This is a genomic window from Rhodococcus sp. DMU2021 (genome assembly GCF_019641445.1).
GTDB lineage: Bacteria > Actinomycetota > Actinomycetes > Mycobacteriales > Mycobacteriaceae > Rhodococcus > Rhodococcus pyridinivorans.
Genome location: NZ_JAIFKB010000017.1, coordinates 57,672 through 114,510, shown reverse-complemented (window position 1 = coordinate 114,510; position 56,839 = coordinate 57,672). Strand labels below are relative to the sequence as shown.

The 56,839-nt window shown below is 68.6% G+C and carries 50 protein-coding genes, 1 tRNA gene, 1 other RNA gene and 2 pseudogenes (2 of these 54 only partly in view); 25 read left to right on the top strand and 29 right to left on the bottom strand.

The annotated features are described in order from the left end of the window. On the bottom strand, positions 1–811 hold the 5' portion of the coding sequence (locus tag K3M35_RS20765; RefSeq protein ID WP_220666937.1) for a cation diffusion facilitator family transporter. Its footprint begins 56 nt before the window's first position; only the first 811 of its 867 coding nucleotides appear in the window; its start codon is at positions 809–811; its stop codon lies off the left edge, out of view. A 36-nt stretch (positions 812–847) separates the two neighbouring features. Further along, the gene (locus K3M35_RS20760; protein ID WP_006552520.1) at positions 848–1,267 is read right to left on the bottom strand and encodes a pyridoxamine 5'-phosphate oxidase family protein; all 420 of its coding nucleotides are present in this window, start codon (positions 1,265–1,267) and stop codon (positions 848–850) included. A gap of 148 nt (positions 1,268–1,415) precedes the next feature. Between K3M35_RS20760 and K3M35_RS20755 the strand changes: the two genes are divergently transcribed. From K3M35_RS20755 to tgt, 3 genes are all read left to right on the top strand, one after another. Beyond that, positions 1,416–4,157 (top strand): calcium-translocating P-type ATPase, PMCA-type, encoded by a 2,742-nt coding sequence (locus tag K3M35_RS20755; RefSeq protein WP_064061111.1) that lies wholly within the window; start codon positions 1,416–1,418, stop codon positions 4,155–4,157. Between the two features lie 162 nt (positions 4,158–4,319). Further along, on the top strand, positions 4,320–5,558 hold the full coding sequence (locus tag K3M35_RS20750) for an MFS transporter (protein ID WP_019290300.1): 1,239 nt from the start codon (positions 4,320–4,322) through the stop codon (positions 5,556–5,558). Then, a complete protein-coding gene (gene tgt / locus K3M35_RS20745; protein ID WP_220666927.1) occupies positions 5,555–6,814 on the top strand; it encodes a tRNA guanosine(34) transglycosylase Tgt in 1,260 nt (419 codons plus the stop codon). Before K3M35_RS20750 ends, tgt begins: the two co-directional genes overlap by 4 nt. A gap of 19 nt (positions 6,815–6,833) precedes the next feature. Here the strand turns inward: tgt and K3M35_RS20740 are convergent, their stop codons facing one another. From K3M35_RS20740 to K3M35_RS20720, 5 genes are all read right to left on the bottom strand, one after another. Further along, the gene (locus K3M35_RS20740) at positions 6,834–7,565 is read right to left on the bottom strand and encodes a queuosine precursor transporter (RefSeq protein ID WP_064061104.1); all 732 of its coding nucleotides are present in this window, start codon (positions 7,563–7,565) and stop codon (positions 6,834–6,836) included. A gap of 125 nt (positions 7,566–7,690) precedes the next feature. Beyond that, a complete protein-coding gene (locus tag K3M35_RS26730) occupies positions 7,691–8,458 on the bottom strand; it encodes an RDD family protein (protein ID WP_220666926.1) in 768 nt (255 codons plus the stop codon). A 110-nt stretch (positions 8,459–8,568) separates the two neighbouring features. Next, positions 8,569–9,477 (bottom strand): hypothetical protein, encoded by a 909-nt coding sequence (locus K3M35_RS20730; protein ID WP_220666925.1) that lies wholly within the window; start codon positions 9,475–9,477, stop codon positions 8,569–8,571. Between the two features lie 86 nt (positions 9,478–9,563). Further along, positions 9,564–10,496 (bottom strand): tRNA glutamyl-Q(34) synthetase GluQRS, encoded by a 933-nt coding sequence (gluQRS, locus tag K3M35_RS20725; protein ID WP_217579253.1) that lies wholly within the window; start codon positions 10,494–10,496, stop codon positions 9,564–9,566. Between the two features lie 9 nt (positions 10,497–10,505). Next, on the bottom strand, positions 10,506–11,405 hold the full coding sequence (locus K3M35_RS20720) for a LysR family transcriptional regulator (protein WP_006552513.1): 900 nt from the start codon (positions 11,403–11,405) through the stop codon (positions 10,506–10,508). A 123-nt stretch (positions 11,406–11,528) separates the two neighbouring features. Between K3M35_RS20720 and K3M35_RS20715 the strand changes: the two genes are divergently transcribed. Both K3M35_RS20715 and K3M35_RS20710 read left to right on the top strand, forming a co-directional pair. Next, entirely contained in the window at positions 11,529–12,917 is a 1,389-nt protein-coding gene (locus K3M35_RS20715) for an MFS transporter (RefSeq protein WP_220666924.1), read from the top strand. Then, positions 12,914–13,651 (top strand): 3-hydroxybutyrate dehydrogenase, encoded by a 738-nt coding sequence (locus K3M35_RS20710; protein ID WP_217579251.1) that lies wholly within the window; start codon positions 12,914–12,916, stop codon positions 13,649–13,651. Before K3M35_RS20715 ends, K3M35_RS20710 begins: the two co-directional genes overlap by 4 nt. A gap of 53 nt (positions 13,652–13,704) precedes the next feature. Here K3M35_RS20710 and K3M35_RS20705 read toward each other — a convergent pair whose 3' ends face one another. Together K3M35_RS20705 and K3M35_RS20700 are read right to left on the bottom strand one after the other, a co-directional pair. Beyond that, positions 13,705–14,289 carry a TetR/AcrR family transcriptional regulator gene (locus K3M35_RS20705; protein WP_016691005.1) on the bottom strand — a complete coding sequence of 195 codons (585 nt, stop codon included), beginning with the start codon at positions 14,287–14,289 and terminating at the stop codon, positions 13,705–13,707. A 53-nt stretch (positions 14,290–14,342) separates the two neighbouring features. After that, on the bottom strand, positions 14,343–15,008 hold the full coding sequence (locus K3M35_RS20700; protein WP_064061177.1) for a YoaK family protein: 666 nt from the start codon (positions 15,006–15,008) through the stop codon (positions 14,343–14,345). A gap of 138 nt (positions 15,009–15,146) precedes the next feature. Here K3M35_RS20700 and K3M35_RS20695 point away from each other — a divergent pair, with 138 nt between their 5' ends. Next, positions 15,147–16,196, top strand: a complete 1,050-nt coding sequence (locus tag K3M35_RS20695) for a DUF1524 domain-containing protein (protein ID WP_041803950.1) — start codon at positions 15,147–15,149, stop codon at positions 16,194–16,196. Positions 16,197–16,219: 23 nt separating this feature from the next. Here the strand turns inward: K3M35_RS20695 and K3M35_RS20690 are convergent, their stop codons facing one another. Further along, positions 16,220–16,483 carry a hypothetical protein gene (locus K3M35_RS20690; protein ID WP_006552507.1) on the bottom strand — a complete coding sequence of 88 codons (264 nt, stop codon included), beginning with the start codon at positions 16,481–16,483 and terminating at the stop codon, positions 16,220–16,222. Between the two features lie 85 nt (positions 16,484–16,568). Beyond that, positions 16,569–16,656, bottom strand: a tRNA-Ser gene (locus K3M35_RS20685). A 117-nt stretch (positions 16,657–16,773) separates the two neighbouring features. On the opposite strand from K3M35_RS20685, the gene ffs reads away from it, so the two are divergent. From ffs to K3M35_RS20660, 5 genes are all read left to right on the top strand, one after another. Beyond that, positions 16,774–16,868, top strand: an RNA gene (gene ffs / locus K3M35_RS20680) — signal recognition particle sRNA small type. Positions 16,869–16,915: 47 nt separating this feature from the next. Then, positions 16,916–18,208 (top strand): aminotransferase class I/II-fold pyridoxal phosphate-dependent enzyme, encoded by a 1,293-nt coding sequence (locus K3M35_RS20675; RefSeq protein WP_220666923.1) that lies wholly within the window; start codon positions 16,916–16,918, stop codon positions 18,206–18,208. Between the two features lie 309 nt (positions 18,209–18,517). After that, positions 18,518–19,948: a hypothetical protein gene (locus tag K3M35_RS20670; RefSeq protein WP_064061173.1), complete on the top strand. Its 1,431-nt coding sequence runs from the start codon at positions 18,518–18,520 to the stop codon at positions 19,946–19,948. Positions 19,949–19,970: 22 nt separating this feature from the next. Then, entirely contained in the window at positions 19,971–20,543 is a 573-nt protein-coding gene (locus K3M35_RS20665; protein WP_006552504.1) for an HhH-GPD-type base excision DNA repair protein, read from the top strand. Further along, a complete protein-coding gene (locus tag K3M35_RS20660) occupies positions 20,540–21,316 on the top strand; it encodes a trypsin-like peptidase domain-containing protein (protein ID WP_006552503.1) in 777 nt (258 codons plus the stop codon). Before K3M35_RS20665 ends, K3M35_RS20660 begins: the two co-directional genes overlap by 4 nt. Positions 21,317–21,337: 21 nt before the next feature. Here K3M35_RS20660 and K3M35_RS20655 read toward each other — a convergent pair whose 3' ends face one another. The 3 genes from K3M35_RS20655 to K3M35_RS20645 are packed head-to-tail and all read right to left on the bottom strand — an operon-like array spanning position 21,338 to position 24,245. Continuing rightward, complete coding sequence (locus K3M35_RS20655; protein ID WP_217579249.1) at positions 21,338–22,444, bottom strand: LLM class flavin-dependent oxidoreductase; 1,107 nt, start codon at positions 22,442–22,444, stop codon at positions 21,338–21,340. Next, positions 22,444–23,289, bottom strand: coding sequence for a hydroxyethylthiazole kinase (gene thiM / locus K3M35_RS20650; RefSeq protein WP_006552501.1), 846 nt, complete (start codon positions 23,287–23,289; stop codon positions 22,444–22,446). Before thiM ends, K3M35_RS20655 begins: the two co-directional genes overlap by 1 nt. A 59-nt stretch (positions 23,290–23,348) precedes the next feature. Beyond that, positions 23,349–24,245: a sulfurtransferase gene (locus tag K3M35_RS20645; protein ID WP_033097937.1), complete on the bottom strand. Its 897-nt coding sequence runs from the start codon at positions 24,243–24,245 to the stop codon at positions 23,349–23,351. A 124-nt stretch (positions 24,246–24,369) separates the two neighbouring features. Here K3M35_RS20645 and K3M35_RS20640 point away from each other — a divergent pair, with 124 nt between their 5' ends. Next, complete coding sequence (locus K3M35_RS20640; protein ID WP_094979564.1) at positions 24,370–25,059, top strand: GntR family transcriptional regulator; 690 nt, start codon at positions 24,370–24,372, stop codon at positions 25,057–25,059. Positions 25,060–25,063: 4 nt separating this feature from the next. Here K3M35_RS20640 and K3M35_RS20635 read toward each other — a convergent pair whose 3' ends face one another. Beyond that, entirely contained in the window at positions 25,064–25,708 is a 645-nt protein-coding gene (locus K3M35_RS20635) for a PadR family transcriptional regulator (protein WP_006552498.1), read from the bottom strand. A 131-nt stretch (positions 25,709–25,839) separates the two neighbouring features. On the opposite strand from K3M35_RS20635, the gene K3M35_RS20630 reads away from it, so the two are divergent. Beyond that, the gene (locus tag K3M35_RS20630; RefSeq protein ID WP_094980944.1) at positions 25,840–28,098 is read left to right on the top strand and encodes a DNA polymerase III subunit gamma and tau; all 2,259 of its coding nucleotides are present in this window, start codon (positions 25,840–25,842) and stop codon (positions 28,096–28,098) included. Between the two features lie 33 nt (positions 28,099–28,131). Here the strand turns inward: K3M35_RS20630 and K3M35_RS26950 are convergent. Then, positions 28,132–28,839 (bottom strand): annotated as a pseudogene (locus K3M35_RS26950) (PDDEXK nuclease domain-containing protein). 108 nt (positions 28,840–28,947) lie between these two features. Between K3M35_RS26950 and K3M35_RS20620 the strand changes: the two are divergent. Continuing rightward, positions 28,948–29,526, top strand: coding sequence for a DUF2231 domain-containing protein (locus K3M35_RS20620; protein WP_033097936.1), 579 nt, complete (start codon positions 28,948–28,950; stop codon positions 29,524–29,526). A 79-nt stretch (positions 29,527–29,605) separates the two neighbouring features. On the opposite strand, the gene K3M35_RS20615 is transcribed toward K3M35_RS20620, so the two are convergent. From K3M35_RS20615 to K3M35_RS20580, 8 genes are all read right to left on the bottom strand, one after another. Continuing rightward, entirely contained in the window at positions 29,606–30,025 is a 420-nt protein-coding gene (locus K3M35_RS20615; RefSeq protein ID WP_094979563.1) for a RidA family protein, read from the bottom strand. Positions 30,026–30,053: 28 nt separating this feature from the next. Then, entirely contained in the window at positions 30,054–31,652 is a 1,599-nt protein-coding gene (locus K3M35_RS20610; protein ID WP_094979562.1) for a gamma-glutamyltransferase family protein, read from the bottom strand. Then, positions 31,649–32,005, bottom strand: coding sequence for a non-heme iron oxygenase ferredoxin subunit (locus K3M35_RS20605; protein ID WP_006552493.1), 357 nt, complete (start codon positions 32,003–32,005; stop codon positions 31,649–31,651). Before K3M35_RS20605 ends, K3M35_RS20610 begins: the two co-directional genes overlap by 4 nt. A 39-nt stretch (positions 32,006–32,044) precedes the next feature. Continuing rightward, positions 32,045–33,499, bottom strand: coding sequence for an aldehyde dehydrogenase family protein (locus tag K3M35_RS20600; protein WP_094979561.1), 1,455 nt, complete (start codon positions 33,497–33,499; stop codon positions 32,045–32,047). Further along, positions 33,496–34,719: an NAD(P)/FAD-dependent oxidoreductase gene (locus tag K3M35_RS20595; RefSeq protein WP_217579247.1), complete on the bottom strand. Its 1,224-nt coding sequence runs from the start codon at positions 34,717–34,719 to the stop codon at positions 33,496–33,498. Before K3M35_RS20595 ends, K3M35_RS20600 begins: the two co-directional genes overlap by 4 nt. Beyond that, positions 34,716–35,117: a Rieske 2Fe-2S domain-containing protein gene (locus K3M35_RS20590; protein WP_024102767.1), complete on the bottom strand. Its 402-nt coding sequence runs from the start codon at positions 35,115–35,117 to the stop codon at positions 34,716–34,718. Before K3M35_RS20590 ends, K3M35_RS20595 begins: the two co-directional genes overlap by 4 nt. Positions 35,118–35,186: 69 nt before the next feature. Then, entirely contained in the window at positions 35,187–35,906 is a 720-nt protein-coding gene (locus tag K3M35_RS20585; RefSeq protein ID WP_006552489.1) for a TenA family transcriptional regulator, read from the bottom strand. Positions 35,907–35,946: 40 nt separating this feature from the next. Beyond that, positions 35,947–36,396 (bottom strand): heme-binding protein, encoded by a 450-nt coding sequence (locus K3M35_RS20580; RefSeq protein WP_006552488.1) that lies wholly within the window; start codon positions 36,394–36,396, stop codon positions 35,947–35,949. Positions 36,397–36,724: 328 nt separating this feature from the next. Between K3M35_RS20580 and K3M35_RS20575 the strand changes: the two genes are divergently transcribed. Next, positions 36,725–38,377, top strand: a complete 1,653-nt coding sequence (locus tag K3M35_RS20575) for a CdaR family transcriptional regulator (RefSeq protein ID WP_064061168.1) — start codon at positions 36,725–36,727, stop codon at positions 38,375–38,377. On the opposite strand, the gene K3M35_RS20570 is transcribed toward K3M35_RS20575, so the two are convergent. Then, positions 38,364–39,836, bottom strand: coding sequence for an MFS transporter (locus K3M35_RS20570; protein WP_220666922.1), 1,473 nt, complete (start codon positions 39,834–39,836; stop codon positions 38,364–38,366). The genes K3M35_RS20575 and K3M35_RS20570 overlap by 14 nt on opposite strands. Positions 39,837–40,162: 326 nt before the next feature. Between K3M35_RS20570 and K3M35_RS20565 the strand changes: the two genes are divergently transcribed. After that, positions 40,163–41,809, top strand: a complete 1,647-nt coding sequence (locus tag K3M35_RS20565) for a hypothetical protein (RefSeq protein ID WP_033097931.1) — start codon at positions 40,163–40,165, stop codon at positions 41,807–41,809. Between the two features lie 40 nt (positions 41,810–41,849). Here K3M35_RS20565 and K3M35_RS20560 read toward each other — a convergent pair whose 3' ends face one another. Next, positions 41,850–43,448, bottom strand: a complete 1,599-nt coding sequence (locus K3M35_RS20560; RefSeq protein ID WP_094979560.1) for an FUSC family protein — start codon at positions 43,446–43,448, stop codon at positions 41,850–41,852. Positions 43,449–44,071: 623 nt separating this feature from the next. On the opposite strand from K3M35_RS20560, the gene K3M35_RS20555 reads away from it, so the two are divergent. The 3 genes from K3M35_RS20555 (at position 44,072) to K3M35_RS20545 (ending at position 47,416) form a co-directional block, all read left to right on the top strand. Continuing rightward, complete coding sequence (locus tag K3M35_RS20555; protein WP_019290270.1) at positions 44,072–44,767, top strand: hypothetical protein; 696 nt, start codon at positions 44,072–44,074, stop codon at positions 44,765–44,767. A 70-nt stretch (positions 44,768–44,837) separates the two neighbouring features. Then, positions 44,838–46,769, top strand: coding sequence for a histidine kinase (locus K3M35_RS20550; RefSeq protein WP_094979559.1), 1,932 nt, complete (start codon positions 44,838–44,840; stop codon positions 46,767–46,769). Then, positions 46,766–47,416: a response regulator transcription factor gene (locus K3M35_RS20545; protein ID WP_033097928.1), complete on the top strand. Its 651-nt coding sequence runs from the start codon at positions 46,766–46,768 to the stop codon at positions 47,414–47,416. Before K3M35_RS20550 ends, K3M35_RS20545 begins: the two co-directional genes overlap by 4 nt. Positions 47,417–47,424: 8 nt before the next feature. Here K3M35_RS20545 and K3M35_RS20540 read toward each other — a convergent pair whose 3' ends face one another. After that, entirely contained in the window at positions 47,425–48,141 is a 717-nt protein-coding gene (locus tag K3M35_RS20540; RefSeq protein WP_006552480.1) for a GntR family transcriptional regulator, read from the bottom strand. 16 nt (positions 48,142–48,157) lie between these two features. Here K3M35_RS20540 and K3M35_RS20535 point away from each other — a divergent pair. The 4 genes and pseudogenes from K3M35_RS20535 to K3M35_RS20520 form a co-directional block, all read left to right on the top strand. Continuing rightward, positions 48,158–49,153: pseudogene (locus tag K3M35_RS20535) on the top strand (FAD-dependent oxidoreductase); the annotation flags it as partial. Next, positions 49,069–49,857, top strand: a complete 789-nt coding sequence (locus K3M35_RS26725; protein ID WP_121208781.1) for a hypothetical protein — start codon at positions 49,069–49,071, stop codon at positions 49,855–49,857. The pseudogene K3M35_RS20535 and the gene K3M35_RS26725, both read left to right, overlap by 85 nt. Next, positions 49,832–51,046, top strand: a complete 1,215-nt coding sequence (locus K3M35_RS20525; protein ID WP_006552477.1) for an acetyl-CoA C-acetyltransferase — start codon at positions 49,832–49,834, stop codon at positions 51,044–51,046. The genes K3M35_RS26725 and K3M35_RS20525 overlap by 26 nt, the downstream gene beginning before the upstream one ends. Positions 51,047–51,081: 35 nt before the next feature. Continuing rightward, on the top strand, positions 51,082–53,217 hold the full coding sequence (locus K3M35_RS20520; RefSeq protein WP_037217286.1) for a 3-hydroxyacyl-CoA dehydrogenase NAD-binding domain-containing protein: 2,136 nt from the start codon (positions 51,082–51,084) through the stop codon (positions 53,215–53,217). 93 nt (positions 53,218–53,310) lie between these two features. On the opposite strand, the gene K3M35_RS20515 is transcribed toward K3M35_RS20520, so the two are convergent. Then, entirely contained in the window at positions 53,311–54,618 is a 1,308-nt protein-coding gene (locus K3M35_RS20515; RefSeq protein ID WP_019290265.1) for a class I SAM-dependent methyltransferase, read from the bottom strand. Then, positions 54,615–56,075: an FAD-binding oxidoreductase gene (locus K3M35_RS20510; protein ID WP_033097925.1), complete on the bottom strand. Its 1,461-nt coding sequence runs from the start codon at positions 56,073–56,075 to the stop codon at positions 54,615–54,617. The genes K3M35_RS20515 and K3M35_RS20510 overlap by 4 nt, the downstream gene beginning before the upstream one ends. A 148-nt stretch (positions 56,076–56,223) precedes the next feature. On the opposite strand from K3M35_RS20510, the gene K3M35_RS20505 reads away from it, so the two are divergent. Both K3M35_RS20505 and K3M35_RS20500 read left to right on the top strand, forming a co-directional pair. Further along, entirely contained in the window at positions 56,224–56,658 is a 435-nt protein-coding gene (locus tag K3M35_RS20505) for an SRPBCC family protein (protein ID WP_006552473.1), read from the top strand. Between the two features lie 104 nt (positions 56,659–56,762). Continuing rightward, a protein-coding gene (locus K3M35_RS20500) for a YbaB/EbfC family nucleoid-associated protein (RefSeq protein ID WP_019290262.1) crosses the window boundary here: on the top strand, positions 56,763–56,839 show its 5' portion. Its footprint extends 247 nt past the window's final position; only the first 77 of its 324 coding nucleotides appear in the window; its start codon is at positions 56,763–56,765; the stop codon falls past the right edge of the window.

The following is a 56,839-nucleotide window of genomic DNA, read 5'->3' as shown; positions in this document are numbered from 1 at the left end:
CGGGCAGCGCCTCGTCGAGATCGGCCTCGATGCGGTCGAGCAGGTCGTGCCCGGCCCGCACCGTCCAGTCGCCCGGCACCCGCACGACGAGGTAGACGAAGCGCTGACGTCCCGACTCGCGGGTGCGCGGCGGCAGGATCGTCACCACCCCCGGTTCCCGATAGCGGTCGAGGACGGCGTTCACCGCCGTCACGTCCTCCGGGGGAAGAACCGCGTCGAGCATGCCGATGACCGCCTGCCGCACGAGGCCGAAACCGATCCGCAGGATGTTCAGGGCGACGAGGATCGCCACGATCGGGTCGAGCACGTCCCACCCGGACAGCGCGACCAGCGCGACGCCGACGAGCACGCCCGCCGACGTCCACACGTCCGTCAGCAGGTGTTTCCCGTCGGCGACCAGCGTGATCGACCGGTGTGCCCGACCCTGCCGGATGAGCAGCAGACCGACCACGAGATTGAGCGCCGACGATCCGGCCGACAGGAGGAGACCGAGTCCGACCTCGGTCACCGGCTGCGGTGAGATCAGGCGCTCGACCGAGGTCCACAGGATCACCGTCGCGGCGGCGAAGACCATGGTGCCCTCGACCGCGGCGGAGAGGTACTCGGCCTTCCCGTGCCCGAAATCGTGGTTCGCATCGGCCGGCTTCGCGGCGAGACGTAGCGCCGCGAGACCGACGAGCGCCGCGACGAGGTTGACCCCGGATTCGAGTGCGTCCGACAACAGACCCACGGATCCGGTGATCCACGCCGCCGATGCCTTCAGCAGCATCGTCGCGAGCGCGGTCGCCACCGACAACAGCATGAACCGCATCAACACGCGGTGCTGCTGCGCAGAGGGCACCACCGGTCAGCGCTTGACGAGCGTGAGTTGCATCCCGGTGAGGTCGGTGGCCGTCAGCGCGACGTAGTCGTACTTCGGGGTGGGAACCCACGGCGACAGTCCGAGGGCGTCGATCCGCGCCGCGTCGTCGAAGCTCCGCAGGATCCGGGCGTGTCCGTGCAGCACGACGCTCCATGCGGAGTCCTCGCGGATCTCGTCCACCTCGAAGGCCACCTGCGGGTGCACCGCCAGTTCGGAGAGCTTGCTGCCCTCACCGCTGCGGAAGTACACCGTGCGATCGTCGGTGACGTAGTTGACGGGATAGATCTCCGGTCGTCCGCCGACGACGGTGACGAGGCGGCCCACCTTGCCCGTCGCGAGCAGGTCCCAGCACTGGTCCTCGTCGAGGGGGACGACAGGATCGTCGGTGTTCGGGTTGTCGCGCATCGCGTTCACTCCTCCGGTTCCGCTGCCGTATCCAGCACATCACGAACCGGCTTCCGGCGCAGTGGAACGCTCCGCCGGTTACGGTGAAACCGGCCGTCAGGACCGTGTTCGCCCGATCCGCCGAGAGCAGCCCGAACGAGGAGTGCCAATGTCCGCACAGGCTCCCGCGACCACCTCGAGTTGGCACACCCGCGCCGCGACCGACGTCGCCGAGGCGTTCGAGGTCGATCCGCAACGAGGACTGAGCGCGGACGAGGTCGAACGACGCCGCGGCGAGTACGGCCCGAACCTGCTCGACGAGGCGAAGAAGGTGCCGACCTGGCGACGCGTGCTGTCGCTGCTGGCCGACAGGATGACCCTCGTTCTGGTCGTCGCGGCGGTGGTCAGCGCCACCGTCTCCCGTGAGTGGGAGACCCCCGTCGTCATCTTCGCGGTGATCGCGCTCAACACCGTGCTGAACTACGTGCAGGAATCCCGGGCCGAGAGCAGCCTCGCTGCGTTGAAGAAGATGTCGGTGTCCACCAGCCGGGTGCTGCGCGACGGTCGCGGGACGGAGGTGCCGCGCGCCGAACTCGTCCCCGGAGACGTGGTGCTCCTCGAGGCCGGCGACACCGTCCCCGCCGACGGCCGACTCGTCACCGCTGTCCGGCTGCAGGTCGCCGAGGCCGCCCTCACCGGCGAATCCCAGCCCGTCGACAAACAGGTCGACGTCGTCGACGATCCCGACGCACCGCTCGGCGACCGCACCGACATGCTGTTCATGAACACCGAGGTCACACGCGGACGTGCCGCGATGATCGTCACCGGAACGGGCATGCGCACCGAGATGGGAGCCATCGCAACCCTTCTCGGAGCGGCAGGTGTCGAACAGACGCCGCTGCAACGACGCATCGGCCAGCTCGCCCAGGCCCTGACGATCATCGCGATCGTGACGGTGGCGCTGGTGTTCGTCCTCGGACTGCTGCGGGGGCAGACCTGGTCGGATCTCCTCGTCACCGCGGTGTCGCTGGCGGTCGCGACGATCCCCGAAGGGCTCACGGCCGTCGTCGCCTTCACCCTCGCGATGGGAGCCTCACGGCTCGCGGCCCGCGGCGCGATCGTCAAACGACTCGCCGCGGTCGAGACACTCGGCAGCACCACCCACATCTGCACCGACAAGACCGGCACCCTCACCCTCAACGAGATGACGGTGCAGCGACTGCTCGTCGCGGGTCGTGCCTTCCGCGTCACCGGCACCGGGTACGGAACCGACGGCAAGATCCTTGTCGGCGACGGCCTGCCCGCACCGGACTTCACGGACGCACTGCTCGGGATGGGACTGTGCAACGACGCGACCGTGCGCAACGGAATACTGGTCGGCGATCCCACCGAGGGTGCCCTCGTGGTGCTCGCCGAGAAGGGCGGCATCGACGTCGAGGGTGCGCGGGCCGCGCTGAACCGCATCGCGGAGGTGCCGTTCGACTCGGACTACAAGTACATGGCCACCTTCCACACCCTGCCGAACGGCGGATACCGCTGTTTCGTGAAAGGTGCACCGGGTGTGCTCCTCGACCGTGCCACCTCGATCGCCGGTCCCGACGGTCCGATTCCACTCGACGACGACGGTCGCGCGAGGATCCACCGGGCCGTGGAGGCGCTCGCGTCGGAAGGTCTGCGAACTCTCATGATCGCCGGGCGCGACCTCGACGCCGTTCCCCGCGGCGACACCGATGCCCTGCAGGAGAAGGTGGCCGACCTGACGATCCACGCGATCGTCGGCATCGTCGACCCGCCGCGGACCGAAGCCGAGGATGCGATCGCCGTCGCCCACGAGGCGGGCATCTCGGTGCACATGATCACCGGCGACCATCTGGTGACGGCCTCCGCGATCGCCGAGGAACTCGGAATCCGCGGGTCGGCTGCCTCCGGTGCGGATCTCGACAAACTCACCGACGACGAACTGCGCCGGAGGGCAAAGGAATTCGGTGTCCTCGCCCGCGTGGCGCCCCAACACAAGATCAGGTTCGTCGAAGCGCTGCAGGCCGACGGGCAGATCGTCGCGATGACGGGCGACGGCGTCAACGACGCTCCCGCGCTCGAACAATCCGACATCGGTGTGGCCATGGGCATCACGGGAACCGACGTCTCCAAGGGCGCCGCGGACATGATCCTCACCGACGACAACTTCGCGACCATCGTCGCCGCCGTGGCCGAGGGACGCGGAATCTACGACAACATCATCAAATTCGTGAAGTTCCAGCTCACCACGGCGTGGGGCTTCGTCCTGATCTTCCTGACGGCCGGTGTGCTCGGCCTCGCGGGTGGCGCGCCCTTCAGCGCACTGCAGATCCTGTGGGTGAACATCATCATGGACGGACCGCCGGCGCTCGCGCTCGGTGTCGACCCGACCGCCCCCGACGCGATGCGGCGACGACCGCGGCCCGCGAACGAGGCGCTGCTCGAACGCTCCCGGGTCCAGCGCATCCTCGGCCTCGGCATCGTGATGACGGTGGGCACGATCGCGGTCCTGCACTTCGGGCCGGAACTGTTCCCCGACAGTGCATCCGACCCGTTGTTCGCCACCACCCTCGCGTTCACGACATTCGTCTTCTACCAGGTGTTCAACCTGTTCAACGTGCGCTCGGATCTCGGATCGGTGTTCTCGGCGCAGACGTTCACCAACCACACCATCTGGATCGCGATCGGCGCCGTCGTCGTCCTTCAGATCTGCGTCGTGCAACTCGGCGCCCTGCAGGGATTCATGGACACCACCTCGCTCACCTCCGAGCAGTGGCTGCTCGCGGTCGCCGTCGGCTCGTCCGTGCTGTGGGTGGACGAGATCGGCAAGTTCGTCGCCAGGAGGATCGAGGCGCGCAGGGCCGAGCGGGCGGATACGACCTTCCTCACCTGACGATCGGGAGATGGCGGAACTCACGTCGCCGCGGGGAGAAGTGTGAGGCCGGACTGCCCCAGAATGGAGGCTGCCCCCGCGTCGCTCCCCCAGCGCGCCCGCGTCCCGGCCCGCACGACCTCCGGCTCCGGGACCCTCGACAGATCGAAGGTTTCCTCACCGATGACCACCACGGCTTCCGGCCGCCCACTCGACGATCCTGCCCACACCGACTCCGGACATCCCGCGCGCACGCTCGTGATGTGGGCGCTCGCCCTCGGTGGGTTCGGGATCGGAACCACCGAGTTCGTCGCCATGGGGTTGCTCCCCGAGATCGCGACGAGCATCGGGGTCTCCGAACCCACCGCGGGCCACGTCGTCTCCGCCTACGCGGCCGGTGTCGTCGTCGGTGCCCCGCTCATCGCGACGATCGCCGCCCGCGTGCCGCGCAAGACACTGCTGGTCGCGCTGATGGTCGCGTTCACCCTCGGGAACGCCGCCACGGTGCTGGCCCCGAACTACGGTCTGCTCGTCGTCTCCCGCTTCGTCGCCGGCCTGCCGCACGGCGCGTACTTCGGGGTCGCCGCACTGGTCGCGGCGCACCTCGCCGGACCCGGTCGCCGCGCGCGGGCGGTGTCGCTGGTGATGATGGGGCTGTCGGTGGCGAACGTCGTCGGGGTGCCCGCTGCCTCGTGGCTCGGCATGGCGCTGGGCTGGCGCGCGGCGTTCGTGCTGGTCGCGGTGATCGGAGTGGCCACCATCGTCGCTCTCGCCGCCTGGGTGCCGACACTGTCGATACCGACGACCAGCGTGCGGGTCGAACTCGGGGCGTTGAAGAGCAGCACCGTCTGGCTCACGCTCGCCGTGGCCGTCATCGGCTTCGGTGGTGTGTTCGCGGTGTACACCTACATCAGCACCACGCTGACCGACGTCGCCGGAGTGTCGAGATCGCTGGTGCCGGTCGCGCTGATGCTCTTCGGCGTGGGCATGGTCGTCGGCAATGCCATCGGTGGTCGCGTCGCCGACCGCGGTGTGATCCCCGGCGTCTACGCGTCGATCACCTCGCTCGCGGTGCTGCTCGCGCTGTTCGTCGCCGCAGCCCACAACCCGTGGACCGCCTTCGTGATGGTCTTCGGCCTGGGTGTCGGATGCGCCGCGGTGGGCCCGGCCCTGCAGGTGCGGTTGATGGACGTCGCCGAGGACGCCCAGACGCTCGCGGCGTCGCTGCACCACGCCGCGTTCAACCTGGCCAACGCGTTCGGTGCGTGGATCGGCGGGGTCGTGATCGCGGCCGGGTTCGGCTACACCGCTCCCGCCGCGGTCGGTGTGCTGCTGGCGCTCGCCGGTGTCGCCGTGTTCGCGATCTCCGTCCGCCGCCGCGAGAAGGCCGCACCTTCCCGACGTGATTGGATACGGAAGTGACCGATTCCAGCATTCCGACCCCGCCCGATCCCTTCTTCACGGTCGGAGCGCGTCTCGACAACGGACTCGGCCGCACGGGCACGATCCACACCCCGCACGGAAACATCCGCACCCCGGCCTTCGTCCCGGTGGGCACGAAGGCGACCGTCAAGGCGGTGCTGCCCGAGACGATGGCCGAGCTCGGCTCGCAGGCGTTGCTCGCCAACGCCTACCACCTCTACCTGCAGCCCGGCTCCGACATCGTCGACGAGGCCGGCGGGCTCGGGAAGTTCATGAACTGGCCCGGTCCGACCTTCACCGACAGCGGCGGCTTCCAGGTCATGTCGCTCGGAGCCGGGTTCAAGAAGGTCATCGCGATGGAGTCCGTCGGTGTCCAGAACGACGACGTCATCGCCAAGGGCAAGGAGCGGCTCGCCCACGTCGACGACGACGGGGTGACCTTCAAATCGCACCTCGACGGGTCGCGGCACCGGTTCACCCCCGAGGTGTCGATGCGTATCCAGCACGAGCTCGGCGCCGACATCATGTTCGCCTTCGATGAGCTCACGACCCTCATGAACACCCGCGGCTACCAGGAACGCTCCCTCGAACGGACCCAGGCGTGGGCGGTGCGGTGCATCGCCGAGCACGAGAAGCTCACCGCCGAACGCGCTCGCCGCCCCTACCAGGCGTTGTTCGGCGTCGTGCAGGGCGCGCAGTACGAGGACCTGCGACGACAGGCATGCCGGGGCCTCGAGTCCATCGTCGGCGAGACCGGCCGCGGATTCGACGGCTACGGCATCGGCGGTGCGCTCGAGAAGCACAATCTCGGCACGATCGTGCGGTGGTGCACCGAGGAGCTGCCCGAGCACAAGCCGCGACACCTGTTGGGCATCAGCGAACCCGACGACATCTTCGTCGCGGTCGAGCAGGGCGTCGACACCTTCGACTGCGTCAATCCGTCGCGGGTCGCGCGCAACGCCGCGATCTACCACCCCGACGGCCGGTTCAACATCAACACCAGCCGTCACCGGCGCGACTTCACGCCGATCGACGAGAACTGCGACTGCTACACCTGCCGGAACTACACGCGCGCGTACATCCACCACCTGTTCAAGGCGAAGGAGATGCTCGCCTCGACGTTGTGCACGATCCACAACGAACGGTTCACGGTGCGCCTCGTCGACGACATCCGGGCGAGCATGGAGAACGGCACGCTTGCCGAGTTCAAGGCCGAGACGCTCGGCCGGTTCTACGCGAGCCGGCGTCGGGCCTGAGTCGTCAGGGCGTGAGTCGTCAGGCGTAGGAGGGTTCGCGCTCCTTGACGTACGCGATCACGCGGTAGGTCACCGGGAGCACGACGATCTCGACCAGCGTCTTCCACAGGAACCCGACGATCACGAAGTTGACGAAGTCGGCCCAGGTCGTGATGCCGATGGCCCCTGCGGCGATCGAGCAGAAGATGAGGGTGTCGGCGAACTCGCCGACGACGGTCGACCCGATCAGCCGCGCCCACAGGTGCTTCTCCCGGGTGCGTTCCTTGATGCGGACGAGCACGTACGAGTTGAGCAACTGCCCGACCGCGTACCCGGCGAGCCCGGCGATCAACATCCGGGGCACCACACCGAGGACGTTCTCGAAGGACTCCTGACCGGCGTAGAAGTCGGCCGGGGGCAGCTGCTGCGTGATCCAGAAGCACAGCGCGGACAGCGCGACCGCCCCGAAGCCGTAGAAGACGGCGCGGCGGGTGGCCGCGAAGCCGTACACCTCGCTGAGCACGTCGCCGAGGATGTAGGCGAGGGGGAACAGGAAGAACCCGCCGTCGGTGATGATCGGCAGGATCTGCAGCGGCCCGACGGTGAGTTCGGAGCCGGTGAAGAACGCGATGCCCTTCGTCGCGGAGATGTTGGAGATCATCAGCACCGCGGTGAACAGCACGACGATCCCCGTGTACGGGCTGCGTCCCACGCGCGCGAAGGCGGCGTGGTCGAAGAGGGCGGGGGAGGTGTTCGATCCGTGCTCGGTCACCCGGACATCCAAGCATCTCCGCGGGGTGATCACGAAGTTGCGGACCGTCTGTACGTGCGCGAAAACCCCATATGCGACGAACGGGTCCCGTCCTGACGAGGACGGGACCCGGAGCGCACGGGAGATCAGGACTTACGTACCCGGGTGCCGCCGGCGAACTTGTCGTGGAAACCCTGCTTGTTGCCGTCCTGCTCGATGGTGACCGCGATACCGATGTATGCGGCGAGCGACAGCAGACCGGCGAGGAAGCCCAGCAGCGGGACGCCGGTGAGGATCTGCAGCGCGACGAAGGCGTTGCGCTTGGCGGCCTGCTCGAGGGTGGGGTTACCACCGGCAGGGCCGGCGACCGACAAGCCGAGGAGCTTCTTGCCGATCGTCGCGCCTCGAGCGGACTCCATGTACGTCCAGTAGCCGAAGGCGACGACACCGCTGACGACCGTCATGAAGAAGTCCACGAAACCGCTTCCACCGCTCGCGAGGATCATGATCGCGCTCAGGATCCCCATGGGGATACCAACGATGAGGCCGTCGATGATGCGGGCGCCGAGACGCGGGAGCAGTTCCCCCGGGGTGCCGGCACCGAAATTCGGATCCGGGCCGGGGAATCCCGGGCCGCCGAACCCACCGTCCTGCGGCGCCCCGTACTGGGGTGCACCGTACTGAGGAGCACCGTACTGAGGAGCGCCGAACTGGGGCGCACCGAATTGGGGCGTTCCGTTCTGCGGGGTTCCGTACTGAGGAGCGCCGTACTGGGGGCCACCGTTCTGGGGCGCGCCGTACTGCGGGAACTGCTGGGTGTAATCGGGCGGGGTGGCGCCGTACGAGGGGGCGCCGGGATGACCGCCCGTCGCCCGAGGATCCTGCTGAGGGGGTGGATAGCCACCAGTGGTCACTTATGTCTCCCTTGTCGCGATCGGCATGGCAACGCGCCACGGTACAGCGTGCCGTGGCGCGTCGGTAGATATGCCTACGGATGCGACGGGAGGGTCCCGCCGGGCTTGTGTCAGGCCGCTACGGGACCACCCGTGGTGACCCGGTAGGCGTACGTGACGGCGATGATCGACACCGGCACGGTGACCAGCAGGCCGATCAGGCACAACAGGGCACCGAGGAGATTGATGCCGAGCAGTGCGAGGGCGAGCAACACCAGCGTTCCCGCATTCGATTTGACGGCATTGAAGCTCGACTTGATCGCGGTGACGGCATCCTGATTGCGATCGATGACGAACTGCATCGTCCACCACGCGAAGAACGCGAACACCAGGCCCGGGAGGATGCACAGCACGAGACCGATCGACGTGCCGATGCCCACGAGCAGACCTGCGAGGATGACCGCACCGATCGGGCCGATCTGGAGGAACGTCCCGAAAGCGGGGCGCTGCCCGTCGGTTTCGGCCAGCGCACCGCGCACGAAGGCGGCCTGGATCAGGTATCCGACGATCGCCGAGACGATGCTGCCGATGGCGCTCAGGAAGGTGAAGTCCGTCGCCTCACCGGTGAAGTCGAACCCGTTGAAGATGCCGCTGATCAGGCCCTGGATGACGAACGCAGCAAGCATGAAGACGATCCACACGCCGGCGTTACCGCTGAACTTCGACCAGCCGTAGGAGATCGCGTCGCCGACACTCAGCTGATTCGGAGGCGGACCACCGAAGCTCCCGGCGCCGTACGCACCCGGAGGGGGCGGGTAGTCACCACCCGACGGGGGAGGCGGATAGTTCCCCGGCGGCGGGTAGGACCCACCCGGCGGCGGGTAGTTGCCACCCGAGGGCGGGGGGTAGTTGCCGGGCGGCGGATAGTTCCCACCCGGCGGGGGAGTGCCACCCCCCGAGGGCGGGGGATAGTTTCCGGGTGGCGGATAACCACCCGGGTTCTTCGGATCCTGATTCGGGTCGTAACCACCGGTGGTCATGGCTGCCTCTCGTCTCCGGGATCGGACACTTCCGAGAGAGTACGGACATCACCTCGGGTCCGCATCCGCTATGTCCGCATCGTGTCCTATCGGATGCCTTCCTCCGACGGGGTGAACACCCACGGATCGCGGGGGAGTCTCACGGGATTCCAGCGGTCCAGCAACAATTCCGGCGACACGGGCTCGCCGGGGTCGGCGAGTCGCAGCGACACGGCGATCGTGCCCAGCACGTCGGCGGCCGTGTGACCGAGCGCGAGCTGATCGGCCAGTGTCACCGCGCCGTCCCGTTTGGCCAGTCGCTTACCCTCCTTGTCGAGCGCGAGCGGCACGTGCGCGTAGACGGGTTCCGACAGTCCGAGAAGGTGTGCGAGACAGGCCTGCCGGGGCGCGGAAGTGAGCAGGTCGTCTCCGCGTACCACCTGATCGATGCCCTGGTCGGCGTCGTCCACCACCACTGCGAGGTTGTACGCGGGGGTTCCGTCGTTGCGGCGCAACACGAGATCGTCGACGATGCCCGTGAAATCTCCGTGCAGCAGGTCGTGGACGGTGAACCACTCCTCGGTCGCCCGCAACCGGATCGCGGGGGCGCGGCCGGAGGCCCGGCGCTCGGCCCGCTGCTCGTCGGTGAGGTCGCGGCAGGTGCCCGGATAGGCGCCCGCAGGGGCGTGGGGTGCGGAGGTGGCCTCGAGGATCTCGCGTCGGGTGCAGTAGCACTCGTAGGTCAGACCGGCCTGCTCGAGCCGCGCGATCGCCTCGTCGTACAGGCGCCGGCGGCGGGACTGGTGGACCACCCGGCCGTCCCAGTCGAGACCGATCGCCGCGAGATCCGCGAGCTGGCGTTGCTCCGCGCCGGGACGCACCCGGTCGAGATCCTCGACGCGGACCAGGAACCGACGGTTGGTCGACCGCGCGAACAACCACGCCAGGACGGCGGTGCGCAGATTGCCCAAGTGCAGGTCGCCGGAGGGACTCGGTGCGAAGCGACCCGCTCCTGCTTCGTCCTCGTCCGAAAGTGACACCCGTGCACTCTATCGAGCGACCCCCAGGAGTACCGCTCGCTGGGCGTGCACGACCTCCCGGATCGCCGCGACCGCGGCCGCGACCTCCGGCTGCCGCAGCGTCTCCGAGCGTGCGACGAGCCAGTAGGCCAGACGCGCCTCGACCTCGCCGGGCAGGACCCGGACGAGATCGGGGTGCCGATCAGCCATGAAGCACGGCAGCAGACCGAGTCCTCCGGCGGCGCGGGTCGCTTCGACGTGCACGAACACGTTCGTCGAGCTGATCGAATCCTGCATGTCGGGGGCGATGCGCCGCGCGACGTCGAGATCGTCGACCTGCAGCATCGAATCGATGAAGTACACGAGGGTGTGCTCACGCAGGTCGCGGACCGACGACGGGGAACCGTGCGTGGCGAGATAATCGCGCGAGGCATACAGGCCCAGGTTGTAGTCGGCGAGACGGTGCGCTTCGGCCCGATGCACCTGCGGGCGTCCCACGACCACCTCGATGTCCATGCCGGACCGCTGCTGTGAGGCGCGACGGGTGGTCGCGACGATCTCGACGGAGATACCCGGATGGCGTTGCCGCACGAGCGCGCCGGCCGGGGCGGCGATGTAGGCGCTGAAGCCGTCGGTGGCGGAGATACGCACGACGCCCTCGAGGCGGCGCTCACCCCGGGGGTTCCGCAGACTTCCGACCGCGGCCTCGATGCGTTCGGCGGCCTCGAGCGCCTCGCGACCGCGGTCGGTCAGTTCCCATCCCGCCGCCGACCGCGTGAGCACGCGACCGCCGAGGCTGCGCTCGAGCGCAGCGATCCGCCGGGAGATCGTGGTGTGGTTGACGCCCAGGTCGTCGGCGGCGCTGGTGAACCTGCCACTGCGCCCGACGGCGAGCAGGACGAGGAGGTCATCGGCCGAGGGCACGCTCATGTGTGCAGTTTTGCAGATCGCATCTGCGAATCGCGTCATTGTGGATGCAAATGTGCGTACCGATACTCGGCATATGTGTTTGGAAGTGTTCCCCGTCACACAGCGTCCCGGGAGGGTGCAGGCATGAGCGTCGAACAGGCACGAACGGATGGACCGGAGAGTTCACCGTCGGCATTGCGCAGGGTCGTCGGTGCGTCCATGGCGGGCACCGTCGTCGAGTGGTACGAGTTCTTCCTCTACGGCACCGCCGCGACCCTCGTCTTCGCCAAAGTCTTCTTCCCCGACGGCGGCAACGAACTCGACGCGATCATCGCGGCGTTCGTCACCTACGCCGTGGGCTTCGTCGCCCGGCCGCTCGGTGGGATCGTCTTCGGCCACTTCGGTGACCGGTTCGGACGCAAGCAGCTGCTGCAGACCAGCATCATCATGGTCGGCGTCGCGACCTTCCTGATGGGCTGCCTGCCGACCTTCGGTACCATCGGGTACTGGGCGCCGGCACTGCTCGTGACGCTCCGGTTCATCCAGGGCTTCGCGGTCGGCGGCGAGTGGGGCGGCGCGGTACTGCTGGTCGCCGAACACAGCCCCAATCGCTCGCGCGGATTCTGGTCGTCGTGGCCGCAGGCCGGTGTGCCGATGGGCAATCTCCTCGCGACGATCGTCCTGCTCGTCCTCACCACCACGTTGCCCGAATCGGCATTCCTGTCGTGGGGCTGGCGAGTCGCGTTCTGGCTCTCGGCCGTCATCGTGCTGATCGGCTACTACATCCGCACCAAGGTCACCGACGCCCCGATCTTCCTCGAGGCGCAGCAGGAGGCCGACAAGCTGAAGGAGACGTCTTTCAACGTCTTCGAGGTGCTCGAGCGCTACCCGCGCGGCGTGTTCACGGCCATGGGCCTGCGGTTCGCCGAGAACGTCATGTACTACCTCGTCGTCACCTTCTCGATCACCTATCTGAAGATCGTCGTCGGTGCCGACACCAGCCACATCCTGTGGTGGATGCTCGCCGCGCACGCCGTGCACTTCGTGATCATCCCGATGGTCGGACGACTGTCGGACACGCTGGGACGCCGTCCCGTCTACATGATCGGTGCCGTCACCGCCGGTGCCTGGGGCTTCCTCGCCTTCCCGATGATGGACACCGGCAACAGTGCGTGGATCATCTCGGCGATCGTCATCGGACTCGTCTTCCACTCGTTCATGTATGCGGGGCAGCCGGCGATCATGGCGGAGATGTTCCCGACCCGCATGCGCTACTCGGGCGTCTCCCTCGGCTACCAGGTCACCTCGATCGTCGCAGGGTCGCTCGCCCCGATCATCGCCGCGAGTCTGCTCAGCCGCTTCGAGTCGTCGGTCCCGATCTCCTTCTATCTGCTCGGCTCGTCGCTGATCACGATCGTCGCGGTGATCGTGGCCCGGGAGACGAAGGGCATCTCGCTGCGCGACATCGACGCCGCGGACGCGGAAACGGTCGCCCAGAAGAAGGCCGCCGAGAACGCCAGGATCTCGGCATGAGGGCCCGCACCGCACTCGTGACCGGTGGTGTCGGCGGGATCGGGGCGGCCTGCGCCCGCGCCCTCGCCCGGCAGGGAGTCCGCGTGACCGTCGCCGACGTCGACGAGGTCGCCGCGAAGACGCTCGCCCACGAGATCGGGGGAGAGGCGTGGGGTGTCGACCTGCTCGACACCGACGGCCTCGACGGTCTCCGCCTCGACGTCGACATCCTCGTCAACAACGCCGGCATCCAGGTGGTGCGGCCGGTGGAGGACTTCGCCCTCGCCGACTTCCGCCGCATCCAGACGCTCATGGTCGAGGCGCCCTTCCTGCTCGTGAAGGCCGCGCTGCCCAGCATGTACGAGCGGGGCTTCGGCCGGATCGTGAACATCTCGTCGGTCCATGGGCTGCGGGCGTCGGCGTTCAAGGCCGGGTACGTCACCGCCAAGCACGGCCTCGAGGGGTTCTCCAAGGTCGTCGCGCTCGAAGGCGGTCCCCGTGGCGTGACGAGCAACTGCGTCAATCCGGGTTACGTCCGCACCCCGCTGGTGGAGAAGCAGATCTCGGAACAGGCCCGCGCGCACGACATCCCGGAGGATCGCGTGCTCTCGGATGTGTTGCTCACCGATCAGGCGGTGACCCGGCTGGTCGAGCCGGAGGAGGTGGCCTCGCTGGTGTCGTGGCTGGCCTCCGACGAAGCCGGGATGGTCACCGGCGCGTCGTACACGATGGACGGCGGCTGGTCGGCCCACTGACAGGACGGTCCGACTGCAATCACCGACCCGCGTCCCGGATTCCGGGGCGCGGGTCAGTGCGCGTCGGCGCCGTCGAGGACGAGCTGGACCTGGGCGTGCAGAGCGTGGGTCAGATACTCGCGCGGGTAGAGCTCGGGGCTCGCCGCCGCGTCGAGTGCGAGCCCGTTCGCGGCCGAGAGCAGCAGAGCGGCCCGGGTCTCCGGGTCGGGTGTACCGGCGCGGATCAATACGCGCGCTATGCCCGTGCGGATCGTGAACAGGGTGGCGGTGCGGATGGCGCTCAGCGTGGGGGAGGTGACCGCCCGCACGGCGAACGCCGACATCACGTGCACCTCGCTGCCACGTTCCTCGTCGAGGGGGAGCAGCTGGCTGAGCGCGGAGAACAGGGTGCGCGCCGGATCGATGTCGGGATCGACGTTCGTCAGCCGGTTCAGCACCCGGTCCGAGAGCGTGCGGAACGAGTACGCGAGCATCTCGTCCTTGGTTGGGAAATGGTGCTGCACCGCCCCGATCGAGACCCCTGCCTCGTTGGCCACCTCCCGCACACTCGCCGCGTCGAGACCGTTGCGTGCGGCCACGTCGAGCAGGGCCGCAGCAAGCCTGGTGGGGCTGGTGGTGACGTAGGGGCGCGTGCGCATGAGGAGCACCGTAGCCGAGCTCTCCACCATACGAACGTACGGGGAGGTGGGAATCACACCCCGTCGGTGAGCTCGCGATCTGACAGGAAACGGACCGACACCGTCAGCGCGGCTGCGAACGCCGCTGCGATCCACAGGGCGTGCAGCCCCAGCACCCGGTGGGCGAGCGCGCCGAGAACGGCGCCCGTCACCAGGCCGCCCCACAGGCCCAGATAGGGCAGCCAGCTCCAGCGCGGACCACCGAAGAACGCCGCCGCGATCCGCTGCCCGATCTTGACCAGCGCACCCGTCATGTAGGTCAGGGCGACGGTCGTCTCCCCGTGCCGCCGGAACACCGAGTTCTCCGTTCCCATGGCCAAGGTCATCGCGATCACGGCGACCGGCGTCCAGTCCACGAAGACGGCCGCGGCGGCGATCGTCAGCAACACGGTCACCGTCGCGAGGACGGCGGTCTTGCGGGTCCGCCGGTCTCGGTCGGTCAGTTCCGCTACCACGCTGCCGAGAATCACTCCGAGCACGAACAGCGCGAGCACACCGCCGATGAGGGTGACCGTCTGCCACGCACCGTCGGCCGTCCCGACCGCGAAGCGCGTGGAGTTGCCGCTCATGAACGACACGAAGACGCCGCCCAGGGTGATGAAACCGAGGGCATCGATGAACCCTGCGAGAGAGGACAACGCGATCGCGAGTCCCTGCAACTGCCTGCCGTAACCGACCACCAGACGATAGTAGGAACCGTTCCCGCCGGATGCCGACGACGTCGGCTCGCGGATACTTACGCGGTGTAACGACCGGGCGTTGTGGGCGCGATGGACAAGGGGAGCCGTCCGGCGCCGTCGTTCTCAGGAGTTCCCTCGATGTCCTTGCCCCGCTTGTCGTCCCGGCTGTCCCTGCTCGTCGTCGCGACGGTCGCGGGTCTGACCCTCACCGGTTGTGATTCGACCACCGAGGACACTTCCGTCGCTCCGGCGGCGACTTCCGAACAGTCCCCGGTGCCGAGCTCCGAAACCCCCACGACGACACCGTCCCCCACCACCACGCGCTCCACCTCGACGACCGCACCGAACCCGGCAGCGTCGGCGGATTCGTCGGAGGCCCTGGCCCGGCTGGCGACCCTGCCGATCAAGGGGCGCGCGCCCAAGACCGGGTACAGCCGCGACCTGTTCGGCCAGGCGTGGAGCGACGACGTGTCGGTGGAGTTCGGGGGCAACGGCTGCGACACCCGCAACGACATCCTGCGACGCGACCTCGTCGATATCGTCTACCGGCCCGGTACCCGCGACTGCGTCGTCGCGTCGGGAACCCTGAACGACTTGTACACCGGTACGACGATCGCGTTCACCCGCGGGCAGGACACCTCGACCGCGGTGCAGATCGACCACGTCGTCGCGTTGTCGGACGCGTGGCAGAAGGGCGCGCAGCAACTCGACGCGGGCACCCGGGCCGATTTCGCCAACGACCCGCGCAACCTCCAGGCCGTGGACGGGCCGACCAACCAGCAGAAGAGCGACGGCGACGCCGCCACCTGGCTGCCGCCGAACCGCGCGTACCGCTGCACGTATGTCGCGCGGCAGATCGAGGTCAAGGCGATCTACGGCCTGTGGGTGACGCAGGCCGAGCACGACGCGATGGCGCGGGTCCTCACCGAATGCGGAGGTGGGGCTCCCGCAGCTGCACCCGCGCCCACCACGACGACGCGCCAGGCGCCCGCACCTGCGCCGGCACCCTCGCCGGCTCCTGCACCTGCACCTGCGCCCGCCCCCGCCGAGCCGGCCCCTGCTCCGGCGGAGGTGTATTACAAGAACTGCGCGGCGGCCCGGGCCGCGGGAGCCGCACCGCTGTATGTGGGAGAGCCCGGCTACCGGCCGAAGATGGACGGTGACGGGGACGGCGTCGCCTGCGAGTAGCACACACCGCCGTGATCTCTCGGTCAGCTGAAGCGGTGGGTGAGATTGCGGCGCATGCGGTGCAGCTCGCGGAGCTGGGCGCCCAGCCGCTCGACCTCGGCGTCGAACCGGCGCGCCCGGTCCACGGCCCCCACCCGGTGTTCGGCGAGGGCCTTCTGTTCGGTCTTCTCGATGGCTGCGGACACCTCGTCGATCTCCCGGTCCAGCATCTCCACCCAGACCGAAGCCTGCTCGTGGTCGGCGTCGCCGCCGAGCGGGAAATTGTCGTCCGCGGTCACGAGACGCATCGTGCCCGAGATCGGCCCGGTACGCGAACAGGGGGACCGGAAAAGCAGAAACCCCGTGGGACGCTGTGCGCCCCACGGGGTTCCGTGGCGGAGGATAGGGGATTTGAACCCCTGAGGGCGTTAACCCAACCCGCGTTCCAGGCGAGCGCCATAGGCCACTAGGCGAATCCTCCGTGGGGAAGCATACCGAATGGAGACCCCAACTTGCCAAACGGGCACGTCGCACCCTGATTCCAGGGGTGCTGCGGGGGCGGGTTCGCCGCCGAGGCGCTCGTTCCTCTACACTTGCCGATGGATCCCGCGCGGCGCGCATCCTGTGAACTCCCCCAGGGCCGGAAGGCAGCAAGGGTCAACGGGCTCTGCCGGGTGCGCGGGGTCCTCTTAATTTCCGCCGATGCCCGTGTCACCGTGCACGGTGAAAGGTCCCTCCGCATGCCTACGCAGACCCAGTACGGGTTGATGAGCCATGAGGAACTCGTTGCAGAGCACGAGCGCCAGTCCGCCAACTACGAACGGTTGAAGTCGGAGAAGCTGACGCTGGACCTGACCCGCGGCAAGCCCTCGTCCGAGCAGCTCGACCTCTCCGCGGAGTTGCTGTCGCTGCCGGGTGCCGACGACTTCCGCGACGGCAGCGGCACCGACACCCGCAACTACGGCGGCCTCACCGGCCTGCCCGAGCTGCGCGCGATCTTCGCCGAGCTGCTGAACATCCCGGTCGAGAACCTCGTCGCAGGAAATAACGCGAGCCTCGAGATCATGCACGATCTCGTCGTCTGGTCGTTGCTGCACGGCACCGTCGACTCGCCGCGCCCGTGGTCGCAGGAGTCGGTCGTCAAGTTCCTGTGCCCGGCGCCCGGCTACGACCGGCACTTCGCGATCACCGAGTCGCTCGGCATCGAGATGATCCCCGTGCCGCTGCGCGAGGACGGCCCCGACGTGCGGTTCATCGCCGATCTCGTCGCGAACGACCCGCAGATCAAGGGCATGTGGGCTGTGCCGACCTACTCGAACCCCACCGGCGCGGTGTACTCCGAGGAGGTCGCCCGCGAGTTGGTGTCGATGCCGACGGCCGCTCCCGACTTCCGCATCTTCTGGGACAATGCCTACGCGGTGCACCCGCTCACCGAGCACCTCGCGCCCGCGATCGACATCCTCGGTCTGGCCGCGCAGGCCGGTCACCCGAACCGCGTGTTCGCGCTGGCGTCCACCTCGAAGATCACCTTCGCCGGTTCGGGCGTGAGCTTCTTCGGCAGCTCCACCGAGAACCTCACCTGGTACCAGAAGCATCTGGGCATCAAGACCATCGGTCCCGACAAGGTCAACCAGCTGCGTCACCTGCGCTTCTTCCGCGACGCCGACGGTGTGCGTGCCCACATGGCCACGCACCGCGAGATCCTCGCGCCGAAGTTCGCGCTCGTGCGCCGCATCCTCGAGGAGCGTCTCGGCACGTCGAAGGTCGCGTCGTGGACCGAGCCCGAGGGCGGCTACTTCATCAGCCTCGATGTCGTCGAGGGCACGGCGGCCCGCGTCATCGCCCTGGCGAAGGAGGCGGGTATCGCGCTGACGGGTGCCGGTTCGGCGTTCCCGTACAAGAAGGACCCCGAGGACAAGAACATCCGCCTCGCACCGAGCTTCCCTTCGCTCGGTGAGCTCGAGAAGGCCATGGACGGTGTCGCGACCTGCGTGCTGCTGGCCGCAGCGGAGAAGGCGCTCGCCGACAAGTAGTGCGTGGGTAGGTACGCAACGCGAGGACGAGGCTCGCAACATCGGCAGTCACTGCCGGCGTTGCGAGCCTCGATTCTTTGTTGCGTACCTCCGTCGACAAGAATCTGCACTCCGGGTGTGAGTTTGTTCCCAGCCTGTGGATAAAGTTGTGCACAACACGTGGACGGGCGGTGGACAACTCGGATCGGCCCTGGTCGGGGCATTCTCGGTGCCCGCCGTCACCACGACTTGCTTTCCCCTACCGACCTGACATACTCGCTGGTCAGGGTCGCCGCATGCCGTGCGGCGGGTTCGGAAGTGGTGAGTGTGATGGAGAACCGCGCTCTCGTGAATTCCGGAGTCGGCGTATCGGCCGTCGGATCTGTCACGGGGTGTCTCGGTGTACTGAAGGTGTTCCTACTGGCGCTCGACATCGAGGCGGCGCCCGAGACGCCCCCGCGGGTCCCACCCGTCGAGAAGGTGGAGCCCTTCCTGCCGGCACGCATCGCCGAGCAGCCCGAGACGGACCACGGTGTGCGTCCGCCGTGCCTGCTCGCGTTCCGGCACGTCGTCGACCCGACACGACCGGAGATCTCGTTCGGTGCGTCGACGGGGTCGCTGCGTGAGGCGCCGGACACGACCCGACCGTATGTGGGACACCCCGCGACGTGCGTGTCGCTGTGGGACGTCCCCGGCCACGGTCTCGTCCTGGCGCTGGAATCGCTGTCGGACCACGGGTCGCCGCTCGTCGACTGGCGCAGCGACCCGCTGCAGGACCGCGACGGCGCCGGTCTGCGCCCGGTGCTCGGCGAGTTCCTCGCGCCCTTCGAACTGACCGCCGACGCCTGCCTGAACGACGTGTTTCCCGGACTGAACAGGCGGTTGTGTGCGCCGACGACCTATCAGCCCCTGCACGAACTCGTCGTCCACCGCCACCGGGGAGTCGGCGATCGCGAGGTCGCCGAGGGCATGGTCGTGGAAGTGGTCTCGAGCGGCGGCGAACGCGTCCGCTCGCTCGTCGACGGCCCGCGCATCGGACCGGAGGCCCGCGCGGCGGCACGGTCCTGGGGTGTGTTGTGGAAGTGGGACCGGGTTCCGCTGGTGGACCGGCCCGTGCAGCCGGGAGCCACCATCGCCGTGCGGGAGGACTCCGGTGCGGTGCTGTTCGACCTCGAGGCCACCGCCCTCGGCAGCGACTATGTCGGGCACGGCACCCGCGAGATGATCTACGGGCTCATCCCGTGGGTGGCGGTGCGGGCCCGGGCCTCCGCCGACTACTGGACGACCATGGAGCATCTGCGCCACCCCGACGGGCTCGGCGGCGATCGGCTGGCCGCGGTCCTCGACGACATCGCGATCATGCAGGCGCGCCGGATGGAACGGGCCCTGCTGCGCAAGGAATCGATCCACGACGACCGTTTCCACTCGTGGACGCAACCCACCCAGCTGCGAGCACTCATGGCCGGCCGGGTCGCCGACGAGTTGGCCGAACTCGACGCGGAACTGTCCGAGGCCGTGGACATCGTCGAGCACGCCCTGCTGCGCAGTGCCGAGTTGCGCGGTGCGAGGCATACCCGCTTGGCCAAGGGCTGGTCCGCGGCGGCGTCGGTCATCGCCGTCGTGGCGTTGTTCGCCGCCCTGGCCGCCGTTCCGGACACCTCGCAACCGACGCTGTTCCCGCACTGGCTGCATGCTCTGACCACGTCGATCGCGCTCACCCTGGGCATCGTGATCGCGGTGGTCGTGTGGCGCCGCCCCTGACGCGCAGGGCATGATCGTCTGCATGTCCTCGACGCTGAACCTGGTCGGAGATCCCGACGCCGACGCACTGCTGGCCGAGAACCCGCTGGCGCTTCTCATCGGCATGCTGCTCGACCAGCAGGTGGCGATGGAGGTCGCGTTCGCGGGACCGAAGAAGCTCGCCGACCGTCTCGGCGGTCTCGACGTGTACCGCATCGCGTCGGCCGACCCCGACGAGTTCGTCGCGGTGTGCGCGCAGCAACCGGCCGTCCACCGGTTCCCCAAGTCGATGGGACAGCGGATCCAGGCGCTGTGCGCGGCGATCGTCGAGGACTACGACGGCGACGCCTCCGCGCTGTGGACGTCCGGCGACCCGGACGGCAAGGAAGTGCTGCGGCGGCTGAAGAAGCTGCCGGGCTACGGCGACCAGAAGGCACGTATCTTCCTGGCGCTGCTCGGCAAGCAGATGGGTGTGCGGCCCGAGGGATGGCGCGAGGCCGCCGGCGACTATGGGCACGAGGATGCGCGCCGGTCGATCGCCGACGTCGTCGACGAGCAGTCGCTGCGCGAGGTGCGCGAGTTCAAGAAGTCGATGAAGGTAGCGAAGAAGTCATGAGACGCGTCGCAGCGGTGTGCGGCGCCGCCGTCGCCTTCGCCGGGGGAACCGTGGGCGTGGCCTCGGCCGGCGGGGGAGACGACCGGGTCGTCCTCCGGCCCGGCGACGGGATCGTGTTCTCCGCGGAGCCGACACCGGGTTGGTGTTCCGTGGCGGCGGTCGGGCACGACGACGCGGGTCGGCTCGTCGCGATCACGGCGGGGCACTGCTATCAGACGGGATCGTCGCCCGTCTGGAAGGTCGAGGAGCAGCACCGCGGGCCGATCGGAACCGAAACGGACGTCGCGAGTACGGGTTCGGTCGATCAGCTGGGATTTCCCACCGACGAGATCGCCGACTACGCGGTGGTCCTGCTCGACGAGACCCGCGTGCGGGGATCGAACACGTCGGTGCCCAACGACCGGGGAGAGCGAGTCGTGCTCGAATCGGTCGCGGCGTTCGGCGAAGGCGAGCTGCCGGCCGGAACACATTGCGCGGCAGGGCGGAGCACGTCGGTGGCCTGCGCGACCGGCGATGTGCGGGTGGACGGGAACCTGATGTCCTCGCCGCTGCTCATGCGACCGGGCGATTCCGGCGGGCCGCTCGTGCGTACCGAGACGGGCGAATGGATGGGACTGTCGGTGGGTTACCGGTTCCCGCAGACCGCGGTCTCCGACGACCGGCAGGTTCCCGACACGAGGTTCGCCGCCTACCAGCGGGCCGACCGGATCCTCGCCGAGATCGACGCGCGCGACGGGATCGGCTCGGGGTTCCGTCTCGTCGACACCCCCTGACCGATCCCGCCCGCGTTACCGTCAGAGCTTCTCGAAACGTGGAATCAGATGTTCGGCAACGTTTTTCGCCTCGTCGATGAGCGGCCATCCGGCGAGGATGAGGGAGGTCGGTCCGGTCGCGTCGCGCAGGGTGCGCACGTGGCCGGTGATCTCGTCCGGGTCGCCGACGTAGTAGACGGCCGACGATCCCGTGGCGAAGATGTCCAGCGGTGACCACGCGGTGATGCCCGCGTAGAGGCCGTCGCCGAGATACAGGTCCTCGGGTTCGGGCAGCTTGCCGGCGTTGATGGTGTCGACCCAGCCCTGCCGCTGCGCGTCGCGCGCGGTGAAGGTCTTCAGATCCTGCTTGCCGTGCGTGCGGCGGCGCACCGCTCGGTCGAGCACGTCCTGGATCTGCTCGATGCCGGCCTTCTCGAACAGCGACCGGAACCGTTCGAGTGCCTCGTCCCGATTCGGACGCACGATGACGCCGGACAGAGCGCCGAAATCGGTGTACTCGCGACCCTCCGTTGCAGCGGATTCGCGTGCAGCGGTGAGCTTCTCCGTGACGAACGAGGTCTCGCGCAGCATGATCAGGTAGGCGTCGAGCACCTTGCCGGCGTTCTGCAGACCGGCGGGGGAGTCGCCCGTTCCCCACAGCGGGACCGAGTGGTCCGTAGGAGCATCGATGCGCAGCGGGGTGTTCGGGAAGTTCGACGCGGTGCCCTCGGCATAGATGCGCCGGAACTCCGCCCAGTACTTCTCACCGAGCTCGTACCGACGGTCGTGCTCGACGTTCATGTCGTACTTGGTGAGGATGTTCTCCCGGCCGTTGACCGAGTTGATCATCAGGCGACCGCCGCTGAACGCGTCGAAGGTCAGGGCCTTCTCGGCGAGCAGTCGCGCGGGCGTCATGTTCGCGTAGATCGCGACGAGGAACTTCATCCGGCTGGTGTGCGCCGCAGCCCAGGTCGCCGAGATGAAGGGGTCGTTCGGCCAGGTCGCGACGAGCGCACCTTCGAAGCCGCCGTCGTCGATGGTCTTCGCGAGTTCGATCTGCCGCTGCCCGTCCACCGGGTACAACCCGCCGGGGCTCCAGGGGTAGTCGCCGTCGGCCTGGGTGAGATACCAGAAGGTCTTGATGGGCATTACTTCGTGTCCTTCGAGGGGAGTTCGAACGGTTCGACGCGGGCGCGGGCGCGCAGCGTGCCGGCGTCCACGGCGAACAGGGCGTCGAGGTAGGCGACGGCGAAGGAGCCGGGGCCGGTGGAGTTCTCCTCGGCGATCTCGGACGCCACGGCGACGTGCGTGTGGGCGGCCGCGAGGCCGACGAGAGGGGTCTCCGCGACCGCGAGATAGGCCGCGACGAGTCCACCGAGGGAGCATCCGGTGGAGGTCACGCGCGGCAACATGGCGCTGCCACCGGCGATGCGCAATCCGACGATCCCGCCGTCGCGGTCGCGGCCGACGAGGTAGTCGACGGGACCGGAGGCCGACACGGCGTCCGCGCGGTCGAGCAGCGCGAGCGCGGCAGGTACGGCAGCAGCGGCCTCGTCGGCGCTGTCGACGCCGCGCGTGTCACCGCCCAGACCGGCCAGCGCGATGATCTCGGAGGCGTTGCCGCGGATCGCGGTGGGACGGAACTTCAGCAGGTCGGCGGCGAGAGAGGTGCGCCACGCCAGTCCGCCCACGCCCACGGGATCGAGGACCCACGGGGTGCCGGCGTCGTGCGCGGCCTCGGCCGCGCGGGTGAAGGCCACCGAGGTCTCGTCGAAGGGCGTGCCGAGGTTGACGAGCACTCCACCGGCGATGCGCGCGAAATCGCCTGCCTCGTGGGCGTTGTCGATGTGCGCGTTACTGGCGCCTGCGGCGAGCAGCACGTTGGTGAGGAAGTTGGCCGAGACGATGTTGGTCAGCGAGTGCACCAGCGGCGTCTGCGCGCGCAGGGCGTCGAGGGTGACGGCGAGATCATCGACGGTGGGGGTGGTGGTCACGGGAGATCCTGTCGGGAGGAGGGGAGGGGACGAAGCGGGTCAGGATCGCGGACATCGCATCATGCGTCGCCCTTCCCTTCTCCGAGTGTCCGCACGGGGAGTGCGGGGTCGGCGGTCCACTCCTCGAGGGATCCGTCGTAGACGGCGATGTCGTCGTGGCCCGTCCGGACCAGCGCGAGCGCCACCAGGCAGGCCGAGACGCCGCCACCGCAGTAGAGGATCAGGGGCCGGGAGGTATCGGCGAGGGCCTGCTCGGCCAGTTCGGCGATCCGATCGGTGCTCCGCAGGACGCCGTCGGCGAGCAGGCTCTTGGCCGGCAGGTTCCGGCTCCCGCCGATGTGCCCGCGGCGCGCGTAACGAGTGGTGGCGGTGCCTGCGAACTGCTCGGCGTCGAGCGCACAGACGAGGGTGCCCGGTGCGTCACCGGACACCACGGCGAGCACGTCGTCGCGATCGCGCCACAGGCCGTGGTCGGGCAGCCCGGTCCGGGATGTGGTGGCAGTGCGCTCGGCGGCGTCGCCGGTTTCCACGGGCAGGTCGAGCGCGGTCCAGCGGGCGAAGCCGCCGTCGAGGACGCGGGCGGAGACACCGATGTTGCGCAGCATCCACCACAGCCGGGACGCCCAGGTCATGCCGCCGTCGTCGTAGATCACGAGGTCGGTGTCGGGGGTCACGCCGAGTTCGGTCAGGGCGGCCGCGAGGTCGTCCGGGGCGGGGCGGGAGAAGTGCAGGTCGGTGCCGGGGGCGCTGAATCCGCCGAGCAGGTCGGCGTGCACGGAGCCCGGGATGTGCGCGGCGCGCCAGGTCGCGTAGCCGGATTCCGGACGGTAGTCGCCGTCGAAACGGGGCTTCGGAAAGGTGACCGTGGCGTGCAGGACCGTGTGGGCGCCGGGGTCGCTCGCGAGCTCTTCGGCGCTGATCAGCACCTGTTCGTCCCGGAAAGCCGCCTCGGTCACGCGTTGGGTCCTCTCGTCGTGTTCGAGGAGCGACGCTAAACGACGAATAACGTATACGCAAGTATTCGTAAGTCCACGGTGGCATAATCGGCGCACGTAAACGGCATGCCTACGGAGGGTGTAGATGACCGAGCAGGACGCGACGGCCGAGCTGGAGAGCTCTCTTCTCGTCGAATCGCCCACCGGGCGCGACGACCAGACCTCCAAGCAGTACCTGCGCCTGCGCTCGGACATCCTCGCGGGGAAGTTCCCACGCGGCGCCGCTCTGCACGAGACCCAGCTCAGCGAGACCTACGGGGCGTCCCGCACCCCCATCCGCGAGGCGCTCAACTGGCTCGCGCACGACGGTCTGCTCGAACGGGCCAGTCGCGGCTTCCGGGTGCGTTCGGGCACCCCCGAGGACGTCATCGAGATCTATGCGGCGCGCGTCGCGCTCGAATCCGAGGCGGCCGGCGCCGCGGCGATCCGGCACACCGATCTCGACATGGCCCGGCTCGAGCGACTGCACGATTCGTGCTGCTCAGCCACCAACGACGGCGCGGTGCGCATCGGGAACTTCCGGTTCCACGAGGCGCTGTGGCAGGCCGCGCACAACACGACGATCACGACATTGCTCGTGCGTCTGACCACCCAGCTGCGGATCTACGACTCCGGGCCGCCGTCCAACTACGGCGAGCCCGATCTGCTCAACCGGGAGCACGCGCAGATCCTCGACGCCTTGCGGGCGCGGAACGAGTCCGCGGCCCGCGAACACATGCGTGCTCATCTCGAGCGCAGCCGCGAGCAGCGCATCCGCCTCTTCGCCCGCGGCTGAGCCTTCACTCCTGATCGGACGTGTCGATGTCGCCGGCGAGGATCCGGTACAGCGACTTCTTGGCTCCGGTGAGGACCGCGTGTGCCGCGGCGACCTCGGCGTCGGAACCGCTCATCGCGACCGACCGCGTCGCGACCTGCAGTTCGCGCAGTGCGAGTCGCAGGTCGGGGGCGTCGGAATCGGGATCGTGAGCGGCGAAGGGGTCGAGGAGCTCGTTTTCCGGATCGTCGATGTACGTGCGGCCCGCATCCGTCAGTGAGACGAGCTTGCGTCCGCCCTCCTTCTCGACGGTGACGAGTCCTTCGTCCTCGAGCTGGGAGATCGTCGGGTAGATCGCGCCGGGGCTGGGGCGCCAGGCGCCGCCTGTCCGTTCGGCGATCGCTTCCATGAGCTGGTAGCCGTGCATCGGTTCGGTGCCGAGCAGGCGCAGCACGGCCGCGCGGACGTCGCCTCGCTGTGCTCGGCCGCGTCGTCCTCCTCGCGGGCCGCCGTGTCCCCGTCCGCCGCCACCGCGGTGCGGGCGGAAGCCGGGTTCGTCGTGCGGGTGGTGTCCGCGACGGCGGGGGCCGTCGGCGCGGAACGGGCCGCCGGGAAGATTTCGATCGTGCATGGCGCGGCGACGGCCGCGGGGATGTTCGTGGGTTCGCATCTGTGCGTCTCCTTCTATGTCGATACGGTCACGATAGATCTCGATATATCGTGACCGCAACAGTGGTCTCGGCCACAGGTGTCAACGGACCGACCTCCGTGCATGTCGGGAGCCGCCGGTACGCTCGGCGCGTGGCTCTGTACCGGAAGTATCGACCTGCGACCTTCGCGGAGGTGGTGGGGCAGGAGCACGTCACCGTGCCCCTCAGCACGGCGCTCGACACGGGCCGCATCAACCACGCCTACCTGTTCTCGGGTCCTCGTGGATGCGGCAAGACGTCCTCGGCGCGCATCCTCGCCCGCTCGCTCAACTGCGAGACCGGCCCCACGTCCACTCCGTGCGGAACGTGCCGGTCGTGCGTGTCGCTCGGCCCGGGCGGTGGAGGCAACCTCGACGTCACCGAACTCGACGCCGCGAGCCACGGCGGTGTCGACGACACCCGCGAACTCCGCGACCGTGCGTTCTACGCTCCAGCCGAATCGCGCTACCGCATCTTCATCATCGACGAGGCGCACATGGTCACCACGCAGGGCTTCAACGCCCTGCTCAAGATCGTGGAGGAGCCGCCGGAGCACCTCATCTTCGTCTTCGCGACCACCGAGCCCGAGAAGGTGCTGCCCACCATCCGGTCGCGCACGCATCACTATCCCTTCCGGCTCCTCGCTCCCACGGCGATGCGGGGTCTGCTCGAGCAGATCTGTGGCCAGGAGAACGTGCCGGTCGAGGACGCGGTCTATCCGCTGGTCATCCGTGCCGGCGGTGGATCCCCCCGCGACTCGCTGTCGGTGATGGACCAGCTCCTCGCCGGTGCCGGCCCCGAGGGCGTCACCTACGAGCGCGCCCTGTCGCTGCTCGGCGTCACCGACGTCGCTCTCATCGACGAGGCCGTCGATTCGCTCGCGGCCGGCGACGGCGCGGCGCTGTTCGGCACCGTCGAGAAGGTCATGGACGCCGGGCACGACCCGCGTCGCTTCGCCGTCGACCTTCTCGAACGGCTCCGCGATCTCATCCTCATGAAGTCCGTCCCCGACGCCGCCGAGCGCGGACTCGTCGACGCACCCGGCGACGTCCTCGAGCGGATGCGCGACGAAGCGACCCGCCTGGGCCCGGCCACCCTCACCCGCTACGCCGAGATCGTGCACGCCGGGCTCGGCGAGATGCGCGGTGCGACGTCGCCGCGTCTGCTGCTCGAGGTGATGTGCGCGCGCATGCTGCTCCCCGCGGCGTCCGACGCGGAAACCGCTGTCCTGCAACGCCTCGAACGACTCGAGCAGGGCATCGTCGCAGCCCCGGCGGGAGGTGTCGCGCCGAAGCCGGTGGCAGCACCCGCCGCGCCTGCCGCACCGCCCATCTCGCCCGACGAACCCGCGGCACGTTTCCAGCGTCCCTCCCAGCGCCGGGCAGCGGAGGCGGCGCCTGCCGCACCGTCCAACGAGACTGCTCAGCCCCGCGAGACGGCTCAGCCCCGCGAGGCCGCTCAGCCGCAGCCGGAAGCTGCCCAGCAACCCCCTGCCCAGCAGGCACCGGTGCAGCCCGAACCGGCCCAGCCGGCACCTGCCCCGACACCGCCTCCCGCCGCCGCGCAACCTCCCGTCGTCCCGGAGGCTCCACAGCCGCAGAGTGTGCCCGACGAGGTTGCCGCGCAGGAGGTTCCGCCGCCCGCCCCCGAGGAGCCGGTTGCTCCCGAACCCGAGCCCGAACCCGCCCGCGCGGCAGGCGGTCCCGACGCAGCCCAGATGCGGGGCGTGTGGTCGGAGGTGCGCGCGAAGGTCCGCGAACGCAGCCGCACCGTCGAGGTGATGCTCTCGGGCGCCACGGTCCGATCGGTCGACGGCACCCGCGTCGTTCTCGTGCACGACTCCGCTCCGCTCGCGAAGCGACTCGCCGACGCGCGCAACGCCACGGTCATCGCCGATGCGCTGAAGGCGGTCTTCGGTGGAGAGTTCGAGGTCACCTGCGTCCACGGATCCGCTGCTGCGGAGGCGCCTGCCAGAACCCCGGCACCCGAAAAGAATTCGCGTCCGGCGGGTCAACCGCGTTTCTCCCGACCGAGCCAGGCGAAGAATGCCGCGCCGCCCGCACCCGCCGAAGCCCCCGCCGCGCCGCAGCAACCGGCGGCCGCACCGTCGGCTGCCCCGACGTTCACGCGTCCGTCCGTGGAGAGCGTCGACGACATCCCGCCGCCCGAAGCCCCCGATCTTCCCGACGACCCGGGCCCCGGCTACGACGCGCCGCCGCCCGACCCGTCGCAGATGACGGAGGCGGACGTCGAGGAGATGTTCGCCGAGGCCGCCACGCCCGGCGACCCGTCGACGCGCCGCGATCCTGAAGAAGTCGCGATCGAGCTGCTCAAGGACGTGCTGGGAGCGAAACCGCTCGACGAGAAGTAGTCGTACCGGGCCTGGAGTGGCCGACGAACGGTGTCAGGTCTGCAGGTTGTCTCCGTCGGTGCGGTCCGTCGTGAGCTCGTCCCAGGTCGCATCGACCGCGTCGGCGAGTTCGCGGTCGGTAGGCACAAGTTCGCGGATGGGTTCGGGCAGGGTGTCGTAGGTGTAGTTCGCAACCGCCAAGGGAGCGGTCGTGCCCGCGAGCGAATAGCGCACGACGTGGTCGTTGCGCCCCGCGCACAGCAGGATCCCGATGGTCGGTGCGTGCCGGTCCGCGACTCGCAGGTTCTCGTCCACCCAGGAGACGTAGAAACCGAGTTTGCCGGCGTACTCGGGCTCGCTTCGAGTTGCTGTGCGAGGCCGGAGTCCTGTGGAGGAAGATGGTCCGGAAAATTCGACGGCGCGGCACCTACACGGCGATGTAACTGCCCGACGATCTGATGAGTCAGAACGTGACGCGACCACCCGTGTTCTGCTGCGCGAGAGACCGCGCATGTGTGGAAACTCGGAGCGCAGGTCCCTGGCCAGTTGGTCGACGACCTTCGATCCCCAGCCGTGTACACGTTGACGCTCGAGAAGGGAGTGCCCGAGCGTCCAGTACAGGATCAGCAGTTCGGTATTCGCGGCGCGTGTAGCCCGTAGACGCGCTCGACGAACCTGTGCTTCGAGTTCGTCCAGGAATTGCGGATAGTCCTCGGGAAGCCGATGGTCTTCTCGGTCACGGCCACATGATGCCCTCGGGATACGACAGAGATACGAATGCCGACGTCGTCATGGCCAGCGATCGAAGGGTGCCGTCGCATCGCGCTCACCCGGCGATTCGTATCTGTTGCCGACGGGTATCGCCTCATCATGAACCTGCACGAACTCCTGCGCGCCGTCGAATCGTTCGACGCTGTGGATCGGCCCGCCGAGCGCATCGCGCAGCGCATACGGCGAGTCCTCGACGGCTCCGTCGTCGACGACCTGCTCCGAGGTTCCTGGCTCGGACACCCCGTCCATCCGCTCCTCGTCACCGTCCCGATCGGGTCGTGGGTGTCCGCGGCGGCGTTGGACGCGCTGCCCGGGCAGCGCACCGCGTCCCGGCGACTCGTCGCGTTGGGACTGGGCGCGGCGGTCCCGACGATCGTCACCGGCTACACCGACTTCTCCACCCTGGAGGATGCCCCTCAGCGCAGGGTCGGTGCGGTGCACGCCGTGTCCAACGCGATCGGGGTGATCTGCATGGCGACGTCCTATCGCGCGCGACGTGCCCGCCACGACCGGGCGGGGACGATGTGGACTTTGATCGGTCTCGGCGCGGTCGGAGTCGGTGGCGCTCTCGGCGGTCACCTCTCCTACGCCCAGGGTGGCGGAGTGTATCGGTGGCAGCGACCGTCCGAGAGTGTCGATCTTGCAGCCGAACTCGAGGACATCGGCGCCAAGCGCTGAGCACTAGTCCCCGAGGTTCACAACCGAGAAACGAGGTTCACAACCCTGATGGTCGACCACCAGGATTGTGAACCTCCGTCTATCCGCACACGGCGGTCAGCGCGATCTCGAGCGGTGCCCCGCCGGGCAGGGTGTGGACGCCGACGGCGGTGCGCACCGGTAGCGCATCCACACCGAGTTCGCGTTCGATCAGGTCCGACGCGCCGTCCGCGACCACCGACAGATCGACGAAACCGGGCGCGCTCGCGACGTAGACGACCATCTCGACCGGCCGGAACGACGTGCCCTCCGGCAGCGTCGCGCGGATCGCTGCCAACGCGTTGCCCACCGCGACGACCGCGGCGGCCCGGGCCTGTTCGACGGTGACCTCCGCGCCGACCCGTCCGGTGAGGATCAGCTCGCCGTCTCGCCGTGGGGTCATGCCCGCCGTGCGGACGGTGTCGCCGGCCAACACGGCCGGGACGTATCGCCCCTGCGGACGCGGTGCGACAGCGGTCACATCAGTGGACACCCATTGCGAAGCAATGTCAGAGGACACCCAGAGCCACCCCCTCCTGTCGTGGATCGCTGCCGCCGGAGAGCACCCCGCGGTCGTCGATCGAGATCACCTGCGCGCTGCCCTCGGCGTCGAGTGGTTCGAGCACTTCCACCAGGTGACCGAGTTCGCGCAGTTCGTCGCACACGCCGTCGGCGACGTCGCCTTCGATCCGCAATGCGGTCGGTTCGCCGAGCACGTTGGCGTCCGATCCCGGGAAGACGGTGAAGCGCGGCGCCGAGACCGCCTCCTGGGGGTCGAGACCGTGGTCGAGCAGGTGCGACAGCAACTGCATGTTCCACTGCACCTGGCCGTCGCCGCCGGGCGTGTTGCCCACATGCCGCAGCTCGCCCGCCGAGTCGGTGACGATCCACGCGTTGAGCGTGTGCAGGGGCTTGCGGCGCGGCGCCACCTCGTTCGGATGCCCGTCGATCAGGTAGGCACCGCGACCGAGCCGGTTGTTGAGCACGATGCCCGTCCTGGGCACCGTGAGCTTCGCTCCGAAGGTGAACGCCAGCGAGTGGATGAACGACACCGCCCGCCCCTCGGAGTCCACGGCGACGAACGACGTCGTGTCCCCGGCGGAGACGGCGAACGCCTCGGCCGGTGCACGCCCGTCGATCCGTGCGCGACCGGCTGCGATGTTCGCGGGATCGAGCACCCGTGCGACCCCGTCGTTGTCCGACGAGCACCAGCGGAGCCTGTCTTCGAAGGCGACGGTGGCCGCGCGGGCCATCCGGTCGATCGATGCCGCGCCGAGCACAGGGTGGGTGCCGAGCGCGTCGTCGCACAGGGCGGCCTGGTGCAGCACCATCCATCCCGGTGTGGGGAGCGGGGTCTGGTGCACGACGTGACCGGCATAGCTGCCGGTGAGCGCCGCCTCCGCGTCCACTGACGCCCCGGCCTGCCATTCGTCGCCGCTGAACGGTGCTCCGCCCCCCTGCAGCGCAGCCACGCAGCGTTCGGCGAGCGTGCCGGTGTAGAACGATGCCGGATCCTCGGCCAGGGCACGGATCGTGCGGGCCAGATCGGGCTGGGGAAGCACGTCGCCGAGGCGCGGGACCCGGTCGCCCGGTGCGTACACCGAGGCGAGTCCGGCGTCGCCGCGGATCGCATGCAGAGCGGTCTGCACGTCGGTTCGGGTCTTCGCCGAGCACGGCAGGCCGCTCTCGGCGATCCGGGCTGCCGGCGCCCACAGCTCGGGCAGCGACCTGCTCGCTCCCCGCCGGTGCAGTGCCGCCAGCGCGGCGGGTGCGCCGGGAACGGCGACGGCGAGCGCCCCGTCGAGTGGGATCGCGTCGAGTCCCCGTGCCCGGTAGAAATCCGGTGTACCGCCGTCGGGTCCGTAACCGCTGCCGTTGACGGTCCACACCGACCCGTCGGGCTCGCGGACCACGGCGAACGCGTCGCCGCCGATGCCGCACTGCCCGGGCAGGGTCAGCCACGTGACCGCTGCCATCGCCAGGGCCGCGTCGACGGCGTTGCCCCCGTCCTCGAGGACGCGGACCCCGGCGAGGCTCGCGAGCGGATGACTCGACGCGACCATGCCTCCGGTCGCGACCGTCGCCGGTCGTGTCGCGCGCCGACTCATGCCGACCGCATCCGACGTCGACGGGGTCCTTCCGGCGGCTCGGCGGGGTCGATCCCGACGAAGATCTCGCCGTCGCGCTCCTCGCACGGATAGGTCTTGATGGGCTCGGTGGCCGGCGGGCAGATCGGCTCACCGGTCTCGAGGTCGAATGCGCTTCCGTGGCAGGAGCATCCGATGCCGTCCTGGACGAGCTTGCCGGACGACAGCAGGCAGTCGAGGTGTGAGCAGTAGTTGGACGTCGCGTACGCCTTGCCGTCCAGTCGGGAGATGGCGAACTCGTAGTCCTCGGCGTAGAACCGGCGGACGATGCCTTCGGGCACCTGCCCGGATCGGGCCACTCGCTTGAACTCCATGGTCTTTCCTCCAGGCTTGTCGAGGGTCGGTGTCGCCGGTCAGGCGTCGGGGGACAGGTAGACGGTCTTCTCGGACTGGTAGAACTGCATGAGCGTGGGGCCGGCCTGTTCCTTGAAGGTCTGCGTGCTCGACTGCTTGTAGCCGCCGAACGGCGCGTTCATGGCCATTCCCGTCGTGGGCTGGTTGACCTTCACGAGCCCGGTCCGCGACCCGGCGATGAAACGCTGTGCAGCGGACAGACTCCGGGTGACGACCGAGGCGCTGAGCCCGAAGGCGGTGTCATTCGCCAGAGCCAGGGCCTCGTCGAAGGAGCCGGCGCGCTGGAAGGCCAGGACCGGGCCGAAGATCTCGTCGGTGAGCAGGCGCATCCCCGGCGCGGTGTCTGCGAACACTGTGGGCCGCACGAAGAATCCGTCTCGCAGCGCGTCGTCCTCGCATCGCACGCCGCCGCACACGAGCCGTGCGCCTTCGTCCGTGCCGATGGTGACGTACTCGAGGAACTTGTCGAGCTGACCGCGACCCGCGAGCGGGCCGACATCGACGGCGGCATCCGAACCTGGTCCCACCCGCAGTGCGAGGGTGCGTTCGGCGACCTTCTCGAGCAGTTCGTCGTGGATCGCGTCGACGGCGACGACCCGGCTGGTGCCGGTGCACGCCTGGCCCGACAATCCGAAGGCGCCCTTGACGATCAGTGCGGCTGCGGCGTCGAGGTCGGCGTCGGCCAGCACGACGACGGGATTCTTGCCGCCCATCTCCAGCTGCACGCGCCGGTCGGGGCTGACGCTGCGGTGGATGGCGCGTCCGACCTCGGTGGAGCCGGTGAAGGTCACCGCTGCGATCCGTTCGTCGCCGGACACGGCCGCACCGGCCTTGCCGTCGCCCTGGATCAGCGCGATCGCGCCCGCCGGCAGACCGCCGGCGAGTAGGGCCTCGACGAGTCGCTGTCCCATCAGTGGGGTGATCTCGGACGGCTTGAACAGCACCGTGTTGCCGGCGGCGAGCGCGGGCCCGAGCTTGCGGGAGGGGATGTTGAGGGGGAAGTTCCACGGCGTGATCGCACCGACGATCCCGATCGGTTCGCGCACGGTGTAGATGGTCGTGGAGCCCGGTGCCGGGAAGGTCGCACCGGTGGCGCGCAGTGCCTCACCTGCGTAGAAGCGCAGGTTCATGGGGGTGCGAGTCACCTCCATCGACGCCTCGGCGCGGGTCTTGCCCTCTTCGCGGATCAGTTCGTCGACGAGTTCGGCCGAGTGTGCGGCGAGGTGGTCGGCGGCTGCTTCGAGGATCGCGGCGCGGCGTTCGGGCGGGGCGGCGGCCCATTCGGGCGCGGCCTTGTCGAGAGCATCGACGGCGTTGCGGACGTCGATGGCGTCGGAGTCCGGGAAGGTACCGATCAGATCGGTCTCGTCGGCGGGGTTGCGGCGTTCGAAGACCGCGCCGGAGGCGGCCGGTACCCAGTTGCCGTCGATGTGGTTCAGTCCGGTGATCGTCATGCAGGCTCGACCTCCTCGTACATCTCCCACAGATCGGTGTCCTCGTCGGCGAGCAGCGCTGCGTCGACCCTGCGGCCGATGAGTTCGCGGGCCGCCATGATGTCCTCGCCGCGGTCCATCGCGAAGGCAGCGGTCAGAACGTCGCCGGCGAGGTAGAAGACCGAGAACTCTCCGCTGTCGGTGTCACCGCGGACGACGAGTTCGGTTGTTCCGGAAGCTGATCCGGCGAATTGGATGTTGGTGTCGTACTGATCGGACCAGAACCAGTGCGGGTCGTCGGAGAGCGACTGCCGCCCGACGATCGTGTCGGCGACCACCGCGGCCTGGCGGTTCGCGTTGTCGAAGTGTTCGACGCGCACGTGCCGGCCTTCGCGCGGAAAGAACCGCTTCGCGACATCGCCTGCCGCGTAGATGTTCTCGACCGAGGTGCGCCCGGTGGCGTCGACCACGATCCCGCCGTCGACGGCGAGTCCGCTCGCCGCCGCGATGTCGGTGTTGGGGACGATGCCGATGCCGACGACCACGGCGTCGGCCTCGACGATCCCGGTGGTGGTCTCGATCCGCACGCCATCATCGGAGGTGGTCACCGAGGCGACGCCCGTGCCGGCGCGCAGGTCGACACCGTTGCGGTGGTGCAGTTCGGCGCAGTGCCGGCCGACCTGCTCGCCGAGGATGCCTCCGAGGAGGTGTTCGGCCTGTTCGAGGACCGTCACCGTCACGCCGAGAGATCTTGCGGTCGCTGCGATCTCGAGTCCGATGAAGCCGCCGCCGACGATCGCGAGACTCGAACCCGGGGTCAGGCGGGCTGCGAGGGCGGTCGCGTCGTCGAGGGTGCGCAGGTAGTGGACGAGATCGGGCCGGGAACCGGTGGTGGTGAGGGTGCGGGGGCGTCCGCCCGTGGCGAGGACGATCGCGTCGGCGGCGATCTCGCCGCCGTCGAACTCGACGGTGCGGGTCGCGGTGTCGATGCGCTGGACCGACACGCCCGTGCGGATGTCGATGTCGTTGGCGTCGAGCCATTTCCGGGTCAGCAGTGCGAGGGAGTCGATTCCTTCACGACCCGCGAGGAATTCCTTCGACAGGGGCGGACGCTGGTAGGGGGCGTGCTGCTCGTCGCCGAGCAGCACGATGCGTCCGTCGAAGCCGCGGCGGCGCAGGGTGCGTGCGGCGACGGCGGCGACCTGGCCGGCGCCCACTGTGACTACGGTGCGAACGGTCATGCCGTGCACTCCTTTCCGGATGCGGCCGGTGCCGGACGCGGGGTGAGGTCGACGAGGACGGTCTCGTCGCGCACGAGGACGGGATAGACCGGCTGGCAGAGGTCCTGGTCCTCTTCGTATCCGGTCTCGAGATCGAAGCGCCACTGGTGGCCGGGGCAGATGACCCGGCCGTGCAGGAGCGTGCCCTTCACGAGCGAACGGTCCTGGTGGATGCACAGGTCGGCGAAGGCGTAGATGCGGTCGTTCGCATGGAACAGTGCGATCGCGAGGCCGTCGACCTCCACGCGGAGTTTGCGGCGGCGGGTCACCTCTTTCACCGTGGCGACGGCGACCCAGGTCGGGGACTCCGCGGCGGTGTCGGTGCCGGCGGTCCCGCTGCCCATGATTTCGGTGGACATGCTTCTCCTTCGCTCGTGTGCGAGAACGGGAGCGGAAGCCGCGAGCGACTTCCGCTCCCGCGCATCGGATCAGGCGGACGCCAGCTCCAGATCGGGGGCGACGTACGTGTCGTACAGGCCCTTCGTGTACGAGAAACGCATCTCCGCTCCCCAGCGGACGAGCTGCAGGCAGCGCTGCTGCAGCTGCGGGGTGTCCGCGCAGTCCAGGACGATCTGGTAGCCGCGCTCACCGTGCACGACGTCCGAGGTGATGTGCAGGTCGAAGAACTCGATCTCGTCCTCGGTGAAGCCGTACACCTCGCGGAGCGGGACGATCTGCTTCTTGTAGATGCTCGGCACCTGGGATTCGAGGCCCACGACCAGGGCCGCGGTGGCGACGACGAAGTGTTCGCGCTGCGACACCGCGTAGCACCAGGCCTGCAGTCCGCGGGTGACCGCGTTCATGTTGTTCGGATCCTCGACGCGCTCCTTGGTGGTGCCGCACGCCTCGGCGAACTTGATGAGCAGGTCGGTGTGCCGGATGTCGGCCAGCTCCTCCTCGTACATGTTCTGGAGGGTGAAGTCCTTGGCGTCGGTGAAGTGATCGGGGGTGTTGGAGTAGATGTTCGCCAGGTAGTCGGCGAAGGGGCCGACGTAGTGGTAGTGGTTCTCGGCCCACCGGGCGAAGTGGTGCTTCTCGAGCTTGCCTTCGGCCCACGCCTTGCTGAACGATGCGTTCTTCGCTTCGCGTCCCTTGATGGCGTCTTCGAGTGCGGCGCGGAATTCGTCGCGTCCGAGCAGTTCGGTCATGATGATGCCTTTCGATGAGGAGGTCGTGCGGGGGATGCGATCAGGCGTTGATCGCGGAGGTCAGGGCTTCGAATTCGGCGATCATGGCGGCGCCGACCGCCTTGTCCTGCTCGCCGTTGCCGCCGCTGATGCCGACGGCGCCGACGATCTGTCCGTCGTAGACGAGGGGGAAGCCGCCGACGAAGATCGCGAACTTCCCGGGGAGCATGTGGCTGATGCCGAACGCTTCGTTGCCGGGGAGTGCGGGTCCGTTGGGACCCTCGTTGAACAGGTGGGTGGCGCGCTCGTGGCCGGCGGCGGTGAACGCCTTCGCCATGGCGATCTCGACGCCGGTGAGGCGGGCGCCGGGAAGCCGGTGCAGAGCAATGACGTTCGCGCTCTCGTCGCAGACGCAGAGGGTCTGCTTCACGCCGATCTCCTCGGCCTTCGCGCGGCCGGCGGCCAGCAGGGGGAGTGCGTCGTCGAGGGTGATGCGGTGGATTCGATGCATTGGTCTCCACTTTCGGAGTCGGGTCGGAGAGTCGGACGATTCCTGGTCCGCGTCGGGATCCGTGTGCGTCCCGCCGATGTCGCGTCGCTGAAGTGTCGGCGGGTGCCGGAGCGGTGGAGCGGTGTGTCCGGCGTGGCTCATTTCTAACAGGGCCGTGCGCCGATGGGGACGGTCAGGATCACCGTCGTTTTCGGGATTCGGTGTACACAGTGCACATGCGTCTGGGACGCATGACTCTGGTATCTGGTGTAGAAAGTGCACACCGCCACGGTGTCGACGGGCCCACCCCCTCACAGCCCGCCGATGCTCCCGATGGAAGCAGGTCCCCATGGAATCGAGCCCGCGTCTGACAGTCCGAGGGCTGCTCGACGAACCGCTCATGGAGGGCGCCCGGGTCGTGGATCGGGAGGCCGATCTCGACCGGGCGCTCACCTGGGTGCTGCCGTTCGGCGAGGTCGTCGGCCGATTCGATGATCTCACCGGCGTCGCCGTCTACATGCGGCCGGAGGCACTGGCCGACAGCGCGCACGCCCTGTCCGCGCTCGCGGCCCGCGACGCGGCGGCCCTGGTCGTCGACGGCGCGGTGCCCGCCGGAATGTGCTGGCCGGCAGGACTGGTGGTGATCGAACTCGACCTGCCCGTCGGATTCGCGGCACTCAACCGGTTGCTCGCCGAGCGGTCGCTGATGCAGGAAGTGCACGTCATGCGCTATTCCGCGCACGTGCACTCGACGCTCGCCGGTCTGCTGCACCGCGGCGCGGGACTGACCCTGCTCGTCAAGGAGGTCTCGGCGCTCGCACAGCATCCGGCGATCGCACTCGATGCACGTGGTCAGGCCGTCGCCTTACACGGCGTGGATGCCGTTCGGGCGGAAGAGATCTCGGAGATACTGCACAAGCAGCTGTCGACGGTGACGGCCGCGGAACGTCACGCCCCCCACGACACTCGCGTGCTGGAGGAGGTCGTCGGAGGCACACCCTGGACGTGCACGGCCAGCACCATCCGGCTCGGCAAACGGTTCGAGGGCTGGGTGGTCGTGCTCGCCTCGGGCGCGTCTCCCGGACCGCACGAGCTGGCCCAGCACGCGGTCGTCACCGAACAGGCGACGGCGATCATCGGATCGGAGATGCTGCGGCAACGCAGTGTCGACGAGGCCGAGGAACGGGCCCGCGGCGATTTCGTGCAGGCGCTGGTGCATGGCAGTTTCACCAGCCAGCACGACATGCAGGCGCGCGCCGAGTACCACGACATCGATCTCACCTCGTCGTTCGCGGTCTTCGTCGCGCCCGGTTACGGGGAGAACCCGGCCGGTCCGGGTGGCGACGAATCCGGTGGACTGTTGCGGTTGGCCCGGTACGCCGCGAGCGTCCTGCCCCACCCGTCGGTGCGCTCGTATGTCACGGTGATCGGCGACGTCCTGGTGGTGGTGCGGTCGCTCCGCTACCGCGACCCGAGCGACGTCGAACTCGAGATCGCCGAATACGCCGACGCGGTGTCGCAGGACCTGTCCCGCCGGCGCGTGCGTCCGGTGCCCGTCGCCCACGGCGCTCCGGCCGTCGGCGCGGACCAGATCCGGGAGAGCTACCGGCAGGCCCGCGTGGCGCTCGGCATCGGGCAGCGGCTCGGGATGTCGGGTTCGGTGGCCTACCGCGACCTGCGGGGTTACGGTGTGCTCGAGCTGGTCGCCGAGACCGATCGCAGCCGCAGATTCGTCGGCGACGTATTCGGGACGCTCAAGCCCGGCACCGACCTGTACGACACCCTGCTGGCCTATCTCGCGGCCGGCGGGAACGTCAACGCGGCGGCGCGGGAGCTGTCGGTCCACCGCAACACGATGCTGTCGAAGCTGGACCGGATCTCCCGTGCGATGGGGATGGACGTCCGGCTGCCGGAGAACCAGTTCACGGCCTGGCTCGCCGTCCGCCTCGAGCTTCTCGACCGGTTGCGCACCTCGGTCGAGAACGAGATCAACTACCGCTGAGAGCGGTCGACTCGGAGCCGGTCGGTGCGTGATCCTCGGGGTCGGCCCCCAGGAACGACGCGGCGAACCCCGCACATACGACCACGGCGCACACCGCGAAGAGCGGTCCGACCGTCCACGAACCGAGCGCGACGGTCACCCACGCGGCCCCGACGGCGGAGCCGCCGAAGCGGATCAGGTTGAACACCCCCAGGCCCGTCCCGCGCTCGCCCGCCGGGGACCGCGTCGAGCCGGCCGCCGCGGGGGTCTGCACGGCGGCGATGCCGGCACCGGTGATCGCCAGGACGGTCGCGACGAGCCACAGCCGCGGTTCGTCCGCCGAGAGGACGACGGCAAGCGCGATCTGACCGACGAGCAGCACCACCAGTCCCGCCCGCAACATGTGCCGTCCGCCGACGCGATCGACAGTGCGGCCGACCACCGGTGCGAGGACCGCCATGACTGCGGGCAGTGCGAACAGGATCGCCCCGGCCGTGGCCGTCGACGCGCCCGTCGCGTGCAACCGCAGCGGCACCGCCAGCAGAGCGGCGCCCAGGCAGAACATCTGCGCGAAGGCGGCGGCCGCGCTCCGCGCGAATCTGCTCTCGACCAACAGTCGGACGTCGACGAACGGCACGTCCGCGCGTAGGCAGTGCACGACGAAACCGACCAGTACGACGACCGAGACCGCCAGGGCGATCCCCGCGACGGACGTGGGAACACCTGCTTGTCCGAACATGCTCAGTCCCAGCACGACTCCGGCGGAACCGAGGGTCAGTGCGATCGCACCGGGCACGTCGAGGGTCATCCGGCGGCCGGGGAAGATCGGGATCCAGCGCAACGTCCCGGCAAGACCGATCAGTGCAATCGGGATCATCGGGACGAATACCCATCGCCAACCCCAATGTCCCGCAACGAAACCGCCGAGGGTGGGGCCGATGGCCTGACCGAGTCCGTTCACGGTGGCCCACGCGCCCACCGCGCGTGCGCGTCGATGCGCGCCGAACAGCCACGCGATCAACCCCATGACAGCAGGCGCAAATGCAGCCGCCGCGACTCCGCCGAGGGCGCGCCAGACCACGAGGATCTCGAGGGTCGGCGCCGTCGCCGCTCCGGCCGCACAGATCGCGGTGCCGAGCAGGGCACCGCAGTAGACGCGACGCCGACCGTATCGGTCACCGATGTACCCTGCAAGGGGCATTGTCGCAGCAAAAGTGAGAAGGAAGCCGACGGCCAGGAGTGCGCCGTCTTCGAGGCTCGCGTCGAAGTCGGAAAGTATCTGTGGCAGTGGGACATTGATGATGTTGTTGCTCAATGTCCCGACGAGGGTTCCGGCGAGCAGGGCGGACAGGGCCAGGGGAGTGCCCGTATCCGTCTCGGCTGCCGGCGCTGCCGGTGTATCGGTGCGAGTGGTCATCGAACTCTCCGGAACCTCGGGGAACTGCGCGGCACGGTTCGTACCGTCGAACCACTTTCGCACTGCGCTACCGTCGGATGCATCGCCATCGCGGAGTGAAGGTGCACATCGGATCCGCGTAAGCCGGTGCAGGGTGCATATTCGACGACGTCGTGAGGGCGGCGCGGGGCGCGCGACACATGTTCGTAGCAATATTTCACACCGGAGCGCTTCGTCGTCACGAAATCGCAAAAGTGGAACACAGTGCACAACTAGCGTGGCGGGCACTGTGCACCGTTCTCGTTGACCGAGCACGGGCCGTAGCGGAAAGTTCCCCCAATACATCGAGTTCCCATTCACCGTCCACGAACACAGCCCGACTCGTTCCACCCCCTGTCGAAGGAATCGCCTTGGACGTACAACTCACCGCCGCGCACTGGGTCTACCTGGCCGGCATCCTCGTCATCCTGGCCACCATGGCCCTGCGGAAGAACATCGTCGTTCCTGCAGTCGTCGCAACCTTCCTGACCGCACTGACGTTCTCCGGCAGCATCGTCACGGGACTGTCGGCCATCTTCAATGCGAGCCTCGTCGCGGCGAAGGAACTGTTCAACATCTTCCTCATCATCGCGATGGTCACGGCCATGCTCGGCGCGCTGCGCCAGCTCGGCGCCGACCGGATGATGGTCGCGCCGTTCCGGCGGGTCATGCGTGCGGGCACCAGCAGCTTCCTCGTCCTCGCCGCGGTCACCTACGTGATCTCCCTGTTCTTCTGGCCCACCCCGGCCGTGCCCCTCGTCGGCGCGGTGCTCATCCCCGTCGCGATCCGCGCGGGCATGTCCCCGCTGTCGGTGGGCATGGTCATCGCGATCTGCGGCCAGGGCATGGCGCTGTCCTCGGACTACATCATCAAGGTGGCGCCCGGTATCTCCGCATCGGCGGCCGGCGTCGAGGCCGACGCCGTGGCGGACAAAGCCATGGTCCTGTCCCTGATCGTCGGCGGCACGGCTCTGCTGATCACCTACCTCGTGCAGAAGCGGCATTGGCGTGCACCGTCCCCCGACCTCCTCGTCGAGTGGGAGGCCGCAGCCGACCGCGGCATCGGTGACACAGCCGACCGCGGCATCGGTGACACAGCCGACCGCGGCATCGGTGACACAGCTGACCGCGGCATCGGCGAGACCCGTGGCGACTCCTCGGGCGACGGGGGTGGCTCCCGTCCTCCGCGTCGGCCGGAACCCGCCGGTGGCCCCAGCGGCGGCGGAGAGCAGGCGGCGACGGCCACGGCGGTGCTCGTGGCGCCGTCCGACCCGATCGCCGACCCCGACTCCGCGGCGGAGAAGGAACGCCGCGGTACCGCGAAGGCGTTCGCGATGCTCGTGCCGCTCGCCTACCTCGCGTTCATCGTCTACTTGATGCTGGGCAAGTTCACCGAGGTCGTGCCGCCACTGCAGGGTGGTGACGCCGCCGCGATCGTGGGTGGGATCGCAGCGCTGATCCTGTTCGCCGCCGCAGCGTCGACCGACCGCGGAGGTTTCCTCGAGACCACCTCGGACCATCTCGTCGACGGCCTGGTCTTCGCCTTCAAGGCCATGGGCTGCGTCCTCCCGATCGCCGGCTTCTTCTTCATCGGCAATCCGGAGTTCGCGGGACCGATCCTCGGCATCTCCGCCGACGCCGCAGGCCCGGCTATCCTGTTCGACCTCGTGACCACGGTGCAGTCGCACCTTCCGCAGAACGCCTTCATCACGTCCTTCGGCATCCTGCTCATCGGCCTCGTCGCCGGGCTCGACGGGTCCGGATTCAGCGGACTGCCCCTCACCGGTGCGCTGTCGGGTGCTCTCGGACCGGCCGTCGACGTCGACCCCTCGACGCTCGCGGCGATCGGTCAGATGGGCAACATCTGGGCCGGTGGCGGCGTCATCATCGCCTGGTCCTCGCTGGTCGCGGTGGCCGGTTTCGCCCGGGTGCCCGTGCTCGATCTCGCCCGCAAGTGCTTCCTGCCGGTGATGGCGGGGCTGATCCTCTCGACCGTCTTCGCAGTCCTGGTGTTCTGACGACGGCGCGTATTCCGACGGAAGCGACCGGGTCCCTGCTTCAGGGGCCCGGTCGTTCCGGGAGGGTCAGGATCCGGTAGCCGAGTTCGTGGAGACGGCGGTGCTCGATCCAGCGTTCCCGGGTCCACGCCGGCTCGGTGTGCGCGGCGATGACGGCCGCGGTGGTGGATGCGTGGAGGTCGAACTCGAGGTCGCGGCGCAGTTCGGGCAGTTCGCGGACGTCCGTCGACGCGGCGATTCTCGTGACGGCGTCGCGGACGCGGCCGTCGGCGAAGTCGAGGACGCGACGGTGGGCCCGGGGAAGTACGCCCCACAGCACCGCGAGCGCGACGAGGACGCCGACAACGGTCTCGAGGAAGCGGTCGCGCGCGACCGTCACCAGATCGCCGGGGGCACCCAACCCGCCGAGGACGACGACGAGTGGGGTGATGAAGACCATCGCCAGGCCGTAGTTCCGCACCAGGAACATTTCCGTGCCGGCCATCACCGCGGCCAGCACCACGACGAGGGCGACACCACCGGGATGGAAAGGCGTCAGGCAGGCCACCAGGACGAGTCCGAGCACGGTGCCGAGGAAGCGGTGCGCCGCCCGGTAGGAGCCGAGGATCCGATCCGGTCCCTGATGCAGGATCATCGCGGCCGTGATGACCGCCCAGTCGGGACGTCCGACGCCCAGCGCGATGGCGATCGTCCCGGCGAGGGGTCCCGCGACGAGCAGGCGCACCGCGATCGTCGCCGACCGGCTGCGCAGGTGCGCGGCGCGCGCGAGGCGGTACCGCACGGAGGGGCGTCGCAGCGGGGTCCGCAGTCGCAGATCGTCCTCGGGAACTGCCTCGTCCCGCGGACGCTCGTCCAGTGTCTCCGCGCATCGGAGGTGCGCCGCGCGCAGCGTCTGCTCCAGCGGATGCCCCGAATCGATGAGTCCGGCGTCGTGCAGGCACTGCCAGGCCGCGTGCAGATCGTGGACCGCGGCGCGGCGATTGCCGGGTGAGTTCTCCTCGAAGACCGCGTCGACGGCAGCGACCGCCGCGGCCACGGCGGTGCGTTCCGGGGTTCGCGGCCGGAACGGGGCACCGGACATGGAGGCCACGACGGCCGTTCCGGCGCCGATCGCGGTCCACACCGAGACCGTCGGGACGGACACTCCCAGCGCGGGGAGAGCGGATGCGATCTCGAGGGACAGCAACATCAGGAAGGCGCCGGGCGCACCCATCCGCAGGGCGTCGACGACGAAGGCGCACACCGCGACGGTCGCGGTCATCGCCGCGACGACCACCAGGTACCACCACGCCGACCCGCCCGCGGCCAGTTCGTGGTGGACGACCGAACCTGCTAGGGCGCCGATCGTCGCCAGTGTCACGAGCACCGTCCCGATGACGGCGACCGCTCGGGCACGGACGCGATAGGGGCGTTGCTCGCCGTAGACGACGGCGAAAGCGCCGAGTGTGGCGATGGCGGAGACGGCGCCGAATCCGAGAGCGACGCCCACGAGACCGGGCACCGCGACCGTGGCGGCTGCGCGCGCGGCGCCGGGCCACCGGCGTCCTTGCCGGGGAACCGACAGCATCGCCGTCCGCAACGGGGCGGGGGTGGGCAGCGGAAGGTCGACGACCCGATGATCTCCGCTCGCTTCCGCCACGTCGTACCACCCTAGGAACCGACGGGGCACTGCTTACCGCCGGCAGGCGCGCATGAGGCGCAGGTCACTGGGCTGATCCGCCGCATTTCCCCACGGAATATCCGATCCGGAATTCCGCGGCGTGCGAATTGCGAACGTATCGAATTCGCCGGTGGAAAATGCGTCGACTCGCATATTTCTCGTAAATAGGATAGAAGAGGGGAGCGCCTGTTTCGAAGTCGGGAGAAATTCACCCGGCCCCGTGAAAGGACATTCCATGGCACTCAATGTTGTGTTGTTGTTACTGGTACTGGCTGCGGCCTTCGCGTCCGTCGCCGCTCTTCATTCGGCGGACGAGCGCCGCACCCGAAATCCCTGAGTGAATTCGGGGCGACGCGGATCCGGCAGCCCGCGGAAATATCCGCGTCGGCATCCTCGGTCGTGGGGGAGGTTGTGTGCGTTTCCGTCGGGAGAATCGCACACAACCTCCCCTCGGTTGTGGTAGGTGCACGACGTCTGCCCGACGAGGGACGCCGGCGGCGATCCCGGAAGGTCGGGACAGTCGTCCCTTCCACCCGGGACATCGGGCACCGGATCGTTCCTTTACGACGCGCAGGGCGTCGCATCGATCCGAAGGGACCTTCATGAACACTCTCGGCACCGAGACCGAACCCCTCGCGCCGATCGCTCCCGATCGTCGTGGCCCCGGTTCGCTCTGGGCGTGGACGGGTGCGGTCGCCGGCCTCGCCGGCGTCGTGGGCATCCAGGCGAGCATGGCGATGAGCGCGGCATACAACGAGCGCACCGCCGGCAACGCGGTGGCGATCATGACCGAGTTCGCCGGGCAGCGCACGCCCATGCTCGTCATGCACCTGACGCTGATGGTGTCGACGACGCTGCTGCTCGTCTTCGCCGCCGGACTGCAGCGCCGACTGCGCGCAGGCACTCCGGAATTCAGCCTCGTGCCGACGGTCGCGGCATTCGGTCTCGTGCTCACCTCGGTCGCGACCCTCATGGGCACCGGACTCGACACCGAGTTGCTGTTCGGCCTCGGCAACACCGATCAGATGGTGCCCGAGGTGGCGGTCTTCGCCTCGCATTGGATGGGCACCATCCCATGGCTGTGGGTCGGTGCCGGTGTCAGCGGCGTCGCGGTCGCGGTCGCGGTCCTGCATCACCGCGCGGCGCCCCGGTGGATCGGTTGGGCGAGCATCGTCCTCGGTGGTCTGACACTGCTCCTCGGCATCTCCCCACTGCAGTACATGGCCGGCTTCACCGGCCCGGTGTGGGTGCTGGTGGCCGGAGTCGGCTTCGCCCTCGCGGACCGGCGTGCACGTTAGTGCCACTGCGAGCGGCCCAGCGGCGTATACCTGCCGCGTCAAGGACACGGCGGTGCATACTCACCGCACCATGAAGGACACCGTCACGACGACCGGATCGGCGGGTACCGGGGCTCCGGTACCCGCCGCCGTCGTGGCCGTCGTCTCCTGGCTGCTCGCCGTGGCGGCCGTCGTCGTGTTCGTCGCGGCACGGCCCGCGCTCGATTCCGACCAGCTGTTCTTCCTCGTCGACGTCGTCGGAGCCGCCGTCTACGGGACGGTCGCCGGGGTGATCCTCGCCCGCCGGGTCCACGCCGTGCCGATCCTGCTGGCCGTCGCGTCGATCGGCGTCGGTGTGGCAGCGATGTCCTACAGCTGGACCCAGCTCGCCCTCGTCCGCCCCGAACTGCCCGTCGGATTCCTCGGTCCGCTGCAGAACACCACCTGGATCCCCGGGACACTCGCGTTGTTCCTGGTGGTGCCGTGGCTCGTCCGCGACCGTCCGGCCGATCCCGTGGTGCGGGCCGGGATCGGCGTCGGTGTCCTGACGATCGCCTGGTTCTTCTGGGCGCGCACCTTCACCGACATCGCCGACATCTGGTTCGTCGGACCCGTTGTGGCCGTGGGTTTCCTGACCTCCGGGCACGTCGAGTGGCGTCGCCGTCACGCCTCGGCGGGCGAACGATCCGGGACGGGATGGCTCGCGCTCGGCAGTGCCCTGATGACAGCCTCGTACATCCCGTTGGCGGTCCCGGACGTGCCGTGGATGCTCACACCGCTGCTCCACCTCGCGACGCAGGCCTTCTATCCCGTCGCGATCCTCGCCGTCGTGCTGCGCCAACGACTCTGGGGCATCGACCTCGCGGTGGGTCGCGCCGCGCTCGCCGGCAGTCTCACCGCCGTGCTCGTCACCTCCTATCTCGCGGTGACGGTCGCGGTGTCGCTGGTGCTCCCGAACGAATCGGTCTTCGCCCAGGCGGTCGCCGCCACCGCCGTCGCCCTGGCCGTGCAGCCGGTGCGGATGTGGCTCGGCCGGAAGGTGCACCGCCTCGTCTACGGCGACGGCGTCGACCCGGCACGCGCCGTCCGGATCCTCGGGCGGCACTTCGCCGGTGCCGATTCGCCCGACCTGCTGTTGGGCGAACTCGCCGCCGGAATCGGCACCGCACTGCGTCTCGAATCGGTCGAGGTGCGCCGCGGTGGCGACGTGATCGCACGCTGGGGGACCGCGACCGGACCCGTCGAGGAGGTTCCGGTCGGTAACGGCGACGCCACCCTCGCCGTCACCGCACCTCCGGGCGAATCGCTCGGGGCACGCAGCCGGCGGGCGCTCACCGAACTCGCGACCGTCGTCGACGCCGGGCTCGTCGTCCTGCGGTCGGCGGAGGACCTCGAAGACGCGCGTCGCCGCCTCACCGAGGTGAGACTCGAGGAACGCCGCACCATCCGCCGCGAACTGCACGACGGTCTCGGCCCGTCGCTCGCCGGGGTGCGGCTCGGCCTGCAGGGCGCACGCAATCTCGTCACCACCGACCCGGACGCCGCGGCCGGACTCGTCGACGAACTGCTCCGCGAACTCGATCGGCAAGTCGACGGTGTCCGCGAGCTCTCGCGCAGTCTGCTGCCCCCGGTTCTCGACGAACTCGGCCTCACCGCCGCACTCGATGAACTCGTGATCACCCACGCCCGCGCGGGATTCCGCGTCGACCTGCGGTCCGACCTCCCCGCCGGGATGTCCGGGCCGATCGCGTGGGCCGCCTACGGCATCGCCTCCGAGGCGGTCATCAACGCGCGACGGCATTCCGGTGCCGACGAATGCACGGTGCGGGTCGCGGCGGAGGGCGACGTGCTGGCCCTCGACATCGTCGACGACGGGCGAGGACTCGCGACCGACGCACGAATCGGTGTGGGGACGCAGAGCATGCGGGAACGGGCCCGGGAGGTCGGCGGAACGGTGGGCATCGAACCCGGCGACCCGCGCGGTGTCGTGGTGCGGGCGCGGCTACCCTGGTCCGAATCATGAGCGACAACGGAGCGATACGCGTTGCGGTCGTCGACGACCATCCCGTCTTCCGCCTCGGTATGGCGGCACTGCTGGGCACTCTCGACGGGATCGATGTCGTGTGCCAGGCGAGTTCGGTGGGGGAGGCCCTCGAGGTCGTGATCGGCGATGTCGACGTCGTGCTCATGGACATCGAACTCGGCGACGGATCGGGGATCGACGCGGCCCGCAGCATCCTCCGGAAGTCGCCGGGCACCCGCATCCTGATGGTCACGATGCACGAGGACGAGGACATCCTCATCGCCTCCATCCGTGCCGGTGCCTCGGGTTATCTCGTCAAAGGGGCCGATCCGTCGGGGGTCGAACGGGCGATCCGGGCCGTGGCCGACGGTGAGATGATCGTCGGTGCGGCGGTCGCGGCGAAAGCCCTTGCGGCGGTCGCGAACTCCCGCAACACGTCGGCGGTCTTCCCGTATCTGACCGGACGGGAGCGGGAGATCCTCGACCTCGTGGCCCGCGGACTCGACAACGCCGCGATCTCCCGCCGACTCGTGCTCAGCCAGAAGACGGTGCGCAACCACGTGTCCAACATCCTCGGCAAGATCGGTGCAGCCGACCGGGCGAGCGCGATCGTCCGTGCGAGGGAAGCAGGCCTGGGCGTCGACTGACCTGCTGCTCAGGGAGTGACGGTCGTGACGAACGACATCCGGTCGCCGCGGTAGAGCGACCGGCGATGCTCGATCGGGACGTCGTTCTCGTCGTAGGAGATCCGCTCGAGCAGCAGCATCGGTGTGCGGGTGTCGGCGTCGAGCAGCGCCGCCTCGCGCGCATCCGGCAGCGTGGTCTCGATCCGCTCGACCGCCCGCGCGAACGTGATCCCGTAGGAACGGATCGCGGCGTACAGCGACGACGACGGATCGAGCGTCCGGCGCAGATCCGGAAAGCGGTGTGCGGGAAGGCGCGTGCGTTCGAGTCCGACATGCACTCCGTCGGTGAGCAGGACACGTTCGAGTTCGAGGACGGGATCGCCGGGTTCGAGACCGAGGCGGCAGGCCAGTTCGTCGTCGGCGACGAGGTCGGTCCACGCGACGAGCACACGCCCAGCGCTGCGCCCTTCGAGCAGGGCGGCTTCGGTATAGGAACCGATGACGAGGGGCTGGACGATCTTCGGGCCGGCGACGACGGTGCTGCGGCCCCGACGTTCGATGCGGCCGTCGACGAGCAGTTCTCGCAGTGCCTGGCGGACGGTTTCGCGGGCGACGTCGAACCGGGTGGCGAGATCGCGTTCGGAGGGGACCTGATCTCCCACGCTGAGCTGGTCGAGGAGGCACTCGACCTGGCGGCGCACGATCTGGTGCTTGAGGGTGCGCGCTTCGCGAACGACGGTGGCCACACATCCAGCGTAACCGAATTCCGGTCTACACCAACTGTTTCACCGGGAGTTCGACGAACCGGCCCTAACCCTGCGGTCCCGCGAGCTGTGGGAGGACCTCGGCGCCCGCGTTCCCGACGTCGGTTTCCGCGCGAACGGTTCGCTGACGCTGCCGCGCACCGCCGCCGAGATCGCCGTCGCGGAGGAAGCGGTCGCACGCGACGACGCGCAGCGACGGGGATTCGCCCTGCTCGATGCGGACGAGACGCGCCGCCGTAACCCCGCGCTACGCGGTAACTTCCTCGCGGCACTGCACTGCAGCACGGACGCTGCCGTCGAATCCCGCATCGCGCTCCCGGCGATCCGGCAACATCTCGCCATCTCGGGCCGCTACCGGTTCCTGCTGTCCACAGAGGCCCGGGACGTCTCCCGCAGGGCCCGCGGGACCGTGCAGTGCGCGACGACCACGGCACCGTGCACGAGACCGACCTCGTTCTCGTCTGCCCCGGCGCGACACTCGGTGGCCTCGCCCGCGACCTGCCATTGCGCAGGGTCCGGCTGCAGATGATGCAGACCGCACCGCTCGGCGAAGACCTCACCACGTCGATCGCCGACGGCGACAGCCTGCGCTACTACCCGGGATTCGCCGGTACCGCCCTCGACGAGCTCACCGCCTCCGAGGAGCAACGACCCGTCGCCGCGCAGCATCGCATGCAGTTACTGTGCGTCCAGCGTCTGCACGGCGGCCTCACCATCGGCGACACCCACGCCTACGACGAACCGTTCGACTTCGACGTCGACGAAGAACCCTACGACCACCTCGTCGCAGTGACGGAGGAGTTCCTCGGCCGCCGACTGCCGCGCGTCGTCCGGCGCTCTGGGCCGGTGTGTACAGCCAGTGCATCGACCCCACGCGCTCGTGCACCGCGCGAAGGCCGACGAAGACGTATGGGTCGTCGCCGGCCCGGGTGGCCGCGGTATGACCCTCGGCCTCTATCTCGGCGAGGAGACCGCCGACCTGCTCGGCCTCTGACATCCCGGAACCGGACGCCCCGATTCGTCGGCCAGGGCGACGTGGGTACCTACTCCGAGTACATCGTGCTACCCGCGGGCGTGACGACCGTGCCCGTCCCGGCCGCGGTGCCCGACGTCGTCGCAGCTCCGGCCTCGTGTGCGACCGCGACGGCTGTCGCGGTGGTTGAGACGGCCGGCGATCTCGACGGCCGCAGGGTCGTGGTGTGCGGTGCCGGGATGCTCGGCGTCACGGCGGTCGCCATGTGTGCCGAAGCCGGCGCCGACGTCATGATCATGGACACCGACCCGCAGCACGCGGCACGCGCCGACCGGTTCGGCGCGGTTCTCGACGACGGTGGTCCTGCCGGTATCGCTCTCGACTTCTCGGGTTCGGCGGATGCGATCGCGTCGCTGGTGTCGCGCCTCGATGTGGGCGGGCGCCTCGTGCTCGCGGGCTCGTCGGCACCCTCGTCCCCCTCGATGCGCTGCGAGAAGTCCTGTATGCGGCGCCGCGCCTTCGGGCGGCGGTGGTCCCGTAAGGGGTTTGCGGACGTTCGGTTCGGTCACGGACACCGATCGCTTCGGTCCTTACGGCCGAGGGGTGCCCGCTTCTACCGTAGGAGAGGTTGGGCACGGCGGCCCTCTGCAGGGCCGTGGGTGCCGTCGCTCCGCAAGCACGGGAAGGAACCTGCGCACTGTGACCACCGAGGCATTCATCTATGAAGCCATCCGAACACCACGCGGCCGAGGCAAGAAGACGGGCTCGTTGCACTCCGTCAAGCCGATCTCCCTGGTTACGGGCCTGATCGACGAGCTGCGTGTTCGATTCCCCGATCTCGACGAGAACCGTATCTCCGACCTGATCCTCGGTGTCGTCAGCCCCGTCGGCGATCAGGGTGCCGACATCGCCCGCACCGCTGTCACCATCGCGAACCTGCCGGCCACCACGGGCGGCGTGCAGATCAACCGGTTCTGCGCGTCGGGCCTCGAGGCCGTCAACATGGCTGCACAGAAGGTCCGCTCCGGCTGGGACGAGCTCGTTCTCGCCGGCGGCGTCGAGTCCATGTCGCGTGTCTCCATGGGCTCCGACGGTGGCGCGTGGATGCTCGATCCCGCCACCAACTACGACAGCTACCTGGTTCCCCAGGGCATTTCCGCCGATCTCATCGCGACCATCGAGGGCTTCACCCGCGAGGACGTCGACGCCTACGCACTGCGTTCGCAGCAGCTCGCGGCGGCAGCCTGGTCGGGCGGCTACTTCTCCAAGTCGGTCGTGCCGGTCAAGGACCAGAACGGCCTGACCATCCTCGATCAGGACGAGCACATGCGTCCGGACACGACCCTCGAGGGTCTGGCCAAGCTGCAGCCGTCGTTCGCGACCATCGGTGAGATGGGCGGCTTCGACGCCGTGGCGCAGCAGAAGTACCACTTCGTCGAGAAGATCGATCACGTCCACCACGGCGGCAACAGCTCGGGCATCGTCGACGGCGCGGCACTCGTGCTCGTCGGTTCCGAGCAGGCCGGCAAGGACCTCGGTCTGACCCCGCGTGCCCGCGTCGTCGCCACGGCCACCTCCGGTGCCGACTCGACGATCATGCTCACCGGCCCCACGCCGGCCGCGCACAAGGTTCTCGCTTCGGCGGGCCTGACGGTCGACGACATCGACCTGTTCGAGATCAACGAGGCGTTCGCCTCCGTCGTCCTGAAGTTCCAGAAGGACCTGAACATCCCGGACGAGAAGCTCAACGTCAACGGCGGCGCCATCGCGATGGGCCACCCGCTCGGCGCCACCGGCGCCATGATCACCGGCACCATGATCGACGAGCTCGAGCGCCGCGGAGCCAAGCGCGCCCTCGTCACCCTGTGCATCGGTGGCGGCATGGGTGTGGCCACCATCATCGAGCGCGTCTGACACCGGAAGGAATTCGAAAAACAGTGAGCGACAACATGATTTCCTGGGATAAGGACGCCGACGGCATCGTTGTGCTGACACTCGACGATCCGAACCAGGGCGCCAACACGATGAACGAGCTGTACAAGGCGTCGATGAAGGCCACCGTCGACCGTCTGTACGAGGAGCAGGACTCCATCACCGGTGTGGTGATCACCTCCGCGAAGAAGACCTTCTTCGCCGGCGGCGACCTGCGCAACATCATCGCGATCGGCCCCGACGACGCGCAGGTCGCGTTCGACGAGGTTCAGGGCATCAAGGCCGACCTGCGTCGTCTCGAGACCCTCGGTAAGCCCGTCGTCGCCGCCATCAACGGCGCGGCTCTCGGTGGCGGCCTCGAAATCGCCCTCGCGACGCATCGCCGCATCGCTGCCGATGTCAAGGGCGTGCAGATCGGTCTGCCCGAGGTCAGCCTCGGCCTGCTCCCCGGTGGCGGTGGCATCACCCGCACCGTGCGCCTGCTCGGCATCCAGACGGCGCTGCTCTCGGTTCTGCTGCAGGGCAACAAGTACAACGCGGTCAAGGCCAAGGAGATCGGCCTGGTCCACGACGTCGTGGGTAGCGTCGAGGAACTCGTTCCGGCCGCCAAGGAATGGATCAAGGCCAACCCCGAGGGCGGCATCCAGCCGTGGGATGTCAAGGGCTACAAGATCCCCGGCGGCACCCCTTCCAGCCCGGCCTTCGCCGCGAACCTTCCGGCCTTCCCCGCGAACCTGCGCAAGCAGATCAAGGGCGCCCCGATGCCGGCTCCGCGCGCCATCATGGCCGCCGCCGTCGAGGGCTCGCAGGTGGACTTCGACAATGCGTCGACCATCGAGTCGCGGTACTTCGTCGAACTCGCCACCGGCCAGGTCGCGAAGAACATGATCCAGGCGTTCTTCTTCGACATGCAGTCCATCAACTCGGGCGCTTCGCGTCCGAAGGACGTGCCGAAGCGCGAGATCAAGAAGATCGGCGTTCTCGGTGCGGGCATGATGGGCGCCGGCATCGCCTACGTCTCCGCCAAGGCCGGCTACGAGGTCGTCCTCAAGGACGTCACCCTCGAGGCCGCCGAGCGTGGCAAGAACTACTCGGAGAAGATCGAGACGAAGGCTCTCTCGCGTGGCAAGACCACCGAGGAGAAGTCGAAGGCTCTGCTCGACCGCATCACGCCGACGGCCGACCCCGCCGACTTCGCGGGCGTCGACTTCGTCATCGAGGCAGTGTTCGAGAACACCGAGCTCAAGCACAAGGTGTTCCAGGAGATCGAAGACATCGTCGATCCCGACGCGCTGCTCGGCTCGAACACCTCGACGCTGCCCATCACCGGTCTCGCGACCGGCGTCAAGCGTCCCGAGGACTTCATCGGTATCCACTTCTTCTCGCCGGTCGACAAGATGCCTCTGGTCGAGATCATCAAGGGTGAGAAGACCTCCGACGAGGCCCTGGCCCGCGTGTTCGACTACACGCTCGCGATCCGCAAGACTCCGATCGTCGTCAACGACAGTCGCGGCTTCTTCACCTCGCGTGTGATCGGCACCTTCGTCAACGAGGCCATCGCCATGCTCGGCGAGGGCATCGAGCCCGCGACCATCGAGCAGGCCGGTTCGCAGGCGGGTTACCCGGCTCCGCCGCTGCAGCTGACCGACGAGCTGAACATGAAGCTCATGCAGAAGATCGCGAAGGAATCCGAGGAGGCCGCCAAGCAGGGCGACACCAAGCTCGGCACCACGCGTCATCCCGCACTCGACGTGGTCGACTGGATGGTCGAGCAGGGTCGTCCGGGTCGTCTCGAGAAGGCCGGCTTCTACGAGTACGACGAGAACGGCAAGCGTCAGGGCATCTGGCAGGGTGTGCGCGATCACTTCAAGACCGAGGCGACCCTCGATGTGCCGCTGCAGGATCTGATCGACCGCATGCTCTTCGCCGAGGCGATCGAGACCCAGAAGTGCTTCGACGAGGGTGTTCTCGAGACCACCGCCGACGCCAACATCGGCTCGATCTTCGGCATCGGCTTCCCGGCCTGGACCGGTGGTGTCGCTCAGTACATCGTCGGCTACCCGGGTGGCAAGGAAGGCTTCGTCAAGCGCGCCGAGGAACTCGCCGCCAAGTACGGCGAGCGCTTCAACCCGCCGGCGTCGCTGCGCAGCTGACGCACACGACGGTTGCACGGAAGGGCTCCCGACGCCACGGCGTCGGGAGCCCTTCCCGTTCGCGCTCTTCTGTTTTCGTGCCGATGGGGTCGGCTAGGCGACCCACCAGGGGCGCAGCGGCGTCTGCGGCTTCTTGTCGTCGCCGAGCTTGACCGCGAGCACCTGGTGCAGCTGGACCACGTTGCGTTCGAAGCCGAGGCGCGAGCCTGCCATGTACAGGCCCCACAGGCGGGCCGTGCCCTCACCGACCTCGGCGACGCAGGCCTGCCAGTGCTTCTCGAGGTACTCGCACCAGCCCTTCAGCGTCAGGGCGTAGTGCTCGCGCAGGTTCTCCTCGTGCATCACCTCGAAGCCGATGTTCTGCGCCTCGGTGATGATGCGACCCGAACCGGTGAGTTCCCCGTCGGGGAAGACGTACCGGTCGATGAACCCGCCGGCCTTGGCGCGGGTGTTGTTGGTCGGCCGGGTGATGCAGTGGTTGAGCAGCAGACCGCCCACCCGCAGTTTGCCGTGGAGGAACCGGAAGTAGGCCGGATAGTTGGCGACACCGATGTGCTCGGTCAGGCCGATCGACGAGATGGCGTCGAATCCTTCCTCGGGCACGTCGCGGTAGTCGGAGTGCCGGACCTCCGCCAGGTCGCTCAGGCCCTCCTCGACGATGGCCTTCTGCGCCCACTCGGCCTGTTCCTTGGAGAGCGTCACGCCGAGGGCCTTCACACCGCGCCGAGCGGCGTAACGCACCATCCCGCCCCAGCCGCAACCGATGTCGAGCAGGCGGTCGCCCGGCTTCAACCGCAGCTTCTCGAAGACCAGACGGTACTTGTTCTCCTGGGCGTCCTCGAGGCTCTGATTCTCGGATTCGAAGACGGCGCAGGTGTACGTCATCGAGGGGCCCAGAACGTACTCGTAGAACTCGTTGGACACGTCGTAGTGGTGATGGATGACCTCGGCGTCGCGCGATTTCGAGTGCCGCAGACCCTCGGCGATGCGGCGCCAGCGCGGCAGGTGCTCCTGCGGCGGCGGTGCGATCGGCTTGAGCAGTTCGGTGCCGAGCGACCGGGCGATCTGCGCGAGGATACGTGCCGGGGGACGCTCGAAGTGCAGGTCGCCGAGCGAGGCGAGCAACTCGTAGGGGTTGCCGGGATGCACTCCCTTCGCCTGGAGATCGCCCGAGATGTACGCCCGTGCCATACCCAGATCGCCGGGGGCCGTGGCGATGTACGTCGCGCCCTTGGGCGACGCGAGATGTAGACCGTAGGGAGAGTCCTCGGGACCGGCCGCCGATCCGTCGTAGGCCGTGAAGCGCAACGGCATGTCGCCGCCGGTCACGATCTCCACGATCTGGGCGAGTGCGAGCTTGTCCTCGGTGGACCGATCGTTCTCGGTCCTGAATATGGTCACTTTCGTTGCACCGCCTTCGAAAACAGGTCCAGTAGACGGGACCGAGGGTCGTATTTCTGCTTGAGAGCGGGGTATTCACCGCCGCCGTAATAGAGCTTCTCGAACTCGTCCTTCGAGTAGTAGGAGTCCGAGTAGAGCGATTTGTGCCCGTCGAGTTCGGCGACCTTCTTCTCGATCAGCCGGTTGGCGGCGCCCTCCTCGGCGCCGGGCACGATGGGAACGGACGACCAGAACCCGACGTTCACATAGGCGCGCTTCGGCTCGAGCGGGTACAGCGGCCAGGGACGCTGGGCGTCCGAGGTGCTCGGACGGCCGGCGTCCGGGGACGACTCGATGTCGCGCAACTTCAAGGGGCACAACCAGATCGGCTCGATGGGAATTTCGTCGAGGAACCACTCGACGAACTCCTGCGTGCGTTCGAGCGGGACCTCGATGTCCTGCACGACGCGCTCGCGGGGTGGATTGCCCTTGCGTGCCTCGATCCGGTCGGCCACCGAATACTTGTGGTCGAGCGCGATGAGCTTCCAGTAGAAACTGCTGCGCAGCAACTGTTTCGGCCACATCCGGCGGATCTTCGGGTTCTGGGCGCCGAAAGCCCGGGAGCACCAGAACCAGTCGGTGTCCCACCGCCACAGATAGTCGCGGATCGTGAGCCGATCCTCCTTGGGTCGGTTGACGGAGACGTGCTGGATCGACCGGTAGTAGATGTCCTGCCCGGTGTAATCGCTGACGGGACCCGGCTCGTCGGTCTGTGTGCCGAGCGTCAGGTAGCTCTCGGTCGCGGAGAAGACGACACCGTCGAGATAGTCGACCGGTGTGCCGTCCCAGGTCCGTTCGTCGACGATCCGCGCGAGGGCGGACTGCAGATCGGCGATCGTGTCGAAACGCAGGTGACGCAGTGCGACGAAACGTTTCACCGGTTCGAGTGCGATGCGCAGGCGCGTGGCGTACCCGAGCGAACCGTACGAGTTGGGGAAGCCGTGGAACAGATCGGCGTGCTCACCCTCCGGGCGGGCCGTGATGATCTCGCCGGACCCGGTCAGGATGTCCATCTCGAGCACGGACTCGTGGGGGAGGCCGTTGCGGAAGGACGTCGACTCGATGCCGAGCCCGGTGACGGCGCCGCCGAGCGTGATCGTCTTCAGCTGCGGGACGACCAACGGTGCGAGGCCGTAGGGCAGGGTCGCGTCGACGAGGTCCTCGTAGGTGCACATGCCGGCGACGTCGGCGGTGCGGGCCTGCGGGTCGACGGAGATGACACCGCCGAGACCGGAGACGTCGAGCCCCGGCGCGTTCGCCGCGGCGCGTGCCCGGAAGAGGTTCGACGTCTTCTTCGCGAGTCGCACGGGCGCGTCGGCCGGTATCGCGCTGTACGAGCGCAGCAGGCGGTCTACACCCTGGCGGTGTACCGCCTCCCCGTACGGGACCTTCACACCTGACGATCTCGGCATCTGCATTCGACTCCTCCGGAGCGGCGCATCAGTGGCACGTCCACAATAGACCCGGCGGTCGCATCCGTCCCGGAACGCGCAGGGCAGGATGGATGCTGTCGTCACAGGCACATTCGAGCCCGCATCAGCGCGGAAGAAGCAGAAGGAGTCGTTCATGGCACAGGTCAGCGCAAGCAGTTCGATCCAGTTGGCGGCAGCTCCCGAGGTGGTGCTCACCGCCCTGGCCGACTACGAGACCGTGCGCCCGCGCATCCTCACCGAGCACTACCGCGACTACCGCGTGATCTCCGGTGGTCGCGGCGACGGCACCGTCGTGCACTGGATCCTCCAGGCCACGGAGAAGCGTCAGCGCGACGTGCAGGCCACGGTGTCGGTGAAGGGCAGTACCGTCACGGAGACGGACGCGAACTCGACGCTCGTGACGACCTACAGCGTCGTGCCGAACGGGACGGGTTCGACGGTCGTCGTGCTCACTCAGTGGAAGGGTGCCGGTGGCGTCAAGGGCTTCTTCGAGAAGACGTTCGCGCCGCTCGGCCTGAAGAAGATCCAGCAGCAGGTGCTCGAGAACCTGAAGAAGGAAGTCGACTGAGCCCGGTTCGGTCGACCTCGGCGTCTGTGTCCACCCCGATGCGCGGCGACTAGGCTGGCATCACAAACGTGCAGAAAGGACGTGCCGTGCAACCCGGTGGTGGAATGCCCGACATGCAGCAACTCCTCGCTCAGGCCCAGCAGATGCAGCAGCAACTCGTCGCTGCGCAGAACGAGATGGC

Excerpts from the sequence above, each read along its gene's own strand:
- K3M35_RS20760 (WP_006552520.1), bottom strand. The coding sequence starts at position 1,267 with ATGCGCGACAACCCGAACACCGACGATCCTGTCGTCCCCCTCGACGAG.
- K3M35_RS20755 (WP_064061111.1), top strand. The coding sequence starts at position 1,416 with ATGTCCGCACAGGCTCCCGCGACCACCTCGAGTTGGCACACCCGCGCC.
- K3M35_RS20750 (WP_019290300.1), top strand. The coding sequence starts at position 4,320 with ATGACCACCACGGCTTCCGGCCGCCCACTCGACGATCCTGCCCACACC.
- K3M35_RS20730 (WP_220666925.1), bottom strand. The coding sequence starts at position 9,477 with ATGACCACCGGTGGTTACGACCCGAATCAGGATCCGAAGAACCCGGGT.
- K3M35_RS20720 (WP_006552513.1), bottom strand. The coding sequence starts at position 11,405 with ATGAGCGTGCCCTCGGCCGATGACCTCCTCGTCCTGCTCGCCGTCGGG.
- K3M35_RS20715 (WP_220666924.1), top strand. The coding sequence starts at position 11,529 with ATGAGCGTCGAACAGGCACGAACGGATGGACCGGAGAGTTCACCGTCG.
- K3M35_RS20710 (WP_217579251.1), top strand. The coding sequence starts at position 12,914 with ATGAGGGCCCGCACCGCACTCGTGACCGGTGGTGTCGGCGGGATCGGG.
- K3M35_RS20705 (WP_016691005.1), bottom strand. The coding sequence starts at position 14,289 with ATGCGCACGCGCCCCTACGTCACCACCAGCCCCACCAGGCTTGCTGCG.
- K3M35_RS20695 (WP_041803950.1), top strand. The coding sequence starts at position 15,147 with ATGTCCTTGCCCCGCTTGTCGTCCCGGCTGTCCCTGCTCGTCGTCGCG.
- K3M35_RS20690 (WP_006552507.1), bottom strand. The coding sequence starts at position 16,483 with ATGCGTCTCGTGACCGCGGACGACAATTTCCCGCTCGGCGGCGACGCC.
- K3M35_RS20675 (WP_220666923.1), top strand. The coding sequence starts at position 16,916 with ATGCCTACGCAGACCCAGTACGGGTTGATGAGCCATGAGGAACTCGTT.
- K3M35_RS20670 (WP_064061173.1), top strand. The coding sequence starts at position 18,518 with ATGGAGAACCGCGCTCTCGTGAATTCCGGAGTCGGCGTATCGGCCGTC.
- K3M35_RS20665 (WP_006552504.1), top strand. The coding sequence starts at position 19,971 with ATGTCCTCGACGCTGAACCTGGTCGGAGATCCCGACGCCGACGCACTG.
- K3M35_RS20660 (WP_006552503.1), top strand. The coding sequence starts at position 20,540 with ATGAGACGCGTCGCAGCGGTGTGCGGCGCCGCCGTCGCCTTCGCCGGG.
- K3M35_RS20655 (WP_217579249.1), bottom strand. The coding sequence starts at position 22,444 with ATGCCCATCAAGACCTTCTGGTATCTCACCCAGGCCGACGGCGACTAC.
- K3M35_RS20640 (WP_094979564.1), top strand. The coding sequence starts at position 24,370 with ATGACCGAGCAGGACGCGACGGCCGAGCTGGAGAGCTCTCTTCTCGTC.
- K3M35_RS20635 (WP_006552498.1), bottom strand. The coding sequence starts at position 25,708 with ATGCGAACCCACGAACATCCCCGCGGCCGTCGCCGCGCCATGCACGAT.
- K3M35_RS20620 (WP_033097936.1), top strand. The coding sequence starts at position 28,948 with ATGAACCTGCACGAACTCCTGCGCGCCGTCGAATCGTTCGACGCTGTG.
- K3M35_RS20610 (WP_094979562.1), bottom strand. The coding sequence starts at position 31,652 with ATGAGTCGGCGCGCGACACGACCGGCGACGGTCGCGACCGGAGGCATG.
- K3M35_RS20605 (WP_006552493.1), bottom strand. The coding sequence starts at position 32,005 with ATGGAGTTCAAGCGAGTGGCCCGATCCGGGCAGGTGCCCGAAGGCATC.
- K3M35_RS20600 (WP_094979561.1), bottom strand. The coding sequence starts at position 33,499 with ATGACGATCACCGGACTGAACCACATCGACGGCAACTGGGTACCGGCC.
- K3M35_RS20595 (WP_217579247.1), bottom strand. The coding sequence starts at position 34,719 with ATGACCGTTCGCACCGTAGTCACAGTGGGCGCCGGCCAGGTCGCCGCC.
- K3M35_RS20590 (WP_024102767.1), bottom strand. The coding sequence starts at position 35,117 with ATGTCCACCGAAATCATGGGCAGCGGGACCGCCGGCACCGACACCGCC.
- K3M35_RS20585 (WP_006552489.1), bottom strand. The coding sequence starts at position 35,906 with ATGACCGAACTGCTCGGACGCGACGAATTCCGCGCCGCACTCGAAGAC.
- K3M35_RS20580 (WP_006552488.1), bottom strand. The coding sequence starts at position 36,396 with ATGCATCGAATCCACCGCATCACCCTCGACGACGCACTCCCCCTGCTG.
- K3M35_RS20575 (WP_064061168.1), top strand. The coding sequence starts at position 36,725 with ATGGAATCGAGCCCGCGTCTGACAGTCCGAGGGCTGCTCGACGAACCG.
- K3M35_RS20555 (WP_019290270.1), top strand. The coding sequence starts at position 44,072 with ATGAACACTCTCGGCACCGAGACCGAACCCCTCGCGCCGATCGCTCCC.
- K3M35_RS20550 (WP_094979559.1), top strand. The coding sequence starts at position 44,838 with ATGAAGGACACCGTCACGACGACCGGATCGGCGGGTACCGGGGCTCCG.
- K3M35_RS20545 (WP_033097928.1), top strand. The coding sequence starts at position 46,766 with ATGAGCGACAACGGAGCGATACGCGTTGCGGTCGTCGACGACCATCCC.
- K3M35_RS26725 (WP_121208781.1), top strand. The coding sequence starts at position 49,069 with ATGGGTCGTCGCCGGCCCGGGTGGCCGCGGTATGACCCTCGGCCTCTA.
- K3M35_RS20520 (WP_037217286.1), top strand. The coding sequence starts at position 51,082 with ATGATTTCCTGGGATAAGGACGCCGACGGCATCGTTGTGCTGACACTC.
- K3M35_RS20510 (WP_033097925.1), bottom strand. The coding sequence starts at position 56,075 with ATGCAGATGCCGAGATCGTCAGGTGTGAAGGTCCCGTACGGGGAGGCG.
- K3M35_RS20505 (WP_006552473.1), top strand. The coding sequence starts at position 56,224 with ATGGCACAGGTCAGCGCAAGCAGTTCGATCCAGTTGGCGGCAGCTCCC.